The 55207-nt window shown below is 55.3% G+C and carries 62 protein-coding genes and 1 pseudogene (2 of these 63 only partly in view); 26 read left to right on the top strand and 37 right to left on the bottom strand.

Going from position 1 to position 55207, the window contains the following annotated elements:
- The 7 genes in view from AC2FLE_RS17125 to AC2FLE_RS17095 are tightly spaced (at most 60 nt apart) and all read right to left on the bottom strand, a layout consistent with a single transcriptional unit that may run on beyond the window.
- Positions 1–634, bottom strand: partial view of a trimethylamine methyltransferase family protein gene (locus AC2FLE_RS17125; protein ID WP_271952679.1) — the 5' end (the start) only. It extends 929 nt beyond the left edge of the window; only the first 634 of its 1563 coding nucleotides appear in the window; the start codon lies at positions 632–634; its stop codon lies beyond the left edge, outside the window.
- Positions 627–1859, bottom strand: a complete 1233-nt coding sequence (locus tag AC2FLE_RS17120) for an aromatic ring-hydroxylating oxygenase subunit alpha (protein WP_496698525.1) — start codon at positions 1857–1859, stop codon at positions 627–629. Before AC2FLE_RS17120 ends, AC2FLE_RS17125 begins: the two co-directional genes overlap by 8 nt.
- Positions 1859–3919, bottom strand: coding sequence for an oxidoreductase (locus AC2FLE_RS17115; RefSeq protein ID WP_496698523.1), 2061 nt, complete (start codon positions 3917–3919; stop codon positions 1859–1861). Before AC2FLE_RS17115 ends, AC2FLE_RS17120 begins: the two co-directional genes overlap by 1 nt.
- Before the next feature lie 60 nt (positions 3920–3979).
- Positions 3980–5041, bottom strand: a complete 1062-nt coding sequence (locus AC2FLE_RS17110) for an extracellular solute-binding protein (RefSeq protein ID WP_109310916.1) — start codon at positions 5039–5041, stop codon at positions 3980–3982.
- Positions 5042–5058: 17 nt separating this feature from the next.
- Positions 5059–6156, bottom strand: a complete 1098-nt coding sequence (locus AC2FLE_RS17105; protein WP_496698521.1) for an ABC transporter ATP-binding protein — start codon at positions 6154–6156, stop codon at positions 5059–5061.
- On the bottom strand, positions 6153–6941 hold the full coding sequence (locus AC2FLE_RS17100) for an ABC transporter permease (RefSeq protein ID WP_496690593.1): 789 nt from the start codon (positions 6939–6941) through the stop codon (positions 6153–6155). Before AC2FLE_RS17100 ends, AC2FLE_RS17105 begins: the two co-directional genes overlap by 4 nt.
- Entirely contained in the window at positions 6938–7807 is an 870-nt protein-coding gene (locus AC2FLE_RS17095) for an ABC transporter permease (RefSeq protein WP_496692079.1), read from the bottom strand. The genes AC2FLE_RS17100 and AC2FLE_RS17095 overlap by 4 nt, the downstream gene beginning before the upstream one ends.
- A 109-nt stretch (positions 7808–7916) precedes the next feature.
- Between AC2FLE_RS17095 and AC2FLE_RS17090 the strand changes: the two genes are divergently transcribed.
- Positions 7917–8570: a TetR family transcriptional regulator C-terminal domain-containing protein gene (locus AC2FLE_RS17090; protein WP_496698519.1), complete on the top strand. Its 654-nt coding sequence runs from the start codon at positions 7917–7919 to the stop codon at positions 8568–8570.
- Positions 8571–9016: 446 nt separating this feature from the next.
- Positions 9017–9967, top strand: a complete 951-nt coding sequence (locus AC2FLE_RS17085; protein ID WP_496698517.1) for a proline racemase family protein — start codon at positions 9017–9019, stop codon at positions 9965–9967.
- Positions 9968–10676: 709 nt separating this feature from the next.
- Here AC2FLE_RS17085 and AC2FLE_RS17080 read toward each other — a convergent pair.
- The 4 genes from AC2FLE_RS17080 to AC2FLE_RS17065 form a co-directional block, all read right to left on the bottom strand.
- Entirely contained in the window at positions 10677–10991 is a 315-nt protein-coding gene (locus AC2FLE_RS17080; protein WP_496698515.1) for a monooxygenase, read from the bottom strand.
- Between the two features lie 30 nt (positions 10992–11021).
- A complete protein-coding gene (locus tag AC2FLE_RS17075) occupies positions 11022–11399 on the bottom strand; it encodes a hypothetical protein (protein ID WP_496692082.1) in 378 nt (125 codons plus the stop codon).
- Positions 11400–11410: 11 nt separating this feature from the next.
- Positions 11411–11854, bottom strand: coding sequence for a MarR family winged helix-turn-helix transcriptional regulator (locus AC2FLE_RS17070; RefSeq protein WP_271952659.1), 444 nt, complete (start codon positions 11852–11854; stop codon positions 11411–11413).
- 168 nt (positions 11855–12022) lie between these two features.
- On the bottom strand, positions 12023–12481 hold the full coding sequence (locus AC2FLE_RS17065; protein WP_281973936.1) for an Lrp/AsnC family transcriptional regulator: 459 nt from the start codon (positions 12479–12481) through the stop codon (positions 12023–12025).
- 113 nt (positions 12482–12594) lie between these two features.
- Between AC2FLE_RS17065 and AC2FLE_RS17060 the strand changes: the two genes are divergently transcribed.
- Both AC2FLE_RS17060 and AC2FLE_RS17055 read left to right on the top strand, forming a co-directional pair.
- Positions 12595–13800 (top strand): methionine gamma-lyase, encoded by a 1206-nt coding sequence (locus tag AC2FLE_RS17060; RefSeq protein ID WP_496698512.1) that lies wholly within the window; start codon positions 12595–12597, stop codon positions 13798–13800.
- An 11-nt stretch (positions 13801–13811) separates the two neighbouring features.
- The gene (locus AC2FLE_RS17055) at positions 13812–16187 is read left to right on the top strand and encodes a thiamine pyrophosphate-binding protein (protein WP_496698510.1); all 2376 of its coding nucleotides are present in this window, start codon (positions 13812–13814) and stop codon (positions 16185–16187) included.
- Between the two features lie 315 nt (positions 16188–16502).
- Here AC2FLE_RS17055 and AC2FLE_RS17050 read toward each other — a convergent pair whose 3' ends face one another.
- From AC2FLE_RS17050 to AC2FLE_RS17040, 3 genes are all read right to left on the bottom strand, one after another.
- On the bottom strand, positions 16503–17105 hold the full coding sequence (locus tag AC2FLE_RS17050; protein WP_496698509.1) for a short chain dehydrogenase: 603 nt from the start codon (positions 17103–17105) through the stop codon (positions 16503–16505).
- Positions 17106–17175: 70 nt separating this feature from the next.
- A complete protein-coding gene (locus tag AC2FLE_RS17045; protein WP_496698507.1) occupies positions 17176–18255 on the bottom strand; it encodes an ABC transporter substrate-binding protein in 1080 nt (359 codons plus the stop codon).
- Positions 18256–18284: 29 nt separating this feature from the next.
- A complete protein-coding gene (locus AC2FLE_RS17040) occupies positions 18285–18767 on the bottom strand; it encodes a luciferase domain-containing protein (protein ID WP_496698506.1) in 483 nt (160 codons plus the stop codon).
- A gap of 84 nt (positions 18768–18851) precedes the next feature.
- Between AC2FLE_RS17040 and AC2FLE_RS17035 the strand changes: the two genes are divergently transcribed.
- Both AC2FLE_RS17035 and AC2FLE_RS17030 read left to right on the top strand, forming a co-directional pair.
- Complete coding sequence (locus AC2FLE_RS17035; RefSeq protein WP_496698505.1) at positions 18852–19736, top strand: LysR family transcriptional regulator; 885 nt, start codon at positions 18852–18854, stop codon at positions 19734–19736.
- 376 nt (positions 19737–20112) lie between these two features.
- Entirely contained in the window at positions 20113–21654 is a 1542-nt protein-coding gene (locus AC2FLE_RS17030; protein WP_496698504.1) for an ankyrin repeat domain-containing protein, read from the top strand.
- 73 nt (positions 21655–21727) lie between these two features.
- Here AC2FLE_RS17030 and AC2FLE_RS17025 read toward each other — a convergent pair whose 3' ends face one another.
- Positions 21728–22720 carry an alpha/beta hydrolase family protein gene (locus tag AC2FLE_RS17025; RefSeq protein ID WP_496698503.1) on the bottom strand — a complete coding sequence of 331 codons (993 nt, stop codon included), beginning with the start codon at positions 22718–22720 and terminating at the stop codon, positions 21728–21730.
- Between the two features lie 166 nt (positions 22721–22886).
- On the opposite strand from AC2FLE_RS17025, the gene AC2FLE_RS17020 reads away from it, so the two are divergent.
- Positions 22887–23981, top strand: coding sequence for a helix-turn-helix domain-containing protein (locus AC2FLE_RS17020; RefSeq protein WP_496698501.1), 1095 nt, complete (start codon positions 22887–22889; stop codon positions 23979–23981).
- Positions 23982–24384: 403 nt separating this feature from the next.
- Here the strand turns inward: AC2FLE_RS17020 and AC2FLE_RS17015 are convergent, their stop codons facing one another.
- The 4 genes and pseudogenes from AC2FLE_RS17015 to AC2FLE_RS17000 all read right to left on the bottom strand — a co-directional run.
- On the bottom strand, positions 24385–26661 hold the full coding sequence (locus AC2FLE_RS17015; protein WP_496698499.1) for a serine/threonine protein kinase: 2277 nt from the start codon (positions 26659–26661) through the stop codon (positions 24385–24387).
- A 298-nt stretch (positions 26662–26959) separates the two neighbouring features.
- Positions 26960–27982 (bottom strand): hypothetical protein, encoded by a 1023-nt coding sequence (locus tag AC2FLE_RS17010; protein ID WP_496698498.1) that lies wholly within the window; start codon positions 27980–27982, stop codon positions 26960–26962.
- Positions 27983–28076: 94 nt separating this feature from the next.
- Positions 28077–29648 (bottom strand): phosphate ABC transporter substrate-binding/OmpA family protein, encoded by a 1572-nt coding sequence (locus AC2FLE_RS17005; protein ID WP_496698496.1) that lies wholly within the window; start codon positions 29646–29648, stop codon positions 28077–28079.
- Between the two features lie 423 nt (positions 29649–30071).
- Positions 30072–30185 (bottom strand): annotated as a pseudogene (locus tag AC2FLE_RS17000) (IS6 family transposase); the annotation flags it as partial.
- A 408-nt stretch (positions 30186–30593) separates the two neighbouring features.
- Here AC2FLE_RS17000 and AC2FLE_RS16995 point away from each other — a divergent pair.
- The 4 genes from AC2FLE_RS16995 (at position 30594) to AC2FLE_RS16980 (ending at position 32622) form a co-directional block, all read left to right on the top strand.
- On the top strand, positions 30594–31043 hold the full coding sequence (locus AC2FLE_RS16995; protein ID WP_271951474.1) for a hypothetical protein: 450 nt from the start codon (positions 30594–30596) through the stop codon (positions 31041–31043).
- Between the two features lie 3 nt (positions 31044–31046).
- Positions 31047–31265: a helix-turn-helix transcriptional regulator gene (locus AC2FLE_RS16990; protein ID WP_142639124.1), complete on the top strand. Its 219-nt coding sequence runs from the start codon at positions 31047–31049 to the stop codon at positions 31263–31265.
- Between the two features lie 37 nt (positions 31266–31302).
- Entirely contained in the window at positions 31303–31926 is a 624-nt protein-coding gene (locus tag AC2FLE_RS16985; protein WP_282022222.1) for a class I SAM-dependent methyltransferase, read from the top strand.
- Between the two features lie 72 nt (positions 31927–31998).
- Positions 31999–32622 carry a putative glycolipid-binding domain-containing protein gene (locus AC2FLE_RS16980; RefSeq protein WP_282022223.1) on the top strand — a complete coding sequence of 208 codons (624 nt, stop codon included), beginning with the start codon at positions 31999–32001 and terminating at the stop codon, positions 32620–32622.
- A gap of 99 nt (positions 32623–32721) precedes the next feature.
- On the opposite strand, the gene AC2FLE_RS16975 is transcribed toward AC2FLE_RS16980, so the two are convergent.
- The gene (locus tag AC2FLE_RS16975) at positions 32722–33531 is read right to left on the bottom strand and encodes a division plane positioning ATPase MipZ (protein WP_142639130.1); all 810 of its coding nucleotides are present in this window, start codon (positions 33529–33531) and stop codon (positions 32722–32724) included.
- Between the two features lie 211 nt (positions 33532–33742).
- Here AC2FLE_RS16975 and AC2FLE_RS16970 point away from each other — a divergent pair, with 211 nt between their 5' ends.
- A complete protein-coding gene (locus tag AC2FLE_RS16970; protein WP_496698493.1) occupies positions 33743–34630 on the top strand; it encodes an AEC family transporter in 888 nt (295 codons plus the stop codon).
- Positions 34631–34709: 79 nt separating this feature from the next.
- A complete protein-coding gene (locus tag AC2FLE_RS16965) occupies positions 34710–36296 on the top strand; it encodes an MFS transporter (RefSeq protein WP_496698491.1) in 1587 nt (528 codons plus the stop codon).
- A 106-nt stretch (positions 36297–36402) separates the two neighbouring features.
- On the opposite strand, the gene rpmE is transcribed toward AC2FLE_RS16965, so the two are convergent.
- Positions 36403–36624 carry a 50S ribosomal protein L31 gene (rpmE, locus tag AC2FLE_RS16960; RefSeq protein ID WP_142639136.1) on the bottom strand — a complete coding sequence of 74 codons (222 nt, stop codon included), beginning with the start codon at positions 36622–36624 and terminating at the stop codon, positions 36403–36405.
- An 11-nt stretch (positions 36625–36635) separates the two neighbouring features.
- Complete coding sequence (gene rplS, locus AC2FLE_RS16955; protein ID WP_142639138.1) at positions 36636–37019, bottom strand: 50S ribosomal protein L19; 384 nt, start codon at positions 37017–37019, stop codon at positions 36636–36638.
- 381 nt (positions 37020–37400) lie between these two features.
- Between rplS and AC2FLE_RS16950 the strand changes: the two genes are divergently transcribed.
- On the top strand, positions 37401–38204 hold the full coding sequence (locus tag AC2FLE_RS16950; protein ID WP_496698490.1) for a glycoside hydrolase family 25 protein: 804 nt from the start codon (positions 37401–37403) through the stop codon (positions 38202–38204).
- A 131-nt stretch (positions 38205–38335) separates the two neighbouring features.
- On the opposite strand, the gene trmD is transcribed toward AC2FLE_RS16950, so the two are convergent.
- The 11 genes from trmD to AC2FLE_RS16895 all read right to left on the bottom strand — a co-directional run bounded on the left by trmD (position 38336) and on the right by AC2FLE_RS16895 (position 45265).
- Positions 38336–39145: a tRNA (guanosine(37)-N1)-methyltransferase TrmD gene (gene trmD, locus AC2FLE_RS16945; protein WP_142639142.1), complete on the bottom strand. Its 810-nt coding sequence runs from the start codon at positions 39143–39145 to the stop codon at positions 38336–38338.
- Positions 39142–39957 (bottom strand): hypothetical protein, encoded by an 816-nt coding sequence (locus tag AC2FLE_RS16940; protein WP_496698489.1) that lies wholly within the window; start codon positions 39955–39957, stop codon positions 39142–39144. Before AC2FLE_RS16940 ends, trmD begins: the two co-directional genes overlap by 4 nt.
- The gene (gene rimM, locus AC2FLE_RS16935) at positions 39957–40460 is read right to left on the bottom strand and encodes a ribosome maturation factor RimM (RefSeq protein WP_271951457.1); all 504 of its coding nucleotides are present in this window, start codon (positions 40458–40460) and stop codon (positions 39957–39959) included. The genes AC2FLE_RS16940 and rimM overlap by 1 nt, the downstream gene beginning before the upstream one ends.
- A complete protein-coding gene (locus tag AC2FLE_RS16930; RefSeq protein WP_185956731.1) occupies positions 40453–40602 on the bottom strand; it encodes a hypothetical protein in 150 nt (49 codons plus the stop codon). Before AC2FLE_RS16930 ends, rimM begins: the two co-directional genes overlap by 8 nt.
- A 4-nt stretch (positions 40603–40606) precedes the next feature.
- Entirely contained in the window at positions 40607–41242 is a 636-nt protein-coding gene (gene bluB / locus AC2FLE_RS16925; RefSeq protein ID WP_496698487.1) for a 5,6-dimethylbenzimidazole synthase, read from the bottom strand.
- A gap of 12 nt (positions 41243–41254) precedes the next feature.
- A complete protein-coding gene (rpsP, locus tag AC2FLE_RS16920) occupies positions 41255–41644 on the bottom strand; it encodes a 30S ribosomal protein S16 (RefSeq protein ID WP_142639148.1) in 390 nt (129 codons plus the stop codon).
- A 42-nt stretch (positions 41645–41686) separates the two neighbouring features.
- The gene (locus tag AC2FLE_RS16915; RefSeq protein ID WP_142639150.1) at positions 41687–41983 is read right to left on the bottom strand and encodes a chorismate mutase; all 297 of its coding nucleotides are present in this window, start codon (positions 41981–41983) and stop codon (positions 41687–41689) included.
- Positions 41980–42531: a GNAT family N-acetyltransferase gene (locus AC2FLE_RS16910; RefSeq protein WP_496698484.1), complete on the bottom strand. Its 552-nt coding sequence runs from the start codon at positions 42529–42531 to the stop codon at positions 41980–41982. The genes AC2FLE_RS16915 and AC2FLE_RS16910 overlap by 4 nt, the downstream gene beginning before the upstream one ends.
- Positions 42528–43082 carry a GNAT family N-acetyltransferase gene (locus AC2FLE_RS16905; protein WP_496698483.1) on the bottom strand — a complete coding sequence of 185 codons (555 nt, stop codon included), beginning with the start codon at positions 43080–43082 and terminating at the stop codon, positions 42528–42530. The genes AC2FLE_RS16910 and AC2FLE_RS16905 overlap by 4 nt, the downstream gene beginning before the upstream one ends.
- Entirely contained in the window at positions 43083–44585 is a 1503-nt protein-coding gene (gene ffh / locus AC2FLE_RS16900) for a signal recognition particle protein (protein WP_496698482.1), read from the bottom strand.
- A gap of 161 nt (positions 44586–44746) precedes the next feature.
- Positions 44747–45265 (bottom strand): hypothetical protein, encoded by a 519-nt coding sequence (locus AC2FLE_RS16895; protein WP_496698480.1) that lies wholly within the window; start codon positions 45263–45265, stop codon positions 44747–44749.
- An 88-nt stretch (positions 45266–45353) separates the two neighbouring features.
- Here AC2FLE_RS16895 and AC2FLE_RS16890 point away from each other — a divergent pair, with 88 nt between their 5' ends.
- Positions 45354–45884 carry a prolyl-tRNA synthetase associated domain-containing protein gene (locus AC2FLE_RS16890; protein WP_142639160.1) on the top strand — a complete coding sequence of 177 codons (531 nt, stop codon included), beginning with the start codon at positions 45354–45356 and terminating at the stop codon, positions 45882–45884.
- On the opposite strand, the gene AC2FLE_RS16885 is transcribed toward AC2FLE_RS16890, so the two are convergent.
- Positions 45885–46625 (bottom strand): aspartate/glutamate racemase family protein, encoded by a 741-nt coding sequence (locus AC2FLE_RS16885; RefSeq protein ID WP_496698478.1) that lies wholly within the window; start codon positions 46623–46625, stop codon positions 45885–45887.
- 66 nt (positions 46626–46691) lie between these two features.
- Positions 46692–47273, bottom strand: coding sequence for an FMN-dependent NADH-azoreductase (locus AC2FLE_RS16880; RefSeq protein WP_271951444.1), 582 nt, complete (start codon positions 47271–47273; stop codon positions 46692–46694).
- Between the two features lie 117 nt (positions 47274–47390).
- Here AC2FLE_RS16880 and AC2FLE_RS16875 point away from each other — a divergent pair, with 117 nt between their 5' ends.
- The 4 genes from AC2FLE_RS16875 to AC2FLE_RS16860 all read left to right on the top strand — a co-directional run bounded on the left by AC2FLE_RS16875 (position 47391) and on the right by AC2FLE_RS16860 (position 50026).
- The gene (locus AC2FLE_RS16875; RefSeq protein WP_142639300.1) at positions 47391–48269 is read left to right on the top strand and encodes a LysR family transcriptional regulator; all 879 of its coding nucleotides are present in this window, start codon (positions 47391–47393) and stop codon (positions 48267–48269) included.
- On the top strand, positions 48266–49180 hold the full coding sequence (locus tag AC2FLE_RS16870; protein WP_496698476.1) for a DMT family transporter: 915 nt from the start codon (positions 48266–48268) through the stop codon (positions 49178–49180). The genes AC2FLE_RS16875 and AC2FLE_RS16870 overlap by 4 nt, the downstream gene beginning before the upstream one ends.
- A 69-nt stretch (positions 49181–49249) precedes the next feature.
- Positions 49250–49513, top strand: coding sequence for a hypothetical protein (locus AC2FLE_RS16865; RefSeq protein ID WP_496698474.1), 264 nt, complete (start codon positions 49250–49252; stop codon positions 49511–49513).
- 9 nt (positions 49514–49522) lie between these two features.
- Positions 49523–50026 carry a universal stress protein gene (locus AC2FLE_RS16860; protein ID WP_496698472.1) on the top strand — a complete coding sequence of 168 codons (504 nt, stop codon included), beginning with the start codon at positions 49523–49525 and terminating at the stop codon, positions 50024–50026.
- 5 nt (positions 50027–50031) lie between these two features.
- On the opposite strand, the gene AC2FLE_RS16855 is transcribed toward AC2FLE_RS16860, so the two are convergent.
- Entirely contained in the window at positions 50032–50364 is a 333-nt protein-coding gene (locus tag AC2FLE_RS16855; RefSeq protein WP_142639170.1) for an ArsR/SmtB family transcription factor, read from the bottom strand.
- Positions 50365–50447: 83 nt separating this feature from the next.
- Between AC2FLE_RS16855 and AC2FLE_RS16850 the strand changes: the two genes are divergently transcribed.
- The 7 genes from AC2FLE_RS16850 to AC2FLE_RS16820 all read left to right on the top strand — a co-directional run bounded on the left by AC2FLE_RS16850 (position 50448) and on the right by AC2FLE_RS16820 (position 55152).
- On the top strand, positions 50448–51359 hold the full coding sequence (locus AC2FLE_RS16850; protein WP_496692180.1) for a DMT family transporter: 912 nt from the start codon (positions 50448–50450) through the stop codon (positions 51357–51359).
- A gap of 184 nt (positions 51360–51543) precedes the next feature.
- Positions 51544–51876, top strand: a complete 333-nt coding sequence (locus AC2FLE_RS16845; protein ID WP_142639174.1) for an AtpZ/AtpI family protein — start codon at positions 51544–51546, stop codon at positions 51874–51876.
- Between the two features lie 2 nt (positions 51877–51878).
- Positions 51879–52637: a F0F1 ATP synthase subunit A gene (locus tag AC2FLE_RS16840; RefSeq protein WP_496698470.1), complete on the top strand. Its 759-nt coding sequence runs from the start codon at positions 51879–51881 to the stop codon at positions 52635–52637.
- A 48-nt stretch (positions 52638–52685) separates the two neighbouring features.
- Entirely contained in the window at positions 52686–52910 is a 225-nt protein-coding gene (locus AC2FLE_RS16835; RefSeq protein WP_005981269.1) for a F0F1 ATP synthase subunit C, read from the top strand.
- Between the two features lie 86 nt (positions 52911–52996).
- Positions 52997–53548 carry a F0F1 ATP synthase subunit B' gene (locus AC2FLE_RS16830; RefSeq protein WP_271951428.1) on the top strand — a complete coding sequence of 184 codons (552 nt, stop codon included), beginning with the start codon at positions 52997–52999 and terminating at the stop codon, positions 53546–53548.
- Between the two features lie 5 nt (positions 53549–53553).
- The gene (locus AC2FLE_RS16825; protein ID WP_496698468.1) at positions 53554–54114 is read left to right on the top strand and encodes a F0F1 ATP synthase subunit B; all 561 of its coding nucleotides are present in this window, start codon (positions 53554–53556) and stop codon (positions 54112–54114) included.
- A 177-nt stretch (positions 54115–54291) separates the two neighbouring features.
- Complete coding sequence (locus AC2FLE_RS16820) at positions 54292–55152, top strand: glycosyltransferase family 2 protein (protein ID WP_496698466.1); 861 nt, start codon at positions 54292–54294, stop codon at positions 55150–55152.
- Here the strand turns inward: AC2FLE_RS16820 and AC2FLE_RS16815 are convergent.
- On the bottom strand, positions 55149–55207 hold the 3' portion of the coding sequence (locus AC2FLE_RS16815) for a metal-dependent hydrolase (RefSeq protein ID WP_496698464.1). 436 nt of this gene lie beyond the right edge of the window; 59 of the gene's 495 nt are visible here — the last part of the coding sequence; the start codon falls outside the window, past its right edge — the gene reads right to left on this strand; its stop codon occupies positions 55149–55151. The genes AC2FLE_RS16820 and AC2FLE_RS16815 overlap by 4 nt on opposite strands.

The raw sequence follows: 55207 nt of genomic DNA, 5'->3' as shown, positions 1-55207 counted from the left end.
GCGGAATATGGCTGCGGTCGCGAAAGGTCAGACAGGCAGGTTTTTGGCTGCCTGCGAGCATGGCATAAATGGTGTTCATGTCATGAGCGAAATCATCAGTCACATCGGTGGCCAAAACCGTGTCGCCCAGCATATGGATGTTGTCCAAACGGTCCACCAGACGGGTGAAATCATAGACATCGCGCAGGATCGAAGGGCGATAAGATTTAGTTTCGGAATCGAAGGTGGTCACGGCGGTGCCGGAGTTGGCGAAATAGACGCTCTCCGCCGAGCAATGCATGTCGTCTTTGCCTTCACGCTCTCCGCGGGCATAGACGTAAAACTCCTTGGCAGCACCAGCCAGGATGTCTTCCATCAGTGCGCGGGGGAAGCACAGCCGATTTAGATCATTCATCACCGCGCCCTTGGGCAGCACCAGATCAAGTAATTCTGGGAAATGGTCGGTAATGCCGGTTTTTTCCAGAACGGTCAGAGCCGCTTGATGGATGTTCTCCATATCTGTTGGGGTAAGCGGCTTATAGCGGCCGCCACTTAATCCCCCACGCACGGCCTCATTGCCCGTGGTCGCCTGTTGAACCTTTATGCGCGCGGCGCGCCCACCACCTCCGCGACGGCGTGATTTTACCTCAGCCATTACCGGCCATCCTTTGTTCTGGTTCCGAGCGGATCATCGCAAAATAGAAATCGTAAAAATCCTGGATCGAGGTTTCCATTTCGCCCAAGGGCCCCGGTTGGAAGTATTGAGAATTAACGCCGGACTGGTTGTGCCGAATGATGCGTTCGTCATCCAAAGATGTGACATGCCAAAGCCAGGTCAGGTCTTCCTTGTTGTAATCTTGGCCTTCTTCGGCATCAGCGTTAACCAACCAGACCACCTGAATGTCGGTTTCTTGTAGACCACGTGGAATAAAGCGGTAGCCCACCAGGTGATCCGAATAGATCAGGAACCAATTCAATGGGCCAATATCAAAGTCAGTTGCGCCACCGTCGAAGCCTTTCAGCGTTCCAAGCAATGGCGCAAGTGCCTCACCCGATTTGCTGCCGGTTTTGTAACCTTGGTAAAGCGGGTAGCGCCGATAATACCCGCTGGTGAATGGGGTGGGCGCAGCCTCGCCAACAAGCGCCAATTCATCAGGTGCCAGCCCGACTTCTACAGCCCTTGCATTTAGCGGCTCGACCAAGCCAGCCATGTCTTGTGGCGATTTCAGGCTATGAGAGCGAGAGTATTCTTTGTGTGCTGGTCCGCAGTGGTAGCATTCAAGATAGTTCTCAACCGCCAGTTTCCAATTCGCTGGAACGGGAAATGACGCCGTATGCGCAACTTTCAGATCGTCAAAGCCATAGGGTTCGACGAGTGGCGAAAGCTGGCTGAGGACAGGATCAAGCGATGGTGTGTTTACATCGGTACAGACAAAGATCAGGCCTTTGAAGACACTCACCTGAACGGGAAAGAGCCCGAATTTGGACGGGTCAAAGTGTTCCCCCATATTGTGGCCTGCACGAAGTTTTCCCGATAGCTCATATGTCCAGGCGTGATAGGGGCAAACAAGAACACGGGCGTTGCCGGACTGTTCAGTGCAGACGCGAGATCCACGATGGCGACAGACGTTCAAATGAGCGCGAACTTCGCCTTCGCGGTCGCGAACAATAATGATGCTCTCCGGGCCATAGTCGAACAGGAAATAGTCTCCGGGGTTTGGGATTTGGCTGACATGCCCTGCCCAAAGCCAGTTACGGTTCCAGACCTGGGCGATGTCATAGTCATAGATGTCTTGCGAGGTATAGAATCCGCGCGGCAAAGCGTGGCCGTGCTGGTGCGAGGCCATCAAAACATCTAACTCAAACGGTCGGCTGTTCATCACGTTTCCTCCAAATCGACTATCTCGCGGCGAAACCAATCCTTGTCTGCTTCTGCCTTTGGGCGTTCAAAATCGCGGGCCGCGCGGTGGCCTGCGAAGACAGCGTCGACGATCAGTCCCGGAGACGCGGCATCGCCTATAAGTTCGAGGGTCTTCAACCCAACCCCGCGCAAGCTGTCGTAAAGCGCTGTCTCTCGCTGGCGCTCGGTAACCAGAACTGTCGAGGCACAGGGAATACTCGCTTCGCGACCGGTAAAGGCACATCCGATGCGGGCCATGTCACCTTCAACCGCGGTCAGCACCTGATTGCAGTAAATGTCTATGCCAAGTTCGATCAGACGAGCCTGAATACGGGGCTGCTCCAAAGTATGTACGGCGTAAGCAGAGACCAAACTCTCCGGCGTGACAAAGACCACCGGATATCCGGCAGCTGCCAGTTTTTCTGCAATCACACCTGCCAAATAGATATGGTCATCATCATAGATCAACACCGGGCCATTCGGAGGCAATATGCCGTTCATGATATCATCAGGTGTCAGCACTCTGGCGCTTTGCTCGATATGAGGCATACGGCGCTGGGTGTTTCGCCCCATGCCATCCGTACGCCAACGGCTGCCGGTGGCGACAAAGACGTGTTCGACGCCAAGCTCTGCCACCTGATCGCCGTCAAGTCTGCTGTCGGTGAACAACTGAACGTTGCCGCGCTGTTTCAGATCATTCAGGCGATAGTCGACGACGCGCGACCAGGCCGCTAGGCCGGGAAGCCTGCTTTCCTTTGCAACACGTCCACCAAATTCAGCTGAGGCTTCGGCCAAGGTCACCTGATAGCCGCGCCGTGCGATTTGCATGGCACACTCAAGACCCGCGGGTCCGCCACCGATTACCAGTGCTTCCGCCTCGCTTTTTTTCGGTGCAATGATCTCAGGGTGCCAGCCGCGACGCCATTCCTCGCCCATGGTCGGGTTTTGGGTGCAGCGGATCGGGATGCCCAGATTGTCAGATGAGACGCAGATATTACAGCCGATGCATTCGCGGATTTCGTCAATGCGGCCGTCTTCAATCTTTTTGGGAATGAATGGGTCCGCGATGGAAGGTCGCGCCGCTCCGATAAGGTCGACAATTCCCTTCTTGACCATCGACAGCATCATATCGGGGGACGTCAGGCGACCGACACCAACCACAGGTTTCCGTGTGATCTGTTTGACGTGCGACAGAAATGCGTTCTGATAGCCATCCTCCGGTTGAAAGCGGGTTGTGGCACTGTCATTGGACCAGTCGGCTACGTTCACATCCCATAGGTCAGGAAGATCGGCCAAAAGCTCGACCACGGCACGGCCTTCTTCTGAAGCCTGCATGCCGTCAGCGCCCACCATCTCATCAATGGCAAAACGGAGCGCCACAGCGCAGCTGTCACCTACAGCTTCGTGGGTGTCTTCCAGCAGTTCGCGTGTCAGGCGCACACGATTTTCAAGCGACCCGCCATATTCATCACTACGCTGGTTCATATGCGGCAGCATGAAATGTTGCGCCAAAGTCATGTTGTGTCCGGCATAGACGTAAATGATGTCAAATCCGGCATCTTTCGCGCGCAGGGCGGCCTCGCGGTGCCAGCGGCGGAACTCGCGAATATCAGCTTTATCCATGGCCTGCGCCTGCTTGGGATGCGTCGTATCGACAGACATCTCGGAAGGTGCAAGAACCGGAGCCCGGGTCAGCAGGTTCTGCGCATGGTTGCCATTGTGCACCAGCTGGATAGCTGCCAGCGCACCATGCGCATGTACCGCATCCGTCATCAGCCGCAGCGCGGGAACATCGCGCCCGTCCCATAGCCGCCCCTCGGCGTAAGGAGACAGGTCTGAGGTTGGGTGAATCTCGGTCTCCTGATTGGAAACCACCGCCCACCCACCTTCGGCTTTCATCCCACGAACGGCGGCATCCGCCCGCGGTCGGACATGCCCCAGCCCGGTGCAATGTGGCACCTGATAAAAGCGATTTCTGGCTGTGACTGGTCCAATCTGAACCGGTTCAAAAAGCAGAGCATATGGGTTCGCGTTCGACATGTTCACGCGTTTTCCTGTATCTGGGATCCGGAGCCGTAAGGCCCCGGAAAAGTGGTTGTGTTAAAAGCCGGCTTTGATCCGTTCAAATTCTGCCAGCATTTTCGCCTCAAGCTCGGGATTCACCGCATCAAAGAACAAACTGCCTTCGAAGAAGCTTTTAGGGTCAGCAAAACCATAGGCTTCGATGTTGGCCTGATCGGCAACTTCGAACGCTTTTGCGTTGGAATGTGGGTAGCCCCAGTTGTCGATGATGTACTGACCGCTGGCAGGATCAGTGAGCGCGTTCAACAGATCATAGACCTGATCGACCGGAGTCGTGGAAGACTTCAGATGCACGTAACCGCACGCCCAAGTCGCGATGCCCTTATCGACATCACGCATCATCGCGGCAGGCACTTCGTTCCAGATCAGGTTCAGTTCTGACTGGTTCCAGGCCCAACCCAATTCGATCTCACCGCTGGTCATGGCCTGATCAAATTGACCCGCATCGGACCAGTAAAAGCGCATGTTCGGGTGGATCGAGCGCAGGAAATCAGATGCTTCCTTGAACTGCTCGTCGCTCAGATTGGTATAATCGTCGGCGTTTCCAGTGGCCAGCGCAGCCAGGGCGTACGCAGATGACGCGGCATCCGGGACGGCGATCTTGCCTGCATAGGCCGGGTCCGCCAGCATTTGCAGCGAAATATCATCGCCTGAGATTTTGTCGGTGCGGTAGATAAGGCCCGTGTTCCCCCACTCGAACGGCAACATGTAAAGCTTGCCGTCTAGGACGATGGCGTCGACTTCCTTGATCTCGGGCAGAACATCGGCCCAGTTGGTCAGTTTGCTTTCATCCAGCGGCTGGATCAGGTCGGCTGCGACCCATTTCCGGACCGCGTCAGAACAAGGATGCGCCAGATCAGCCGTGAAACCCGAACTTAGTTTCGTAAAGGCTTCTTCCTGACTTCCGAAATAGGAATAGCTTGGTGCCTCATTCCCGTATTTTTCCATGTAGCTGGCAAAGAACCCGGGATCTTCATATCCCGACCAGTCAAAAACCGTCAGATCAGCGCCACCTGCTATGGCACTTCCCGTACTTATCGCCGTCGCACATGCGAAGGCCGCAATTCCCTGAAGTCTCATTTTATCCTCCCACTATTTTACTTTGTGTCTGTACCTAGATCGATCACGCTTGCCCCCTGTAGCCCCAGCCAAACTGCGTCGCCGCGTTTGAAATCGACCGTGTGAAAATAATTTGGAACTGAGACCGAGATTGGTTTTTCAGCTCCCGCAACCTGAATGTGGTAGTGAATGTTCTCGCCATAGAAGGCGACGTTGCTGACAGTGCCTTGAACCGTTGATGGATAGTCTTCTGGTTTTTCAGCAGCGATTTCCAATTGTTCCGGGCGAATACCGATGTTCATGTCTTTAGAGCTGGTCGCAACGTTGGGGTTTCTCTCAATCTCAATCCGCCCGAAAGCAGCCGCATCAATCGACAATATATCGCCGGTTTCTCCCAACATCTGGGCAGGCAGTATGTTCATCTCACCGATGAAACTGGCCACTTGCTGATCACAAGGACGGGCATAAAGCGTGGTTGGTGTGTCCACCTGCTTGAGCCGTCCGTCGAACATCACACCAATACGGTCGGACATCGTCATTGCCTCATATTGGTCGTGGGTGACCATCACAAAGGTGATGCCAAGCGACTGCTGCAGATTGCGCATTTCAAACTGCATCTGCTCGCGCAACTTCTTGTCGAGTGCTGACAAGGGCTCATCCAACAATAACACTTTGGGCCGCATGATAAGCGCGCGGGCAAGCGCCACCCTTTGCCGCTGCCCACCCGACAATTCACTTGCGCCGCGATCCTGAAGACCGCCCAGCTCGACCATTTCCAGGGCCTCGGCTACGCGCTGTTCGATCTCGGCCTTGGGCGCCTTGCCCCGCAAGCCATAGGCCACGTTGTTCCCGACGTTCAGGTGCGGGAAGATGGCGTAGCTCTGAAATACCATGTTCGTTGGACGGTTGTTGGCCGGGACACCTTCCATATCCTGGCCGTCGATCAGCACGGTACCCTCGGTCGGTTCCTGGAAGCCCGCGATCATCCGCAATACCGTAGTCTTGCCGCATCCCGAGGGGCCGAGGAGTGAAAAAAACTCGCCCTCTTTGAGATCGAGATCGATCCCGCTGGCCGCCAGGAATGTGCCATAGCGCTTTTCGACGCCCCTGAGTTCTATGATGTTTCTGTCTGTCATCGGACCTCTGATGCGGATGAGCGGCGGCGGAAGTACTCGGCCAGCACCAAAAGCAGAACCGAGGTTAGCAGCAGGATAGAACCCAAAGCCAAAACGTTTGGAAGCTTGGCGGGGAAACGGATCTGGCTCCAGATATAGACCGGCAGGGTTGGCTGGTTGCCTGACAGGAAAAAGGCCAGGACGAACTCATCGAAGCTGACCGTAAAAGTGACCAGCATGCTGGCTACGATACCGGGGGAAACGACCGGCAGCGTCACGCGACGGAAGGTTTCGAACACGCCGACGCCCAGATCGTAAGACGCCTCTTCCAGCGACGCGTCGAAGTCATCGAACGCGGACTTCAAGATCGAAACGGAAAATGGCAAGGCGAGGAACGTATGGCCCAAAACAACGGTCAGCAGAGATGGTTTGAGACCGAGAAACAGAAACAGGACCAGCATTGACGAGGCCACGATAATGCCAGGTATGACCAGAGGCAGCATTACCAGTCCTTCAGCGGCGCGCTGGCCCCGAAAACGGTATCGAACAAAGGCGCGCGCAGCGAACAGCCCCATGGCGGTGGATAGAAGTGCGACGACCGTGCCAACACCAAGCGAATTCCAAAGGGCCTGGATCAAAGTATCCTGTTCGCCCAACTTCCGATACCAGTCCAGCGTCCAGCCCTTGATCGGAAAGGCAACGATTGTTCCGCTGTTGAACGAGAACAAAGGTAGGAAAAGAACCGGCAGGTACAGAAAAACCAAATACAGGAAAGCATAGGCTGTCAGGGTCGAGGGGCGCTTCATCTGATCCTCCTCCCAAGCTGGGTGGCGGTAATGACAAACACGATGGCGACGAAGCCGACTGAAAGCATCGCGATCAGCGAAAGTGTGGCGCCGAGAGGCCAGTTGTTGGCGGCCCCGAACTGCACCTGAATAAGATTGGCGATCATCTTCCCGTCCGATCCGCCGACCAGCGCTGGAGTCACATAGTCACCGACAGTCGGAATGAAGATGATCAGGCAAGCCGCAATGATCCCTGGGATGGTCAACGGCAGCGTCACCCGCATGAAGCGTTGCAAAGGACTGTTGCCGAGGTCGGTGGCAGCCTCCAACAGGCTTGGATCGATCTTCTGTAACGAGACATAGATCGGCAAGATCGCAAAAGGTGCCCAGGCATGAGCAAGCGTCAGCACGACAGCAAATTCGTTGTACAGCAGGAAGTCGAGCGGTTCGTCGATCAGACCAAGCATCAGCAGTGCAGAATTCATCACCCCGTTGAACCCAAGGATGAGCTTCCAGGCAAATACGCGCAGCAGATAGCTGGACCAGAACGGAATGGTGATGAGTAGAAGCCAGATGGTCTTTTTCCGGGCCTTCATCGCGATGAAGTACGCGATCGGATAGGCCAGTGCGACAGTGACTACCGTAACTGCTCCGGCAATCCAGATCGACCTTAGCATTAAGTGTCGAACCAGCGGATCAGCAAACGCGTCGCTATAGTTTTTCAGCGTCGGCGTCTTGTCGAGCGTTACGTAGGTTTGGGTCCAGAATGAATAGGCGATCAGGATCACCAAAGGCGCCGCCACCAGAAAGCCCACGTAAGCCGTGGCTGGTGCGCTGAGGGTATAACCCCGGGACGCTTCGCTACGAAAAATCACCCTATCTCCCATCTCGGTACTTACGAGTCTCTAATGGACGATCGTCCATTTAATGTTGCGCCAGAAAGGCCTTTCGTGTCAATCTTCCTGTGAGCCACCCATATGAGAAGACCCTAAGCTGATGGAATCATTGAATAGAGTGACAGAGCCTAAAGGAAGAAAACGTAGCTCGAAGCGCGATCCAGAAGCCAACAGGCAGCTTCTGATCAAGGCGACACTGGATACTATTGCTGATATTGGAGTCACCGATACCTCGGTCAGTCGCATTTGCGAACGCTCAGGTCTGTCGCGCGGAATGATCCATTTGCATTTCGGGGGGAAGGACAATTTGCTGACCGCAGCGGCCCAGCATTTCAGTACTGAGTATTATGCCGAGATGGACAGAATGACCGAACTGGGCTCGGATGCATCGCCCGAAGAGCGAGTGATGGCTGTGATCGAGGCGGATCTATCCGAAGCTTTGCTCAATCCACGAAGTACGAAAATCTGGCATGCATTCCGAGGCATCGCGAGCTCACACCCAGGTATTGCCCGATACAGCAGCACTCAGGATCCCAAACTTGTCGAGACTTTGCGGTGTGCGTTCACGGAGATAGCCCAACAAAACGGACATGATCCGAACTTGGTGAATGATGCCACTAGCGGAACGTTGGCCTTACTGGAAGGTATGTGGGTAAATTACCTTACCGATATGCAGGTTTTTTCGCGACGGCGCTCTGCTGAACTTATTCGAAGATTTTTAGGCGGGCTTTTTCCAGAAAAATTCAAGTTGTGAGCCTTCACGACGCTCAGGTTTGAGATGGAAACAATGCCTCTTCCTGGAAAGCAACTACTGGTATTGGTGAGGCCTCTAGCGTCTAAGTAGCATCCACCTAGCTATTGAAAAATCTCGACGTCCGCTGTGCGCTATTAGCGGACTTTCACAATTAAACTTTGTAGTCCGAGATGCGCAACAAAGTGAGGTTTTGCAGCGTTATTGACGTCGTGGTGTGGCTACGCACCCGTTGGTCCAATCTTCAAGCTGGTCGGGAAAAGCATCGACTGACTTCGCTCGGCGCCTGCAATAAATCTCGACATACATGCCTCCAGCCTTTGCCGAAAAGCATACATCAACCAGAGTATTCACACAGACTCAGTCCAATACACCATCAGCTGAAAGCAAGCATGGATGTTTGCAGCCAGAAGCTACAAGGTAGCACACGATATCCAGGACGCCGAACAATGCCTAATAAACACCAGGGACAAACGGATGCGATAGATGTTGATCTCGCTGGAGATATTCTTCGAGTGGCGGTTTCTGGTCTTCCTAAACTAGTTTCTAGGAACGCGGCTGGCGCCTTGCTGGAGCTTCGTTCGGATCATGAACAGTTTCGGGGTTTTTTGAACCTCCCACCAAATGGAAACCACCTCATCAACTCTTGCCTACTCTATCCACCCTTTGAGCAAGGTACCGATGGGGCACTTTTTCTAGCCTCTCAGTTTGCATACGCACCATATGCCGGAACCGCACTCATGGCTGCAGCCACCATAATTGCGAGCGCGAAGCGTCAAGCATTAGCCAAAGATCAACAAGTTGTTGCTTTGGAAACAGCAAATGGTGTCATGGAAGTACAAGTAATCCGAACAGATAGCGTTATGACACATGCCAAGTGGTTTACTGTCAAGCCCAAGCTATTGATTAATAATCAAATATTGAATCTTCCTCTAAATGGAAACATTCCAGTTTCTCTAGTCGATGCCGGGTTGCCGTATTTGGTTGTCGATGCAGACTATCTAGGTATTTCGCTTAGTGAGCGCCAAAAATTGACCAACGCTGCAATTGAGTTAAGCGGGGCGGCAAGTAAACAATTCCCGATGTCTAATTTTGGCATTGGCGGCAGCTACGGTAAATACTTGGTCATGTTCAGTTCGAAATCAGGGAAGAACCATATTAAAACTGTCTGGGTCTCTGATAAGGGAGAACTGGCTAATTCGGCTGGGGGGACAGGCGCATTGTCCGTTGTGGTAGCGTGCGAGGGCAACGGGTCGCTATCTCCCGGCAGGTCCGTGACAATCGAAGCACCGGGCGGGATTTTTGAATGCCAAGTTGTAGGTCAATTCGCCACTGTATCAGCAGAAGTTAGGATCGTTGCAAGGCATAGCTTTCCTTCTTTTTACAACGCTAATCCGTAAGGCAGCTTTTTAAATTGGGTGTTTGGGTGCAGAACCCTAACAAACCGAGCAACTGAATTCCATTCTGCCAGAACCCGTTGTGGCGCCTTAATTGCAACCCAGTGCCTGGTAGGGCCACTGAAAGCTTCGGACATTGCCGACGAGAGTATTGGGCCGACCCCCGACGAATATTCGGAAAGGCCTTCTGCGGGCAAGTTTTTCGCCCATCTTCACTAAAATCTGGGTTTTTTAGCTCAATCGGCCCAAATCGGACATTGGTCGTGGCAGTAAAGAACGACAGGAGTACACTAAAGGCACCAAAATCAGCGTGCTTTCTTGATCTTTATTTTGTCAAGCTTCGCTCTGCTCTTGGTCGATTCCTCAGAGCGCGTGAGAGCTTTGGCAATGGCCTTCAAGCCCATCCCCTTTGACACCAGTAGGTGCAATTTTTGAATTTCCTCTTGTGTCCAAGCTTGACGGTGACGCTCAAATCGTTCTGCCATGGTTTTCGTCTACCTTATCAATGTGTCTGATCTGTCATAAAGCATGGTGGTCGTGTTGACGCCAGCTCAAGCAAAATCACGAGTACCTTAATGAAGCAGCGGTGATACCAAACGCGACAAATGACAGACCCAGCCCAAAGCGGACAATCAAGACCAAATTTTGCAATTCCGGATAGCGGATGAACCGGACATCAACGTTTAGCGTGTCAATGTCCGGTCATTGCTCGCTAGCCTTCAAGCGGGGCTCTGTTGATGCGACTGACCTCCTCCATAATGTCGAAAACATGGTCGGCGGTCACTGTGATCCCTATCGCTTCCAGGCGCTTCAGATGCATACTTTTATAGCTTTCCAGATATTCGCGGTTCCGAAACAGGTATGTGGACCCATAGTGATTGGTTCCATCTTCGACAGTCCAAATCTTCCAGATTATTCCTGGCTCCTGCGCGATACTCTTTGCAAGTTGCTCGGTGCCGGCGAGAAATTCTTCTGTGATCGGACCTTCATAGGTCATATGCAGATCCCAGACTTTCAGTGTACTCATGTTTAGTTTCCTTTGTGAGTTTGGGAAAGTTCAGCGGTTTTTCCCGAGTTGGAAGAAGCATAGGACCGCAAGCAAGGCGAAGAAGATGGGGTCAGACCAGCCAAACCCGGTGAAAACTCCTGTCAGGCAGGCGTAAAGCGTGATGATGACGCCAAGTAGATTGGTCCACATCAATCCTGTGAGAATGGCGATTGCAGCTTCACTGCCATGTTCAACGTCCCGAAACAGAAAGCTGATGATCCCGATGCCGCCCAGAAATATCGAGTTATGCTGTGACAGGAACACAGCGTATTGGTCGTTTAATTGCAGGCCGTAGTTTGGCCAGAGGATGGCCGGGGCAAAGAACAGCGCGAGCGCGAACAACATGTAAATCACGCCATGTGCGGTCAGGAGTGTTTTGTTAGGCATGTTACGACTTTCTAAGGTTGAGGCAGTTTTTTTCGGAGTTGGTTGAGTGTCTTGATCGTCTGGCGTTTGTCCTGCACGCTGAGATCACCAAAAATCTGTTCCAGAGCTTGATTGTGGAGCGGCAGGAATTCGGCCACTTTTTGGCGCCCGGCTGCGGTCAATAACAGAACACGCGCCCGTCTGTCGGTTTCATCGACACTCTTTTCCACCCATCCGGCTTGAACCAGGTTTTTGACAACCACATCCAGGTTGCCGGATGTAGACAGTGTCAGCCGCATCAGATCGTTGATTGACAGCGGACCCTTGTTGCTAAGTGTTTCCAGCGCGTCCCATTGTGGCGCTGTAAGGCCCGCCGAACGAAACGCAGACACCATAGCGCGCATGAATAATTGCTGACTGCGTAGCAGGGCCAGCACCAGAGTTTGGTTTTCTCGGGCTTGATTTTTATGTCTCATGCTGTGCATATATCCCTAGTTAGGGATAAATTCAAGTACTCCCCATAGAATGACCTAATCCACTCATTCGCTCGATGTGCAGCATTTGTTGGAATGACGCATAAAGCGAGCTTTCGCTGCATCTGCGCTAATGTCCGCAATCATTTCATCTCAGTTCATCAAGCAACGTTACTCTGTCACTGGAAATACATTTGTCTTCTTGACAACTCCGTAGACAAAGCTGCTGTCCATGGAGGCAATACCTCCAAGAGGATGCAGCTTTCTGCGAACGAATTTTTCGTAATCTGAAAGATCAGCCACGACCACACGAAGCAGGTAATCCGATGAGCCGGTCATAACGAAACACTCCAGTACCTGGTCAATCCGCGCAATGGCTGCTTCGAATTTCTTTACTGTCGCTTCAGTATGGCTTTCCAGTTTGACGTGAACGAATACCGTTACCGGCAACCCGTAAGCCTCGGCGTCTATGTTGGCGCTATAGCCGGTGATGATTCCATTTTGCTCGAGCAGCTTCAGCCGCCTCAGACAGGGCGAAGGTGACAAGTTCACCTCTGCTGCCAGGTCTTGATTCGTCATTCGGCCATTGCGCTGCAACGCTCGAATGATCTGTTGGTCTTTACGGTCTATTTTTTTCATAGATTAGCATATACTGCTACAAACGAGGTAGTATAAGACATTTTTGGAATATTTTGCCACTCGTGTCGTCATACTCTGCTTCTTGAAAACCAAGGAGTCACCCAATGCGCAACCGCCCCGACAGCTTTTCCACTCTTGCCATTCACCATGGCTATAACCCGATGGAAAACGAAGGCGCGTTGACGCCTCCGCTGCATCTGACCTCGACATTCGCTTTCGAAACCGCGGAAGCAGGCGGAGCGATGTTCGCGGGCGAGCAGGCAGGGCATGTTTATTCGCGCATCTCGAACCCGACTTGCGATTTGCTGGAGCAACGCATCGCGGTGCTTGAGGGGGCAGAGGCAGGATTGGCCCTGGCCTCGGGGATGGGGGCGATCACCGCAACGATGTGGACTCTTCTTGCCCCGGGGGATGAGGTCATTCTCGACAAGACGCTCTATGGCTGCACATTTTCCTTCATGCGGCACGGGCTGGCAAAATTCGGTGTGACAGTGACCCATGTGGATCTGACGGAGCCGGAAAACCTGACAGCGGCGATCAGCGGAAAAACCAAGGTGGTCTATTTTGAAACACCCGCCAATCCGAATATGCGCCTTGTAGATATCCAGTCTGTATCAGCCATTGCCCATGCCAACGGCGCCTACGTGGTGGTGGATAATACCTATGCCACGCCCTATCTGACCCAGCCAATCAAACATGGCGCAGATATCGTTCTGCACTCGGCGACGAAATATCTAGGCGGTCACGGAGATGTTGTTGCAGGGTTGCTAGCCGGATCGGCCGAGCTGGTGACTGAAATCCGCCTCTATGGGATGAAGGATATGACCGGTGCAGTCATGGCCCCGTTTAACGCAATGCTCATACTGCGCGGGCTCAAGACACTGGAATTACGGATGGACCGGCATTGCAGCAGCGCTGCGACCATCGCCGAATATCTGGAGCAATCCGCCGGTGTGCAAAAGGTCTGGTATCCGGGGCTGAGCAGTTTCGAGCAGCATGATGTCGCGCAGCGGCAGATGTCCAAATTCGGCGGCATGATTGCATTTGAACTGGATGGTGGTCTGGAATCAGGGCGCGTGATGATGAACAGACTGCAAATGATCACCCGAGCCGTATCATTGGGAGATGCGGAAACACTGGTACAGCATCCGGCCAGCATGACCCACTCCACCTATACGCCTGAAGAACGCGCCGCACATGGCATCAGCGATGGGCTGGTGCGATTGTCCATTGGCCTGGAGGGGGTCGACGACGTGATCCACGATCTCGAACAAGCCTTGCCAAGACCCCCTGTCCGCAGCGCAGCTTAAGGAAATTGACCATGTCCATTGATCTCAAGACAATTGAACAACGTCTGCTGTGGCTGTCCCACTGGATGATCCACCATGCGAACCACATTCGGCCCAAGGCTGACGGGATCAAGGTTGGCGGGCATCAGGCGTCTTCGGCGTCGATGGTGTCGATCATGACTGCGCTTTACTTTCAGACCCTGCGCCCGGAAGACCGGGTTGCTGTCAAACCACATGCTTCGCCGATCTTTCACGCGATTCAGTATCTGATGGGAAACCAGACCCGTGAGAAGTTGGAGAACTTTCGCGGATTTGGTGGCGCGCAAAGCTATCCTTCCCGCACGAAAGATATCGATGACGTGGATTTTTCGACCGGTTCGGTGGGCCTTGGCGTTGCTATCACCTCGTTTGCGTCACTTGTGCAGGATTATGTACAGGCCAAATCCTGGGGCGATTCGCAAAAGCTTGGACGCATGATCGCATTGGTTGGCGATGCTGAGCTGGACGAAGGCAATATCTATGAGGCCCTGCAAGAGGGATGGAAGAACGATCTGCGCAATTGCTGGTGGATCATTGATTATAACCGCCAGTCATTGGACGGCGTGGTGCGCGAAGGCCTGTTCCAACGGATCGAGCAAATCTTCGACGCCTTCGGATGGGATGTTGTGCGGGTCAAATACGGCGCTCTGCAACGCGCTGCGTTTGAAGAGCCGGGCGGAGAGAAGCTGCGTCAATGGATCGATGAGTGCCCCAACCAACTCTACTCGGCACTGACCTTCATGGGGGGCGCTGTGTGGCGCGAGCGACTGATGGAATCCCTCGGCGATCAAGGCGACGTAAGCGCGTTGCTTGATGCGCGCAGCGATGACGAACTGGCCGCTCTGATGGAAAACCTGGGTGGGAACTGCGTCACCACCATGGCAGATACCTTCGCCGCAATAGATCACGACCGCCCGGTCTGTTTCCTTGCCTATACGATCAAGGGCTGGGGGACGCCGATTGCTGGCCACAAGGACAACCATGGTGGGTTGATGAACAAGACTCAGATGGCCGAATGGAAGAAATTCATGGGTGTTACTGAGGGTGATGAATGGGAGCGCTTTGCCACCATCGCAGACCCGGCAGCGTTTGAGAAAATGCTGGCAAAGACGCCCTTCTTCGCCAGCGGGCCGCGCCGATACTCAGATGACGTTATCGACGTCCCCTCAGTTGAGTTGGATCCGGGTCGTGAAATCTCGACTCAAATGGCATTCGGCAAGATTCTGGATGACCTGTCCAAAGGCAACAGCGCGCTGGCCGAGCGGATCGTGACGACCTCTCCGGATGTGACCGGCACAACCAATCTTGGCCCTTGGGTCAATCGCAGGAAACTGTTTGCGCGCACCCATCAATCCGACACTTTCAAGGCTGAAAATATCCCCTCCACCGCGAAGTGGGAGTTTACACCAGATGGTCAGCATATCGAACTTGGCATTGCTGAAATGAACCTGTTTTTGCTTCTGGCGGCGGCAGGGCTTTCGCACTCGGTTTTTGGCAAAAGGCTTATTCCCATTGGGACGGTCTATGATCCTTTTGTGTCCCGTGGCTTGGATGCGTTGAATTACGCCTGTTATCAGGATGCCCGTTTCATGATCGTGGGCACGCCCTCTGGCGTCACTTTGGCGCCGGAAGGCGGGGCGCATCAATCAATCGCGTCGCCGCTGATTGGCATGTCGCAAGACGGGTTGGCCGCATTTGAGCCCGCCTTTGCGGATGAATTGGCGGTCATCATGGAATGGGCCTTTGCCTATATGCAAAAAGATGGCGAGGGAGATCCCGATGAACGCACGTGGTTGCGCGACGAGACCGGCGGTTCGGTCTATTTACGTCTGACGACCAACCCGATTGAGCAGCCCGGTAAGCGCGTGGATGACGATTTCCGTCAGGGGGCCATCGACGGTGCCTATTGGCTACGCAAACCGGGGCCGAACTGCGAAGTTGTCATTGCTTATCAGGGCGCGGTTGCCCAGGAGGCCATCAGGGCAGCGGGCCATATCGCCCAGGGGCGGCGGGATGTCGGCGTCCTGGCAGTGACCTCTGCCGACCGGTTGAACGCCGGCTGGACTGCAGCGCAACGGGCGCGCACAAATGGCATTCGGGGCGCTGAGGCACATATCGAAACGCTGCTGGCAGATGTGCCGCGCGACTGCGCATTGATCACAGTTATCGACGGACACCCGGCAACGTTGTCCTGGTTGGGTGCCGTTCATGGCCACAAAACGATTCCGCACGGTGTGGAGCATTTCGGCCAGACCGGGTCTATTGCGGATTTGTACCGTCATTTCCGCATTGACGCCAACGCGTTGATCCAATCAGCTGGCGAATTGTCCCATGGTCGTAAAATCCCTCCGATTGTGGCTATAGCATAGCAACAGCAGACATTGGTTCACGTTGCTGCGTCTGTATCTATGGGCTCTCCTGTCGCCACTCTCTGCGGAGCGCTTCAACTGGTGGTAACAGCCCATTTTGTGAGTCCGGTTTTCATGCTGCGTGCGCTCGCGGTGTGGGAAATGCTGCGGTAGCGTAAAGTATGGTGCTGTCGGGCAGCGGGAAAAGCCGCCATTCGTACAGAGTGCAGCAAGGATCAGGGGCTGAATTTACGCAATGCAGGACAATTCTGCCATTCGGCCTCGCGGTCCGAACGGCAGGTTTGTATTCCAAGCAAGTTTGCTTAGCTCATAGCGTTATACGTAATCAGGCGCATCCAACGTTTCGCCGTTCATATTGCCTTCGATGGCAGCAACGTAGGCCTTTGCAGTGTCTGCCGCCGATAAGCCCGTGCTTGAATCCATACCCATCATCTCCATCGTTTCTTTGACGAAGACAGGGCTGACGGTGTTTATCCGCAGGTCGCGATCAAGTTCGAGTGCTGCAGCCTTGGCGAAGGATTCCAGCGCGCCGTTGGCGATGCTGATCACCACCGAGCCCGGCAACGGTTCTCGTGACAGTATGCCAGCAGTAAGCGTGAACGATCCACCATCGCTGATATGTCTCTGTCCAACGCGGACAAGGTTGATCTGGCCCATCAGCTTGTTGCCAAGCGCAAGATCGTAAGCCGTGTCGTCCAGCTCGTTGAAGGGCGCAAAACCGGCAAGCCCAGCGGTGCTGATCACGGCGTCAACGGTGCTGATATCCTTGAACATCGCCTCAATGGACTTTTTAGAACCGAGATCGACTTTCACATCGCCGTCGCTGTATCCGGCGCTGATGATTTCATGGTTGGCCGAGAGGGCATTTGCGACTGCGCCGCCGATGAGGCCGGTTGCGCCTACGATAAGGATTTTCATGGATATATCTCCGATATTGAAGGGCTTCGCGTTGCCGCGTTTTGGTCGCAACGCGAAGCCGTGAGCGGTGTTATGGTTTGACGCTGTAGTCCAGTTCCAGAGGGGCTGGGCCTTCTGCCGGACCGACAAGCTGTTCGATCTGCAGGCGGAAACGCTCGACCTGATCGCGCTTCAGCATGAACCGGTGGAAGTCTGCAGGTGAGGTGTTGTAGTGCAGGTGAGATTTGTAGCCATCGGGCGATTCAACATCCATGCGCACCGGGAACTGCAGCCACTTGCCCTGGAATTCCTCTGAGAGCATCCAGTTAAGGTAGAGCTTGGCAGCCGCCTTGTTCTTGGCATCGGTCGGGATGGCCGCGGTCTGGAACCAAGTCAGGAAGTAATCTTCTTCCGGCAGCACGAGGCGGGTGTCGCTGCCTTCAAATGGCACAAATGCCCAGGATGTTGTGAAGCTCGCACCATACCAGCCTTTGTCAATCGCGACATATGGCATTGATGTACCGCGCACCCAGGTCGGTTCTGTCGCAACGAGTTTTTCCAGATACTCCCAACCGTATTTTTCTTTCAGATTCCAGAACTGGTACAGTACGGCGTCATCGGTGTGCGGGTAAGTCAGGATGACTTGGCCCTTCAGCGCAGGGTCCAAATAATCCAGCGCATCGCGCGGAGCGTCATCTTCATTGATCAGGCCGGAATTGAATACATTGGTGAAGGCCACGCCGAACAGGCCGATCCAACGCCCGTGTGGGTCTTTATAATCCGGGTAGACCTTCTCCCAGTTCTTTGGCTTGTATCTTTCCAGCAATCCGCGCTCAGCATAGTAGTCGTAGTCATGCAGTGTTTGCAGTTGGATGATATCCGGCACTCCTGCCTTGCTGGCGTCTTCTCGTGCATTGTCATAGCGGGATGCATGATAGAAACTCAGATCAACGCTGTGCGTGACATTGATTTCTGGAAAGCGCTCTTTGAACATATCCAGATAGTAATCAGCCTGATCATCCTTATCGCCGCCTGCGCGGATGACCAGCTCGCCGCCTTCGGCAACGGCTTCGGCGTAAAGTTCTTCGAGCGACTTTGTTTCGATTTCTGTTGCCACCGCAGAACTTGCAAAAAGCAATCCTGCAACAGCACTCATGAGCATGTGTTTCATTGGAGTCTCCATTTTATGGGTTGGGGGGGCTACGCTGCGATTTCTTTGCCGGTGGCATTTTTGTAGGACCGGCCAAGGATGGATTTGATGATGGCCAATTCGGCCTCGTTACGTGGCGAATAGACCATGACCAACCCAACGGGACGGCGGCCCAGATCGACTAGGGTGTGATGTTCACCCCATCCTTTATCGACCACTTCCAGTGCGTCAGTCTTGGGCAGTTGCACATGCATGCTGCCATTGTCGGGTTTGGGGTGTATGTGGGCGATCTCGCGCCCGATCATGAAGGCATCATGATTGCAGGCGGCACCGTCTTGCATGACCATCGCGCGAGCACCTGGAACCGACACAAGGCTGTGCGCCTCATCAACACCGGGCAGGGAAAACGCCCAGTCGCGCATCTGGTCAACGATGTCATCAGGACCGTGCTGGGTGACTTGGGCGTGCGGCAGGCCATGTGTGGTTTCCGGTTTGGAACCAACACGCTTGGGCAAGTTCAGGGAAGTATGCATTTCGTGTCTCCAATGTTCGCTTGAACAACAGATAGCTTGTTACAATGCGCAAAATAATTCACAGTTCAGGCAAGGAGAGCTTGCATGAATGCACAGAAAATCGACTGGAGCGATGTCCCCTTTGTCCTTGCCGTATGCGAGGCAGGCAGCCTGTCTGGCGCGGCGCGCCAGTTGGGGGTCAACCATTCGACCGTTTTTCGCAGGATTGAAGGAGTTGAAGCCCGGTTAGGTGTCACTCTGTTTGAACGGTTGAGTCACGGCTATATAATGACAGCGGCTGGGGAACACTTCTTCCGAAACGGGCTTCAGCTGCGCGATGGCATGAACAGTATCGAACGGGAGTTGGGTGGCCAGGACCTGCGATTGGCAGGCGCGTTGACGGTGACGACAACGGATACATTGCTCCACTGTCTGACCCAGGTGTTTTCAGAGTTTCAACGGAAATATCCCGACATAGAATTGCGGCTCTTGTCCGGCACGCGCCCTCTCGACCTGATGCAGCGTGACGCAGATATTGCACTGCGCCCGACAAGCGCCCCGCCGGAACACTGGATCGGTCGCAATCTGAACAATCTCGCCTATGCTGTTTATGCGAGTAGAGATTACCTCGATACAATGCGAGATCAGCCCACAAACGAGCACCGATGGATCAGACTGAACGACAGTCTCAACCAATCACCGATGAGCCAGATCACCTTGCAGCACAAAGCCAAGAAAGCGCCGGTGACAGTATCCAGTTCTCTGATGGGTGTCTTCGACCTGGTTCGCGGCGGCCTCGGATTTGGAGCACTGCCATGCTATTTGGGCGAAGCTTACCCTGATCTTGTTCGCGTCCACGATCCTGAGGAAAAGTTTGATTCCAACCTCTGGATGCTGGCTCATCCTGATATCCGCAGGAGCGCCCGAGTTCACGCTTTCTTCGAGTTTGCGACCGTAAGAATTCGAGAGGTGTTGTCGGGTATTTGCTAAACGCAAGATCCGCTGAACCGACATTCGTGTATTGAGCAGCATTTGCAACTTTGGGCTCGTTACAGACCTCGGAGCAGGCGCAGCGTAAGCCCCTGCCCAGATTCCACGACCTATCTTACGGCCCAGAGCCGACATCGACGATCTGGTCAGTCGCTGCGCCGCGGCCTTCGTTTTGCGGTCATTCGCATCAGTGTCATCCACTCAAGCCGATCTTGCGGGTGCTGCTTCGGATGGTTATGATAAGAATGCTTCTAGGGAAAGCCTCCAGGTCCGCGGAAAGCTGTCATCGGCATCTCTATCAACAATACGACAGCCTTATTTCGGTATGTCTCATGCTCGGATTCAGCGGACCATCGAGCCAAAAGTGAGGACACCGATGACAAAATCCCTGGACCAATTGCGCCGCGATGCCAAAGCACTTCGCAAAGACTATGAAGCAGGCGAATTACGCGCCCGTCAACGCATCGCAAACTATCCACCTCGACCGGAGGCAACAGCACTCAGGCACTCGGACTATTTGCACGTAATTGCGTGCGAGAACAGTTTTCCGACCTGGCCTGCCTTAAAGTTCGCAGCCGAACTACTAGGCATGGACAGAGCCGCCAAACGGCAGCGCCTGAAACTGGCTCTCGCTCAGGGTCATTTTACGGCTGTTGATCAACTTCTGGCTGACGCGCCCGATCTGGCTGACAGAGATTTCGGGCTGTGTCTGGCCCTTTATCGCAAGTCGGATGTGTTGGAATTTCTCAACCAAACGCCGAAACTGGCGACCCAGCTTATTGGCGATCTGGCGCCGCCTTTGACGATCCTCGCCCGGTCCAAGTGGATTCATCGCGCATCCGGGCTGGCCAATGACATGCTTGATATCGCAAATGCCCTTTTGGAATCTGGTGCTGATGTTGATCTTGGTGCGCCGGTCTACCATGGCAACGACTACAAGCTATCACCGCTCTACTTCGCCATAGGCCATTCGGACAATATGGTTCTTGGGCAATGGCTGCTGGAGAACGGCGCAAATCCGAACGACGGCGAGAGCCTTTATCACTCAACCGAGCTGGGTCATCATAAGGGATTGCAACTGCTTCTGGATCATGGCGCCGACCCGAAGGGGACAAACGCATTGCTGCGCGCGATGGACTTCCATGACACAACGGCGGTTCAGATGCTTCTCGACCACGGGGCTAAAGTAGATGAATTTGACGGGACGCATGTTGGCGGCGAGGCACCGTGGGTCGTCCCTGCGCTACACCAGGCGGCGCGAAGGATGGCCACGCCAGATATGGTCGAGCTTCTTCTTGAAAATGGAGCCGATCTGAATCGGCCCTTTGAAAACACTACGCCCTATGCTTATGCGCGGGTATTTGGAAATGTCAGTTTGGCGAGGATGCTCGAAGAGCGCGGCGCAGATACGACCTTGAGTGAAATCGAAACTACATTGAGTGCCGTTGCCGATGGCGTTCAGCCGCCATGCAACCTTGACCCAGACAAGATACCTGACGCTTACCGCAATATCATTCGAATGATATTGCACATCCCGGGAAAACTGGATCACGTTCGACGACTGGTCGCCGTAGGAGTTGAATATGACCGTCCAGATACCGAAGGATTGACACCGGTGCAGGTTGCCGGATGGGAGGGCTTGCCAGACGTCATGGAGTACCTTCTGTCGTTAAAGCCAGACCTGACACATGTGAACGGCTATGGAGGAACACTTCTGTCTACAGTTATTCATGGGTCGGAGAACTGCCCGCAGCGTTTAGACCGCGACTATACTCGGTGCCTGAGTCTAGCATTGCGGGAAGGCGTCGCTCTTCCGCGCCGTGCCATAGAACTGGCAAGCCAAGATGCCGTAGCCGAGTTTTTGTCAGATTGGGCGGAGCTATATCCCGAGCAAGTTGTCGACGGTGGTGTCGCCTAAACTGGTTTATGCGATCATGACAGGAGGCGAAGGCGGAAGGCAGGATTCACCATACCATTCCGCCTCCGCACGGTTATGAATTCGAAAAGAAATCCGTAACAGCGTCGATGATCATCTCATGCTTGGCAGCACGTGCTGTGCCGCCATTTGAGCAGATGATTTCGTCTCCCGGTTCTTCTCTTGCGAGCAGTTCGTAGCCTCCGGGCTTGCAGCGACCCAGGAAGTCAAAATGCGATAGCGTCTCGGGCTCGATATAGCGTGCATTCTGCGTGGGTAGCGCGGCAATCAGGGCACGGGATTCAATGTCGAGGGTCAGACCAGAATTCATGATCGGCGCCCCAAGGACCAACATCGGTCGGTCAATTTTCCGAAGGCTCGCTTCGGAAAAGCTCTGTGTTCCGCCAAGATCAAAAACTGCAAATGCCTTGATCCGAGCATCAGACAGGTCAGCTTCCATCTGAGCGCGATCTTCAGGTGTTTGCGCGATTTTCCAACCCGAAAGGATGCCACAAGCCAGTTCGTTTGGCTGAGTGTCGCAAAACAGATTTAACCCAGCCGCGTCGTACCGCGCGCCGGCAAGGGCAACAGCCGTAAAGCCACCCAGTGAGTGTCCCGCCATATAGATTCTGTCTGTATCGACATACCTCGCAAAATCAGACGAACCGGTTGCATGGTCAATGACACGGGAAATGTCCTTTGGCCGCTCCCATAATTGCCGAGTCAGCTCGGGGTCGCGAGACCAGGTTGATGTACCAGGATGGCTGATGGCGGCCACAATGTAACCGTGTCGTGCCAACGCACCGGCAAGCCACGCCTGATTGTAAGCGTTGCCAAACATACCATGAGATAAGACAACAAGTGGGAACCGGCTGGTCACTGGCGCAGCATCTTTCACGACTTTTGTCCCCACCCACACTTCACTTTCGAAGTCGTAAGTCTCTGGTCCAGTTGCATCTGTTGGATACCAAATAAATCCAGACAGATCGCGTTCTCCCTCAACGTCGGCGACTTTCAGTTCTGTCATTGCAGCCCGATAGGGCTGAGCAAATGCCGTGGCAGCGAACATAGCTAAGAATCCTGCAAGAAGGTGAGAAGATTGTCTCATCGAAAGCTCCGATCATCATTCAAGATAAGTCAAAGCTGAGCCGTAGGTTTATTTGAAACAATGCTTTGCACTGCCTATACCTGTCCTTGATCCTGATTGAGGACAGGTCTCGATAGAAAGAGGACAAATGGACAGCCCCGGGTTGATCAGTTTCCCCCTGCCGCTGGCGACAGCGTTTCTTTGCGGTGTGCTTACCATGCTGGCTTGGCGGCTGGATCTGGGCTTTCGTCTGGCCAACATGTTGTTCTCGGCCTTCTTTGGGTTGGGCGCCTTCTCATCCCTGTTGGTCGGTCTGCGATTTGGCTATGGAGTCGAGGAGTTGATCCCGCTGCAACGCAGTTTGCCCTTGTTCCTCGGACCGCTCCTGTATCTGAGCTTTGCATCGATGGCTGTCGAAAGGCACGACGTCGCCAAGATCGTCATGATGCACCTAGGTGCGCCTTTCATTTTGATTGGGTTGTATCTGCTCTTGGCCAGCGACTTGAGAAGTATGGATTGGGTAATCAGTGCCAGCTACTCGTATTATTGCGTCGCTCTCTTCTTACTTTGGCGGAAGGGGCCCGACGCACTGAGTCAAGCACGGGTCGATGTCACCCAGGCGCTTTCCAACTGGCTTTTACGCGGCATTGGATTTCTTGTCTTTGTACTGGTTTTGGATAGCGCGATCGCAATCGACTTTGCATTCAACAAGGGCGCCAATGCCTCAATGCTGATTTCTTACGGAACTGTTCCGTTGATCTTTCTTCTTCTTGCGACGTCAATCACGCTCCCAGTGATGTTCTCCAAAGCCGACGCGGTGTCATACGCAGCGCCAGTAGCCAATACTGAAGATGCGAAAGTCCTAGAACGACTGCAGGCATTGTTGGATGAACAACAGCTTTTTTTGGACCCCAACATAACTGTCCAACGACTTGCCAAGCGCTTAAGCCTTCCGGCCCGCACTGTGTCGTCTGCTGTCAACAGAACTCAAGGAACCAACATGTCGCAATACGTGAACGAGTTCCGTTTGACGCATGCGGCCCGGTTGCTTGCAGAAACTAATGAAAGCGTTGCCAACATCGCTACTCAATCAGGGTTTTTGGCACGCTCCAACTTCTATCGTGCATTCCAACGGGTCTACGGACGATCGCCTATCGAGTACCGCGCACTTCGAAATTCAAAAGAGAAACCACAATTCGACGACCATAATCCGCAAAATTCCAAGCATTCACACTCGGCGTAAATACTTGGTCACAAATCGAATGACAGTAGTCTCGGCTCGAAGCCGCGTCCGTGGCGCAGCCTTCATGCTGCGTTAGCAAAGTCACAATCTCAGTGAATGAATGTGCCGACAACAGGCTAGGACTTCGCGCCAATCGCGAATGGAACCGCATAGCTTGCTCATTGCAAGGCTGGTAAGCATTCCGCTGCTCAGAACACCGACTTGTTCAGAGAGCTTTGGCTCACTTTCTCCATATACGGTGAAATGAAACATACCGGTTTCGTTATCTTCGTCTGTGACGAACGCCCAGACAGATGCGTCGCAAACTTTTCGAAAGACTAGAACCAGTTTATGCTTTTTCACAACCCACCTATTCAATGTGGCGTGGTCAACGCGCACACTGCGTTCAGCCATGATCTCTCTTTTACTTGCCCACGTAGTGCAAGTCCGCCAGCCACAAAGAAGTGCCTCTCCTGACCGTGAACTTGAAGTCAGTCTGGTCGTCATTCAAACCTGCTCGCAGAAGATCAGCAATCGTATCTTGCCCATCGATATTTTCATCTGTCGGAAAATATGCTGTCAGCTGGTCGTTCGGTTTCAGAGTTGTGCCTGGGCCTACATCTTCTGGGACATGAGCCACGCTCGTAACCCATTTTCCATTCTCTGCATATTGAGTTTGAAAAACGACGCCATTCGACAAGGTCGTGTCTTGTACGACACCCAGAGTAACGTCCCGCACTTCGACACCGTCTCTTGGGTTAGAAAGCCCGATGGTCACATCCATGGTTCCCTCTTGCGAAGGAGTAGCCCCAGATTGAAGTAGAACGGCAGCGATGGAGTTCAGATCATTGATTTCAATCCCATTGACAGAGTCAATACGCAGCCCCGCGTGAACCCAAACCGGGGCCTCGCTAGCGACGTATTCCACAGTATCGGGACTATCCGCCGACGCTACAAAAGGCAAAAGAACCTTCCATTCAGACTTCACTGAAGTCGGCCCTAAATCCTGAACGATTTGAGTGGTAGTATCAGCTTCGACATTCGCCTGATCTGTGTCGCCAGTGCTCACTTTAGCAGCAACTTCATCGTTAGCCTGCGCGCGCGATTCTGCCTCTGCCATCGCCATTGCGACTGCTTCGATCTCAGCCTGTGCTCGGGCTTGCGCTTCTGCTGCGGCTTTGGCTGCCGCTTCGACTTCGGCCTGCGCGCGGGCTTCTGCCTCTGCCGCGGCTTTGGCGGCCGCTTCAACCTCGGCTTGCGCGCGTGCTTCTGCCTCGACAGCGGCTTTGGCACGTGCTTCGGCTTCGGCTTGGGCAGCCGCCTGAGCAGCCGCTTCGGCCTCAGCCTGTGCACGAGCTTCCGATTCAGTTTCCGCTTTGGCGCGGGCTTCGGCTTCGGCCTGAGCCGCTGCCTGAGCTGCGGCTTCGGCCTCAGCACGCGCTATGGTCTCTGCCTGCGCGCGGGCTTCGGCTTGGGCCAGTCGTGCCTCGGCTTCTGCGACCCGTGCGGTGGCATCTGCGATTGCTTCTGCCGTCGCCGCTGCTTCGATCTCAGCTTGGGCGCGGGCTTCAGCTTCGGCAGCCAAAACGTCCTCTTGCGTTGCTTGTGGCTCGGAGGATGGTGAAAATGCTCCGATGGCCAGCACGCCGACTACGGCACCTACAACTCCAAATGCCAGCAGCCCGCCGGTTATTGCGACACGGTTGATTCCGCCGGATGAAGAGACCGCAACTCTAACATCCTGTTCAACGGCGGTCGGTTCGGTCAAGTGATCTATCGCCTCGAGCCACTCATCAGCGGTTTGAAAGCGATCCTTTGGCATCGCCGACATAGCCTTGTCGAGCGCTTCGAGAAAGACGTCATCATACTTATCAAAGCGCCCCTGCAAAGGTTTGCATGGATCGGGCTTTTGCTCGGCAATCGCAGAGACCCGAGTCTGGCTGTCTGGCGCGCGCTCTCCGGTGATCACATGATAGAATGTTGCCGCCAAGGAATAGAGGTCGCTAAACGGCCCTTGCACGCCGTCAGTGACATAAAATTCCTGTGGGGAATAGCCATCCTTGACTGCGCGTAAGGCAGACAAAACACGGTTTGTTTTCCTATTTTGCTCACGCGCAGCACCAAAATCAATCAATACAGGTATCTTGTTGGGTCCGACCAGAATGTTGTCAGGCGATATGTCCCGATGCAACATCCCTTGCTTGTGCATAAATGCGACCGCATCCAGAATCTGCCGCAGGATCGACATGACATCGGCTTCGTCCAGCTGGGTTTCAGCGTCGTCGATTGCGTCCAAAAGGTCCGGGCCTTCAACGAAGTCCAGTGCCATATAGGCAGTGTCGTTGTCCTCAAAGACTTGGTGCACACCAACGATATTGGGGTGATCCATAGTTGCCAGGCGCTGGGCTTCGTTGATGAAGTGCCGCACAATCTGGCGAAGATCTTCTTTGTGTTTTTGCACACGAGCCTTCACCAGCAGATTCTGTCGGCGCGCGAACATGGCTGGAAAACACTCTTTGATGACTACCTTGCGGTTGAGGCTGTCATTGGCCAGATAGGTAATGCCGAAGCCGCCGCTGTTCAGGTAGTGGTCAATTTTGTACTGACCATGCAACAACCGGGCGCCGGCAGGGAGATCATCTGCGGAAGAGGCTCCGATCATCTGACCCGTATCTTCATCACCAGTCGTTACTAGTTTCATTACGTTGCCCATGCCTCGTCCCGTCCGTTATCGTCCCTTGCACATCAGGAATTATTCAATTTCCAATCACAAAACGTTTCTCTGTTATACACACTCTTTACGCGAGTCCGTTTGTTTCGTGATTTCCAGTATGCACACTGTTCGATCCAAGTTGGTCAGCGTAGGAAGTCAGTACATACAAACGTTTTACTTTTGCTTTACCGGAACCGGAACCATTGAACGGTTAAGCTATTTTGCAAAGGTTCACGACGCCTTCAAACATGTGATAATCTCAATCAAACCTTGTTTTAGCTATATGTTAGATCTTGGCTTTCAGATTAGCGGCAATGCAAGACGATCGAATGCCACGAGAGTAGTGGCGACGCATGTTGTTTACCAACTGCGCGAAGATTTCGACCGCACGATTAGAATTCATGAATGTAGCCTGGTCAATTGACCCCTCAACTGGGGTGCGGATGGACATCAGCGTCTTGTAGCCACCTATGATTTCCAGAGCCTGAACCACGCAATCGTAGTCTACTGTTTCACCTTCGCATGAGTCGCAGTAGCGTTTTACTATGTCCAAGTATTTATCGGTTTCACTGATGCGGGAAATGCTTTCGTTCAAGCGAACCAAATCGACACTTTCAGGCAAGTCCGAGCCCCGGCCCAGCATCACTGTCGTGAACTGGTTGGCTTCGTCGGAAAAATGCTGATTGAGGTTCAACAGCCGTGCCAGTCGTTTGAGACCCAACAACCCCGAAACACGTTTGGGATTGGATTCTTCCACAAAGGCCCGCATCGTGATCGCCTTGTTTTCCCGCGCCATATAAGCTTCGATCCACTTGAGAAAACCGGCTTCGGACAGGCCGTAGTTTTCTGAAGGCATGGAATTGATCAGATCAAAACGGCCGTTATTCAGTGTATTCCACAGTACATACTCGGCGCCTTCAATCTCACCATGAGTTTGCAGTGCTATCGCATTGCTGATTGGCTGACGACCAACCCGATATCCAAAGATGGCTTCGCCGTGTTTTTGTAGGGCAGGATTGCTCAGAGCAAGCAACCAGTTTACGGTTCCCTTATCGGGATCCGGTGCACGAAGAAGCTGGTCTCGTGCCTGATGATTGATCAAGTAATCGGAAAATCCTCCAGGTACAGTATCGCGATCGATCTGACCAAGGATCATTTGCGCCGACGTGTTCCCCTGACTGGCCGCTTCCGACAAACCTTGCAGGCCTTCGGCCTCGCTACCATTGAGCCAGCTGTCTACTGCGGTTTTGTATGGGTCTTCCTGCGCGACAGCCGCCCCTGACAATTGCAGTAGGAAAACATTGGCCAATACTGCGAGCATTCTCATACGACGTTACTCCATTGAATTATCGTCTTGGTCACTGACCGTTGTATTCCCGTTCCGAAGCTGCGTTGGCGCTTCGCTACTGGGATGTGGTGACAACGTCTCGCAACCAGACTTCCACTCGGCGGTTGATACGGCGACCATTCTCAGTGTCGTTGCAACTTAGCGGCGAGATCTCACCATAACCCAGAGTTCGGATGGTTAACCCGTCCAGGCTGTTGGTAGGCGCTGCTTGTAGCAACGCATTGCTAACTTGTTTGGCACGCTGCTGACTGAGTGACCGGTTGGATCCGCCAGCACCGACAGAGTCTGTGTATCCGATCAAAAGAAGTTCTTTGTTTGTGGTTTCTTCCTTGGCAAGCAACGAAGCAAGGCGCCTTATGTCGTCCTGTGCCCGCGTATCCAGGCGAGAGGATCCGAATGCAAACCGAAAGGTTATAGAACTACGGTCCGCACCGGACAGCTCAGCCGACATTTCCTGCAACTGTTTCAGAGTAACCTCTGCATCGGTTGGCATAACTGCACCAAGATAGCGTAGTCCCTGCTCATTGGGGCCTTGCAGGGATTCACCAAGTGACACAAAGCCCGAAGCATCAATTGTCTCTTGCGCCTTTTCGCTTTCGAGGAATTGCATGAAGCGGTTCAACTGTGCTGGCGCAGTTTTGCCGGTATATGCATACAAGCGTCGGCTAAGCGGGTATTCTTCTGTCTTGATGGTGAAAGGTGTCGCTGGAACCTGAATTCCACAAACACCGCGAATTGCAAGAACCTTGGCCTCATCAGCACTTGCGAGGCTGGTAATTCCGATACCAAGCGGATCAGAAGCAACTGCTGCAGCCAATTCCGTGTCTGTTTCGAAAAAGCTTGTATCGCTCGCGTATGTTGCGCCCACGGGGTTCATGATCAGGTCATTGAAAACCAACGCAGTTCCGCTTTCAGGCACTCGCATGTAAAGCTGGATCGGGGCATCGGGCCCACCAATCTGGCTCCAGTTGGAAATGGCTCCGGAAAATATTCGCGCTAGATCCTGTTCGGCGACTGCCCGCAGTTGGTTACTTTGCGATGTAATAACAACTAGACCGTCCAGCGCAAAAATTTTCTCGTTTTCACTCGTGGTGATATCCCCGAGTCCAGCCTGCGATGCGCTCGCCAGCTCGTCGGGTTGAGCAGGGCGTGTGGTCACTGCCAGTGCTGAGTTTCCATCGACCAGTTGTTTGATCCCGTCTGCGGAGTCACCACCCATCAAGGAGACTTCGGCCAAAAACTCGCCTAGTTCGTTACGGAGCAGTAGCTTATCGACACCTTCTTCCTCAGAGCGCAAAGCAGTGCCGCCAATCTCCTCACCGAATTGCGTCGTAAGATCAGCGAATAAGACATCGACCAGGCGAGAAGAACCAGAAATGCCATATTCGACCGGACCTTCGTTCCGACTGGGGCAGGCTTCGCCAATGCATTCAACTTTGAAAGCGTCAACCGTGATTGTACCAACCACCGTTCGGAGTTCGTAATTGGCGCCATCAAAATCTATTAGCTCTCCGGTCAGAGTCATTCCGCCGTCTAAACTGTTCAATTGAACAGTTTCAGCGTTTGCCATGGTCGCGACGGACAACATCAACGCACCAGAGGTAGTTTTCAGGACCCGATTTAACATTTTCCTAACCTCAAACTTCTGATTATTGATTCTCGTTTTACTCAAGGTTGTTTCGCAAAAACTGATACAACCTTCATAATTTCTTAATGACGTAGCGGTACGCGGGAAGTTTAGTCAAGGCTGCAGCGGGGATACATAAAATTGCCTTGCTTCCCCCCACTTATGGACACGTTTGAGGCAGATTCTGACCACAGTTGGCGCTCTTTCTTAGCTTGTATCCGAAGCTGACGCGATTCAACGTCGAATTGAGTCGTGATTTTAGGGGCTCAGGTTTTCCCTGAGATTTCCCAGAACGAACCTCATACCTTTCTTGCCACGCATTCGCAGCCTTTGACCCAGGTGATTCTTAACTATTTCGAGCACTCGAACGGTTCTGTTACAAAGTTCTGAACCTGCCGAGCGGTTTCAGCAATCGCTCGTGAGTTAGGCCGCGAGCTCGGCGAACTGCCGAAACGGACAGAATCCGGGTGTGAATTGCCCCTTGCGGATTATGTGAGGGACTTCGATATCGTCCAAAGTTGCCGCTGCTGAAGCGAAGGGGTTGTGTCGCAAACTTTAGATGACGCGTACGGCACATGTGTGGGTTCAAGCCATTTAGATCAGCTTCAGCCACACTGGATGGCATTGAGGTAGTCAACATGATCCGGAAGAAACAATTCTCTAGTAATACAACCTCTGGCTTTCGGATGTTTGCTGAGATCGCAGGATAATTGGGTCTAGCATAATGCTGGTTCTAGTCTTCGAAAAGTTGGCGACACAACCTTTGGGCCAGTCGCAAACGCGCAGCACTCCAGTTGGAGTCGTAGATGCCCATCATCGAGCACAAGCTGCAACTACGCTTCGATAGTAAAGTACATTATTTTAGACACTGGGTATAATATTTCATACAAGATGTAAGTAATAATCGACTCACTAGAAGTGTACTGTCCAATAGGGATTTCAGAAATGACCTACCAAGATCGCAATACGGTCGTCTCGATCTTCGTGAACCTCGCCGTTAGTGCATTTGTTGTTTCACGGCTTCTGGATATGAATGCCTCTGGATTGTTTGATGGCCCAGACGCTGTAAACAACTGGGCCCGCATGGTGATCTGGCTGATCCCCTTGGGCGTCGTGGCCACCATCATCGGCACCATACTGTTCAACATTGGGTTTGCGATTGTTACACACGAACCCAAACCCAGCTTCGTCGTTGATGAACGTGACAAGATGTTCGAGCGCCGTGGCAGCTACGCCATCATTATCTTCGCGGGTGCGGGTTTTGTCTCAGCTGTCGTCGCCATGGCTCTCAACGCATCAGCGCTCACCGGCTTCAACATCATCTATTTCGGAATGGCTTTCGGATCCCTGTCAGCAGATATTGTCAAATTTGCTAGCTATCGGCGGGGATATTGATCCATGGGCAAGCTCAGGATCACCAACAACATTAGACGTCTACGCTTTGACGCAGATGAAATGACGCAAAAAGAACTCGCCGAAAAGGTTGGAGTCACCCGACAAACCATCGTTGCCATTGAAAATGCCAAGTATTCGCCAACGCTCGAACTGGCGATCTTGATTTCTCGTGTATTCGACAAGCCCCTCGAAAAAGTCTTCGACATTCAAGACGCCAGCTAAATCATCGCGTCTGCTGCACCCTACCAAAGGATTAGATATGTTCATCAAACCCACCCGGTTCTGGAATCTGATGGCGAGATCCTATGCCCGCCGTCCGGTCCAAAACCAAGCCGCGTATGAATACAAACTGGACATCACTGCAAGACACCTGTCCCCCCAAGATCGTGTCCTGGAATTTGGTTGTGGCACAGGTACGACGGCGCTCATTCACGCCCCAAAAGTCGCCCATATCGACGCCATCGACTATTCATCCGAAATGATCTCAATCGCCCGGGAAAAAGCCGACGCGCAGGGCAGCAAGAACATCAACTTTGAAGTCAGCGCGTTCGAGTGCTGGCCTATTCCGGCGAAGGGTCAACATTATGATGCCGTACTGGCTATGTCGATCCTGCACTTGGTACTGGATCTTGACGCGACACTGGATCGTGTTCGCAGTTCCTTGAAGGAAGGTGGCCTGTTCTTCAGCTCGACGGTCTGCCTGGAAGGTCTCGAGAAGTTCGTCATACCAGCTCTCGGGACCATCGGCCTATTGCCCAAGATCCGCGTCCTGACGCAAGAAATCCTTGTAGAGCGTATGCAAGCTCATGGGTTCGAAATTGAACAAAAGTGGCGTCCCGAAACGGGTTCGACTGCTTTCATCATCGCAAGGAACAGCGGTTAGCTCGTTCGACTTCTGACAACACTGACCCAGCCGTTCATGCACGCCGCCGAGAACGGTTGGAGAGAGCCCTGATTGACCTATGCTGAAACACGCATGAATGTCCGCTATGGGGCAAGCAAAGCAATAGCGATGGTTGAGGCGATGATGCGAAGTACAATGTGGCGACGGATTGATGTCGTGGGCACAGAAGCCTGTTCGGTTAACCGTAACGGAACGTCTCGCGTAATCTCGGGCATGGCTGTCTACGTAGTTGAAAATTCTCCTGTCAGAATAGCTTATTCCGTGACCTGTAATGACGAATGGGAGTGTAGCGCCGCCACCGTACAGCGTTGGATTGGGGCAGATAGGGTTGATCTTGTTTTAGTGAAGCAAGACGATGGTACATGGACCTCGAATGACAAAGTTGTGGATGCTGTTGATGAATTGCTCGACATCGATCTTGGGTTTACACCGGCCACGAACACGAATGCGATCAAGCGACTCCAGCTAGGGATTGGAGATCAGGCAGAGTTCACTGCTGTTTGGTTGGATGATGAAACCTGGACATTCAAACCGCTGAAGCAACGATATGAGCGGCTGAACGAGAATACCTATAGGTACACTTCGATCAATAGTGGATACGAAGCAAATTTGACTGTCGATGGATTTGGTTTCGTTCGAGTTTACCCTGAGTATTGGAAAGCAGTGATAGCTTAGGCCCAACAAGGGCTCTGAAGCTAAAACGATTGCCAGAAACGGACTTTCGTTTTTCCAGGTGAGCGGCAGTATAGTCCGTCTACCCGTCGTAAAAAGCCTCTAAAAATCGATCTCAACACCCGGCAGGTTCAGCTCTTTCATCATGTCGCGCAATTCCTGACGTGCTGCAATGTTCGAAATGTTCAGCTGTTTGATCCCGATATCCTTGAGGTCCAATAGGGTCAGCCCGCGCGGGAACAGCTCTCGGAAAATAACGCGTTCGGAAAAGCCCGAAGCAACCCGGAAGCCGATGCGCTGCGACAGCATCTCGATCGCGCGCTGCATCTTTTCCTTGTTGACCATGCGTTGGGTACCGACGCGGTTGCGCACAACGACCCAGTCGATGGGCTTCAGGCCGGCTTGCGCGCGCAGCTGGCGTGCGTTCCAGACCATCTCGGAATAGACCGACGGGCCCAGAATTTTCTCACCCTTTGAATCGATGCGTGCCAGCAGGTCAAAATCGATAAAACTGTCGTTCAGCGGAGTGATCAGCGTATCAGCCAGCGAATGCGCCACCTGGCTGAGACGGGTATGAGAGCCGGGGCAGTCGATCAGGATGAAATCGCTATCGCTTTCTAGCTCGGACACGGCCGCTGACAGACGGTGGTCATAGATGTTCTCGCCGGGTTTCAGCGTGCTTGCGTCAATTTCGGGCAGGTCATGGTGGCGTGGGCTGGGAAGGGTCAGGTCCGCGCTTTTCAGAAAGCTATTCCGGTTCTCGAAATACCGTCCCAAGCTGCGTTGCCGCAGGTCCAGATCCAGGGTGCTGACCTTGTGACCCAGGCGGGCGAGTGCGGTGGCCACATGCATCGACACAGTCGATTTGCCCGCGCCGCCCTTCTCGTTCCCCACTACGATAATATGTGCCATGCCTGTATTCCCAAGTCTCACCGTGTTTGCGTACACGTTGTTGCAGGCCACTATATGTTGTGGAAAGCGGGAAGGGAAGAACCCGAAACAATGTATGGCGGCATAAAAAGGCGGTGTTGCGGAAATCTCAGCCTGCCCATAGGCCGCTGACTTGCGAAAGCCAGGACTATGTTTCAATCTCCAGGCTTAAGGACTGTGAGAAAGACATGGCTTGGAGCATCTGTTTCTGAACGTACTGAATGTGGTGTTGCCGGTGCTGATCTGTGCCGGGGCTGGGTATGCACTGGCGTTGACTAAAACGCCCTTTGACAACAAGGTCATTGGCGCGATCGTTTCGCGGGTTGGATATCCCACACTGATCATCTCGCATCTGTCGGCCACAAAGATCGCTGTTGGAACGTTTCTGGACGTGATGGCCGCTGCGGTTTTGGCGATTGCCGGGTTTGGTGTTCTGGGATTTGCGGCGCTGAAGGTTATGCGCCTACCGGCGCGGGCCTTTCTGACGCCTCTGATGCATGGGAATGTGGGCAATATCGGATTGCCAATCACTTTGCTTGCGTTAGGCGATGCGGGGATGGCCTATACGATGGCATTTGTAGTGGTCGTTCTTGTCAGCATCTTCACTGTAGGGATGTGGATACCAGCCAAAGAGTTTTCGCCCAGAAAGCTCGCCACCTCGCCGATCATATATGCGGTGGTCCTATCGCTGGTGCTGATGGCCAGCGGCTATAGCCTGCCTCAGCCTGTTGCGAAGTCATTCGATATCCTGGGTGGGCTTTCCATCCCGCTGATGCTGCTGACATTGGGCCACACATTGGCCAGCCTTCGGGTCAACCGCCTTGGGCGTGCGGTGATACTGACCGCTTTGCACCTGGTGATGGCAGTTGCAATCGCCAGCGGGTTGGTCTGGGCCTTCGGCTTTACAGGCGCTGAGCGCGGCGCGGTGATCCTGTGCTGTTTGATGCCGTCATCGGTGGCGACCTATTTGTTCATAGACCAGCATGTGCCGGAATACGGCCCCGATGTTGCCGGGTTCATACTGGTTTCGACCCTGACAACGATCATCGCTTTGCCGCTGGCGCTGTCCTACTGGATCTAAGGCTAGGCGGTTTGCACATTCCTGCTAAGCTGTCGGTGTGGCGCTCCATAGTCGCCGCCCGTATTTTAGGACGTATTTGATGTTACAAACGAATTCATCTGATGTCGGCGCACGCGTTGTATTGGTCATGACGGCGATTTGCATGGTTGTTGTTGGCTTCAATTCCACGGCGGTTGCGACCATCCTGCCTGATCTTAAGAATGAGTTCGATCTGTCGCCTTCGGACCTGCAATGGGTCATGGCCATCTATACCGTGGTCAGTGCCACGCTGGTGACGATTATCAGTCGGCTGGGTGATATCACGGGCAAGCTGGGCGTGTTTCTGGTTGGCATGATCGTTTTTGCCATAGGCTCTGCCTCGGCCTTGTTCGCGCAGGACGGGGCGATGATGCTGTTTGGCCGTGGGGCGCAGGGGGCAGGGGCCGCAGCGCTGTTTGGCACGTCGTTGCCCTTGTTGACTGCAGCGACCCCGGAGGAAAAACGCGCCAGCGTTACCGGAGCATGGGGCGCCATTGTCGGACTGGCGATCGGGATCGGCCCAATCCTGGGCGGTGCATTCGCCCATTACATCAGTTGGAGAGCCGTTTTCGCCACCGATCTGATCTTGCTGACCACCGCGTTTATCATTGGCTTGACCGTGAGAAAACGGAACTATGTACCGAACACGCGACTGGCCGGTGCCCGGTTCGATTATCTCGGCGCTGTGGCTCTTGTGCTGTTTCTGGGGCCGTTGTCATTTGCCCTGAGCAATGGGGAAAGTGGTGGATGGCGGGCACCGTTGACGCTGGTGCCGTTGGGTGTGGCCATGCTGGCCATGGTCGGCCTTGTGCTGGCTTCGCGCCGCAGTGAAGATCCGTTGGTCGAGCTGCGCTATTTCCTTCATCCGCGCTATTTCATGGCGGCAGCGGGGATGTTCCTTACCGGCTTTACGCTGTTTGGCTTTTTCGTCTACTTCAACACATTCGTCCAATCGCCTGATACATTCGGATACACGCCTATCGGGGCTGGACTTGCGATTATGCCACTCAGCCTTAGCATGTTCGCGATCTCGGTCATTGCGCCCCGATTTCTTGCGCCCTACAGCTTTCAATGGCCTGTTGTGATCGGGCTGGGTGCAATGGCCGCTGGGTTTTTGTTGCTGACCACGATTACAGTTCCCACTCAATATGCGCAGATCTGGTGGAAGTTGATGATCGTCGGCATTGGTCTTGGTATCTGTTTCTCGCTGCTACCGCGTCTTGGGTTGCGGCTTTTGCCTGATGAGCATGTGGGGCAAGGCTCAGGTGTAATCAATGCCTGCCTCTATTTCGGGGCTACGTTGGGGGCTGTGGTCTGCGGGCTTGCCGAAGCCATCACCTCTCGTCGGGGTCTTGCCGGAGTGATCGACGCGTTACCGGCCGGCTCGGCCCCCCGTGATGATCTGGCTCATGCGCTGACCCACGGAACGCCCAGTCAAATCCAGCAACTGATTGCCGGCATGGATCCGACTTCGGGAAGTGCTCTGGCAAGGGCTCTGCGCGACCTGCAAGACAACGCTTTTGACAGCGCCATGATGGTGACGGCGATTGCGGCGCTGATCGGCGTGACGCTGGGGTTGATGTTGCTGCGCGGCCCTGTGCCCCCGGTGCACAGCGCGGCGGATCTGACACGCGCGACGAAACCCTGAGGGATTGATCCTGACGCGTTTCTTGTCAGGGCGGTGTCAGAGGTTTCGGGTAATACGAAAAAGGCCGCCCAGAGGGGCGGCCTTTCGCATTCGAAACGGGTCAGGCTTAGAAGCCCAGACCTTCGTATTTCTTTTTGAACTTCGACACACGGCCACCGGCGTCCATCAGACGCGCGCCGCCACCGGTCCATGCGGGGTGCACGGAGGGGTCGATTTCCAGAGCCAGCTGATCGCCTTCGGAGCCCCAGGTGGATTTCATCTGAACTATGGTGCCATCGGTCATTTTGACGTCGATGACGTGATAATCGGGATGGATGTCTTTTTTCATCTTTCCGTTCCTTACGCTTCGGCGCCAGCTTTGGGCTTGTAGTTGGTGACCTCTGCGATACGTGCGGATTTACCGCGACGAGTGCGCAGATAATACAGTTTGGCGCGACGAACGCGGCCACGGCGGACAACGGTGATGCTGTCGATATTGGTTGAATACAGCGGGAACACACGCTCCACGCCTTCACCAAAGGAAATCTTACGCACGGTGAACGCACCGGCGATGGTGTTGCCACCTTTACGGGCGATGCAGACGCCTTCGTAGTTCTGAACACGGGTGCGCGACCCTTCGGTCACTTTAAAGCCGACACGAATGGTGTCACCGGCTTTGAAATCGGGGATGTCTTTCCCCAGGGCGGCAATCTGTTCCGCCTCAAGCTGTGCGATCAGGTCCATCGCAGGTTCTCCTATCTGCTCGTGGTTGGTCCACGAAGTTTGGGCACGGCCTGAGAGCTCTTGGTCTTCACCGGGTCCTGCGTACAGCCCGCCAGAGGTCAGATCGAATGTTCACTTGGTCTCTGGCCTGCCCGCCGCGCCGTGGCTGAAGAAAGCCGGGCGTCACGACATGATGCAAACCAAAACACCGGAGTCGCGAAGTTGCGGCACCGGATTGCGGTCATTTACGGGCATCGGGGGCAGGGATCAAGCCTAAATCGCCATGCAAGGCGGGGAAAACGGTGGGTTTCCGCCGCACGCAAACAGAACCATTGCCTTGCGGGGCTGATCAGGCAAACTGGACGTAATTATAAGAGCAGTCATTTGATACAGGATTAGATCATGCGCACCGCATTGATGCTCGCCGTCATGGCCTTTGCAACCCTGTCCTGCGGTCGCAGCAGCCCGCCGCCGCAACTGGTCGAGGCCCAGTCGTTTCCAGATGCTACGCCGCCCTCTGTGATCTTCCCAGCCTTTGCAGATGCAGACCCCCACGAATGGGAAGGGCGACATCCGGGGCATTACCCGGTGCACGGGCTGGACGTATCGCGCTGGCAAGGAGCGATAGACTGGCGCACCGCCAAGCAGTCCGGCGTTAGTTTCGTCTTTATCAAAGCGACCGAAGGGGGCGACGTGGCAGACCCTATGTTTGCCGATCATCGGCAAGGTGCGCGGGCAGCAGGTGTGCCTTGGGGGGCATATCATTACTACTATTTCTGCCGGTCGGCGCGGGAACAGGCCAGCTGGTTCATCCAAAACGTACCCAAGGGATCGGATCTGCCACATGTGCTGGACATGGAGTGGACTCCGCATTCTAAGACCTGCACCCTGCGCCCCGATGGTGCGACGGTTCGGGCCGAGGCTCAACGGTTCCTAGATATCCTCGAACGCCACTATGGGCGCCGTCCGATCGTCTATACGACGGTGGATTTCTATGGTGATACGAATATCGGGCGGCTGCCCAAGACCGAGTTCTGGTTGCGTTCGGTCGCCGGTCATCCGCGAAATGTGTATCCCAAAGCGGTGTGGCGGCTCTGGCAATACACCGGCACCGGGCTGGTGCCCGGTGTTCAGGGGAGGGTTGATATCAATGTCTTCAACGGGCCACCGGAAATCTGGGCGCGCTGGAAATCTGGTAGCCCTTAGACTTTGGGCACCCCATAGGTTTCGACGGTGTCGCCCACGACGAAGTGACCAAGCGTGCATTCGCGCTTCCCCCCCGAAAAATTCTGCAGCCGGGACCGCTCAGTTGCGGGGCTCATATCACACGGGGGATGTCATTCAGACGTCTCTTCCGGTTCACCCAGATAGGCCTCCCACAGATCGGGTCGCCGTTCGCGGGTGATCTGTTCGGACATATCGTGACGCCATTCGGCGATGCGACCATGATGGCCTGACATCAAAATCTCGGGGATTGGGCGGCCTTTCCATTCGGCCGGGCGGGTGTACTGGGGGTGCTCCAGCAGGCCCGACGAAAAACTCTCTTCTTCGGCCGAGGCCTGATTGCCCAGAACGCCGGGGATCAGACGCACCGTGGCGTCGATCAGCGCTTGCGCGGCAATCTCGCCTCCGGTCATCACGAAATCCCCCAGCGAGACCTCTTGGACGCCGTAATGCTCCAGCACCCGTTCATCAACACCTTCAAACCGCCCACAAAGCAGGGTCATGCCATCACAGCGCGCGAGGTTCTGCATCATGCGCTGGTCCATGCGGCGACCGCGCGGGCTAAGGTAGATCAGAGGCCAGTTTCCTTGCGCCTCGGTCATCGTGTGCTCGATTGCTTCGCCCAATACATCAGAGCGCAACACCATCCCCGCTCCGCCGCCGGCCGGGGTGTCGTCCACATTGCGATGCTTGCCGACACCGAACTGACGCAGGTCAACGGTTTCCAGCTGCCACAACCCTTCTTGCAGGGCTTTTCCAGTCAGGCTTTCGCCAAGAACTCCGGGAAAGGCCGACGGAAACAAGGTGATGATCTTGGCCTTCCACACCCCATGCAAATCGGGCGTGGGCGTAAGCAGTTCGCGCGGTTTCAGCGTAGGACGGATCGCCTTGCGACCATGAGATTTCGGGGACGTATCAGTCATGATGTACCAATCAGGTCTGTCTGCGCGCGTTCAATCACGGCAGTCTTTTGCGCCACCAGAGCCGCCTCGTCCAGGCGCGAACGGTTCAGGTCCAGCAACTCGGACAGGACGTCTGCGGGGAGCCGGGTATTGACCTGAGTCGGAGGCACCAGAAGGTTGGCCTTGTCACGCGACAGGTCCATAAATTCGGCAAAGGGGTCGCCAGGTCCAAGCCGTCGCAGTTGCAAATCTTCCAGCCATTCAGTCGTAACAGAGACGGAAGGCAGCTTTTCCTTGATGCGGCTGACGGTGTCTTGCAGCGGCGGCAGGTGGTCCAGGTTGTCGCGAAAGGTTTCAAAGTCAAAAACCTGTCGCATCCGTTCCAGATCATGTGCCCACAGACTGCGCAACCAGCCTCCGCGCTGGCGCAGAGACAGGTATATCGTGATCTCAACCTCTTGCCCTGAAAATCGCTGGCGAATTGAATCCACCAGACAGGCAGCCAGATCGGGGGCCGCAGCATAGCCTTGGTCGATATTGCGGCTGGGCCTGAGGCCGGCGAAGTTTTCTTCGCTCAGGATCAGTCCCCGCTTGTCGCCGAAATCCAGGCTGTCCAGAAATTCGCGCAGCTGACTGCCAAACTCGGAGAGGGTTCCCACTGTTCCATAGACGGAATGGTTGGTGGCCGCGCGGGAAAGGCCGGAATTGCGGGTTCGATACGGTAGGACCAGCGCAAAATGCGGCCAAATCAGCTCGCGATTTTCATAGAGGAAGGATTGCGCTGCTGTTGTGCCAGTTTTGTGCAGGCCCAGATGCAGCAGGACCCGACGCATCAGATCAGCCCTTCGGGCGGGTCGGCGACGATGCGGCCCTGTTCCAGATCAACTGTAGGAACCGACTCGAGTGTGAACGGTAGCAAAACAGTGGAATTCAGGCCCGGCCCGTGCAATTCCAACAGGTCCGCCGCACCGTGGTTCTGGACAGATTTAACCTGACCCAGCAACGCGCCCCCTGTGTCATAGACCGCAAGCCCGATTAGATCTGTGTGGTAGAACTCGTCATCAGGTAGCGAAGGCAACTGATCGCGCCGCGCAAACAGGCGCAGCCCCTTCAGGTCGTCTGCCTGTTCCTTGGTTTCAACTCCGCCCAATCTGGCGGCAAAGCCATTCTTGATTGGACGAGTCAGGACCAGCGGATAGCGTTCCGCGCCCTGTTCATCCGTCAGCGGCGAATAGGCTTCGATATCCTCAGGGATCGCGCAATAGCTTTTCAGGCGCACTTCGCCGCGCACCCCGTATGAGCCCGCAACACTTCCTACGCAGATCAGGTCATTCATTTGGTCCATCCACCGTCACACATAGCCCGTCTTGCCATAACCCGCGTGCCTCACACGCTTCGCGCTGGTTCGAGCGTTCGAAAAACACGCCCACAATAAAGGCGATCATCAACAGGATAGGAAGCCGTAATAGTCCGAACATACGTCTATCGTACCTCCACAAGCAGGTTGTCGTCGCGGATTTCCCAGCCAGATTGCTGCAACTCGGGGGTTTCCGAGTGCTCTTCGGGCCATCCGACACAGAAGTAACCGATCAACCGCCAGCTATCCGACACATTCAGATCACGCGCCATTTGTTCGGGATCCAGAATAGACACCCATCCCAAACCCATCCCTTCGGCCCGCAACGCAAGCCAGAACAACGTGACAGCCGAGACCACGGAATAGCGCCGCATCTCGGGCATCGAACCTGCACCCAAACCGCGTCCCTTGTCGGTGGAATCGTCGCAGAACACGGCCAGCTGCACCGGTGCTTCCTGCATTCCCGTCAGTTTCAGCTGACTGTAGAGCTGCGCATTGTCGCCCGAGTATCCCTTTAGGGCCTGGGCATTCGCCGCCTGAAAGTTCTTAAGCGCAGCCTCACGCGCGGCGGTACTTTCGACTCGGACCACACGCCAAGGCTCGCTGAGCCCCACAGAAGGCGCCAGTCGAAACGCGTCGAGGCAGCGCGTCAGCACTGCCTCGTTCACAGCTTCGTCGCGAAACCGGCGCACGTCGCGCCGGAGCCGCAACAACAGATCGAACTGCGCGCGAAAATCGTCGGTAAAGGTCTGATGCCGCACGCGCCGCCCTGCTTACTCTTCTGCTGCTGCTTCTTCAGCAGGCGCAGCAGCAGCTTCGGCAGCTTCAGCGGCCTTTGCAGCTTTTTCTTCCGCGCGCTCCTGAGCTTTCTTGCCCGGGGTACCCTTGTTGGGGTTGCTACGCTCAGCTTTTTCCTTGGCGCCGGCTGCTTCCAGCATGCGGGCGATCCGGTCGGTGGGCTGGGCGCCCTGGTCCAGCCAGTACTGGATGCGCTCCATGTCCATTTTAACGCGCTCTTCGTTGTCTTTCGGCAGCAGCGGGTTGTAGGTGCCCAGCTTTTCGATGAAACGGCCGTCGCGCGGCATGCGGCTGTCGGCAGCCACGATGCGGTAGAAGGGACGCTTTTTCGAGCCGCCGCGGGCGAGACGAATTTTCATTGCCATGGTGGTATCTCCTTTAGATGGCGTGTGCCGGGAACGGCCCGGTCAATTCTGGTGTTTCTTATGGTGTCGGATGACTTCCTGAATGATGAAATTCAGAAAAGCCTTGGCGAAATCGGGGTCAAGATCGGCCTCTTTCGCCAGGTCTTCTAACCGTGCGATCTGCGCAGCTTCGCGCGTGGGATCGGACGGGGGAAGGTCGTGTGCCGCTTTCAGTTTGCCAACGGCTTGTGTGTGCTTGAACCGCTCGCCCAGTGTGTAAACCAGAATCGCGTCCAAGCGATCGATGCTTTCGCGGTGGTCCTTGAGCAACGCGGCAGCCTGAGTCACGGGATTGGTCATTGGCCGGTCCTTTCGGTGGTCAAAGCAGGTTCGGATAAATCGAGCGTGGGATGGCGCCAGACCTGGCAGGGCTTGCCCATCACTTCGCCTTCGCGCTCGAAGCTGGCCCCCATACGCTCGGCCAAGGCACGAGAGCGCGTGTTTTGATGCGCGATATAGCTGATGACGCTATTCAAACCCTGTTGGCGCGCTGCATAGTCGCGAGCTGCAAGGGCTGCCTCGAAAGCCAGACCTTTGCCTTCCGCCCGTTCCATCAGGGTCCAACCGAGTTCGGGTTCGTCCCAGCCAGGTACATCAATGATGCCAACCCCGCCAACAAAGCGACCGCTGGATTTCTCGGTCAGATGCCAAAGGCCGTAGCCTTTCAGCGCCCAGTGACCCAGACGTATTGCCAGAGAGCTCCAGCTGCCCACCTGATCCCGCGGACCGCCAACCATATGGCTGCGCTCGGATGCATAGAAGGCAGTCAACTCAGGCAGGTCATCCGCATGCGGGGCCCGCAGAAAAAGGCGTTCAGTTTCGATGATCGGGATGGAGAACGTCGTCATGCGTATGCCTCCACTCCACCGTTCTCAAGGTCTGATGGAGCCGGGTGCCGCCAAACCTGCATCTCGCCATAGGCCGGGTGTTTATAGATGCTGTCAAACCGCGCACCCAATCTATCGGCCACAGCTCTGCTCGCCAGATTGTCGGGGTCGATCAGAGAAATAGCAGTATCCCAGCCCAGTACGTCATAGGCATATGTCCGTGCTGCGAGCGCCGCCTCGGTCGCGTATCCTTTGCCTGTTGCGCTGCTCATCAGTGTCCAGCCGATTTCCGGCTCAGGCCAGCTATGCGGAAACCACAGCCCTACATGGCCGATGTATTTGCCGGCGCCTTTTTCCTCTACCGCCCAATACCCATAGCCGCGAAGGGTCCAGTGACCCAGCAGTAGGGCAAGTGTCCGCCATGTCTCATCCGCACGCTTGGGACCGCCGACGAATTTCGATGCGTCGCTGGCAAAGAATGCTTCCAGCGCGCTGAAATCGTCCTCGCACGGGGCGCGCAGGATCAGGCGTTCGGTTTCAAGCCGGGGGATATGAGGCGAAACGGCGGTCATTTACTTCTTTTTGCCAAATCCGCTGAGGCCCGGAGGCAGAGCCATGCCGCCGCCCATTCCGGGCAGACCGCCGCGCCCACCCATGGCCTTGGCTGCCTGTTCCAGCGCCTTGGGGTCCATGCCTGCGGCCATATCTTCGGGGCTGGGGCCGCCTTTGCCGAACATGCCCTTCATGGCCTGTTTCAGCATCTTGCCTTTGCCCATCTTGCCCATCTTCTTCATCATGTCCGACATCTGCCGGTGCATCTTGAGCAGCTTGTTGAGGTCGCTGACCTCCATACCGGAACCCGCCGCGATACGTTTCTTGCGGCTGGCTTGCAGCAGTTGCGGGTTGGCGCGTTCACGCTTGGTCATGGATTGGATCAAGGCGATCTGGCGCTTGAGCACCTTATCATCCATGCCCGATTCTTCGACCTGTTTGGCCATCTTGCCCATGCCGGGCATCATGCCCATCATGCCTTGCATGCCGCCCATCTGGATCATCTGTTCCAGCTGCATCTTCAGGTCGTTCATGTTGAACTGACCTTTGACCATGCGCTTCATCATGCGCTCGGTCTGTTCGATCTCCATTGTTTCCTGGGCCTTTTCGACCAAGGCAACGATGTCGCCCATTCCCAGAATACGTCCTGCAATCCGGTCCGGCTCGAACGTCTCAAGCGCGTCCATCTTTTCGCCCAAGCCCACAAAGCGGATCGGTTTGCCGGTGACCGCGCGCATCGACAGCGCCGCACCGCCGCGCCCATCGCCATCCATACGGGTCAGAACCACGCCCGAGATACCGACCTTGGCTTCGAATTCCTCGGCGACCTCAACGGCGACCTGACCGGTCAGACCGTCGACGACCAGCAGGGTTTCGCGCGGGTCGACCGCGTTGCGAACCTGCTCGACCTCGTTCATCAGCACTTCGTCGATGTGCAGACGGCCCGCGGTATCGAGCATATAGACGTCATAGCCACCCAGCGTCGCTTGCTGCTTGGCGCGTTTGGCGATGTCGACGGGCTTCTGGCCGGGAACAATCGGCAGCGTATCGACGCCGACCTGTGTGCCCAGAACGGCCAGCTGATCCATCGCCGCCGGGCGATAAACATCCAGCGAGGCCATCAGGACCTTCTTGCCCTCTTTCTCTTTCAACCGTTTGGCAAGCTTACCGGTTGTCGTAGTCTTACCCGAACCTTGCAGACCGACCATCAAGATCGGGGCAGGCGGGTTGTCGATTTTCAACGCACCGGGATCATCCTCACCGCGCAGCACGTCAACGAGCGTGTCATGCACGATCTTGACGACCTGCTGGCCGGGGGTGATCGACTTGGTCACCGCTTGTCCGGTGGCCTGATCCTGTACCTTCTTGACGAACTCCCGCGCGACCGGCAGCGAGACGTCAGCCTCAAGCAAGGCAACCCGTACTTCGCGCAGGGCGGTCTTGACGTCCTCTTCAGACAGCGCACCCTGTTTGGTCAGCCGGTCAAAGACGCCAGAGAGGCGTTCGGATAGATTTTCAAACATGCCTGCGGCCTCCTTAGCCGGTTATCTGGTGGCGCTTCTCAGATAAGAAACACCGGTTAAATACACAATTGCCCCCACGGGCGAAACTCGCTGGTGGGGGGCGATCCCTGAACGACTCAAGGGACCGGAAGATCAGACGCTTCCGGATGTTGGGCAGGGATTTAAGCTGAACGGCTAGCGGTGTCAACCTTGTGCGCGGGAAGCCAGTTATTGACCGCATCAACCAGCCGATGCGCACCACGACCGTTCGAGAACGCTTCGACGATAGGATGACGTCCCGCGCTCATCCCCTTGTCCAATATTAGCACAGGGCGATAGAGGGTGGATGACCCCTTGTCGCTTCTAGATATCGTGCTTTCAATCTCCGCATGGGATAGGTTTGAAAGCACATGCTCGACAGTCTCATAGCCAAAAACCGACTGCCTGCGGATCATTATGCGGTCTTCCTTTCGGTCCAGGATGACCTGAACACGACGGACAAATGCGCAGAATGCTCCAAAGCCCATTCCACCGCCGAACAGTGCGAAGAAGATGCCAAACAAGATGCCCTCACCGCCCTCGCTGGCCAAGAACAGGCCTGCGCCGACAAATGCCAGAATGAAGAAGACCAGCATGATGCCGATAAACCAAGGGGTATCGGAAAGGATCAACTGGTTAGAGGAATTGCGCGTCACTTTCATGGCGGCACGCTAGCACCCGTTTTGCGGTTTGTCTCGGCTTGAAATCGTGCCCGTGTTGGGCGATGAGCGAGGTAGACAGGAGGTTCCCATGGACGCATCATCCGCTTTTCAAGACACATTGCCGCTCAGTTCCGATGGGCTGTTGGCGCAGCTGGATGCGTGGGGCCTGACCTATAGGCTGCATACCCACATCCCGCTGCGCACGGTTGAGGATGCGAAAGGCGTCGAAGATCAGTTTCTTGTGCCGGGTGAGCGTACCCTGCGCCTCAAGAACCTCTATCTGCGCGATAAGAAAAAGCGGAACTATCTGGTGACGCTGGAACAGAGCCGCGACATCGACCTCAAGGCGCTGGGCGCCGAGCTGGGTGTCGGCAGCCTGTCCTTTGGCTCGGCGGATCGGCTGTTGCAAAACCTCGGCATCCGCCCTGGGGCTGTCAGCCCGCTGGCGATGATCAACGGGGTGCAGAATGATGTACGCTTTTACATGGATGCTGCCGCACAACAGGCCGATGTGATCAACATGCATCCCTTGGTCAACGACCGCACAGTTGCCATCTCGCGCGCTGATTTGATGGCCTTCTTCGATCGGATTACATGCGCGGTGAACTGGCTGCCCTGATCAGGGCACTAACGCCTCCTCCAGGGCCGCGGCCACATGTGCAGCGGACGGGTTGATGAACAGATGCCCGTCAGCCTCGAACACAGGGTCGTCCAGATGATCGGGAAAGGCCAGCGGCAGTTCCGTACAGGCCAGAAGGATTGCGGTTCCGTTTTCGGCATGCCGGTTACAAAAGGCCAGCAGGCGCGCACGGGCGCTTTCTGACGCGCCGCCGTAGAAATCACCGTCGATCATCGCTTGCATCTTTGCAATTTCGCTTTCGGGCAGGCGGGCGTTTGCGCTGATGCCAATCTCGCCCAGCTTGTTGGCATAGTGCGTCGCCTGCATCGTTACCGTGGTGCCCAGAACCAGCGCGCGCGTGGCGTCTGTCGAGGCCGTAACCTCGGCGGTTGCATCGAAGATGCTGAGAATGGGCATCGTAACGCCCTGTCGGATTGCATGCAGCCGCGCGTGGGGTGTGTTCGAGGCGATAATCCCAAAGTCACAGCCAGAGGCTTCAAGAGTTAACAAAGCTTCCCGAAATACTGCATCAAATCCGGCCCAACTGGCCTCATCGCCCGCGACGCCACGCAGGGCACGGGTTTTAGCCTGGGTCACGGACTCGATGGTCATGGGTGGGATGGGCAGAGGGGATCCATGTCCGCGCTGGGCGAAAAACCGCCCCGCGCCTTCGGCAATCGCCCGGTAATAATCAACGGTCGAGGCCCAGCCCACGCCGCCCAGAATGCCGATCTTTTTCATTGCGTGCGTCCAGTCTGCCCATTTGGTATCCAGGACAGACTGGACGCTTTCTGAGGTGAAGGTCAATCAGGCTGCCAGTTGCGAAACCGCATTTCGTGCATTGCTGAGAGAACCTTCGGCATCCAGCGCCAACTGGTCGGCGGCGACGATTTCCACGTCATGAATACCGATAAAGCCTAGTACATGCTTGGCATAGGTGGTGGCAAAATCGACATCAGACCCGACAGCTGTGCCACCCGACGCCACGGCTAAAACCGCGCGCTTTCCATCTAACAGGCCTTTTGGACCGCTTTCGGAATACGAAAAGGTCACTCCGACGCGGGCAATCAGGTCGATCCAGGCTTTGAACGCCGCGGGCACCGAGAAATTGTAGATCGGCAGGCCTATGACAAGCGTATCGGCCTGCTGCAGTTCAGTTACCAGCTCGTCAGACAGGGATAACTGGTCCTGTTGCATGGCACTGCGCTGATCGGCAGGGGTGAAATTTGCGCTGACCCAGGCTTCGGTCAGCAGCGGCAGAGGTGTGGCAAGGTCACGGCGAATTATGCGGTCAGCGCCCAGGTGATTGACGATGCGTGCCGAAAGGTCACGAGTGGTCGAACCTTCGCGGCGGGCCGATGCGTCGATATGCAGGATAGTTTTGGTCATGGTTCAATTTCCTTTGGTGTGCAGGATGTGTCTTGGCCCGATATGAGCGTTGCGCGAGCGAACAAAACTCTGGTAAGTCAACAGGGTCTGTTAGAATTTGCACAATGGAAAACCGCAGTGGACAACTGGGACGAGGTAAGAACCGCCTATCAGGTGGCGCGTATGGGAACGGTCAGTGGCGCGGCCGAGGTGCTGGGTGTGCATCATGCCACCGTCATTCGCCACATTGATGCGATTGAGGCCCGGCTGGCGGTCAAGCTGTTCCAGCGCCATGCGCGCGGCTATACCCCGACCGAAGCCGGAGAGGACCTGTTGCGTGTGGCACAGGCGACTGAGGATCAGTTCAATCAACTGATCGGCCGGATGAAGGGTCGGGGTGATGACGTGTCGGGCGAGTTGGTCGTGACGTCGCTGTCCTCTTTGGCATCTCTGGTGGTGCCGGTTCTTGCCGAGTTTCAGCGACGGCACCCGGAACTGATCGTCCGGTATCTGACCGGTGATCGGCTGTTTCGTCTGGAATATGGCGAGGCGCACGTGGCGATCCGTGCCGGGTCAGCGCCTGATCAGCCCGACAACGTGGTTCAGTCCTTTATGAAGCAAGAGGTCGGGTTATACGCCAGCACCGATTATGTCGCGCTGCACGGCAAGCCTGGCAGCCTCGATGACTTTGCAGATCATTCTTTCATCAGTACCGATGACGAAAACAGCCGAGCGCCGTTTTCCCGCTGGTTGCGCCAGACCGTGCCAGCCGAGCGCATCACCTTCCGTTGTACCAACAACTTCTGTATCCGCGAAGCGGTCCTGTCCGGCGCGGGTATCGGTTTCATGCCACGTTGGTCAGCTGCAGGAGATCCGAACCTGGTCGAAGTGATCGACCCGATGCCGGAATGGTTTGGTGATCTGTGGCTTGTTACCCATGTGGATCTGCATCGCACGACCAAGGTGCAGGCCTTTCTGACCTATCTGAAAGAGCAATCCAAGAGCTGGGCAAAATGAGTCAACAGGCGCGTGGCCATCTGGCCATGCTGATTTTTTCGGCCCTGGTTGCAGGGAGTTTCTCGCTGGGGTCACTGATCGCCAATCAGATCGCGCCCGAAGCCATTACCGCGGCCCGGTTCGGCATCGCATCCGTGGTGATTGGGGGTGCCGCGCTTATGACCACCGGCCTGCCGCGCAGCGCGGCACAAGCCCCGTGGCGCTATTTGGTTCTGGGCGGAGTATTCGCGGCCTATTTCGTGTTGATGTTCTACGGGTTGAAAACTGCACCGCCTGTCAACGCGGCAGCGGTCTTTACGCTGACTCCGGTTATGGCCGCATTCGCCGGTTGGATCTTGTTGCGCCAGATCACCACACCAAGGATGGCGCTTGCACTGACCCTTGGGGCAGTCGGGGCGCTGTGGGTGATCTTTCGCGCCGATTGGCAAGCCGTGCGCGCGTTCGATATCGGGCAGGGGGAAATCATCTATTTCTGGGGCTGTGTCGCGCATGCTTTGTATACCCCCCTTGTACGCAAGCTGAACCGTGGAGAGCCTGCAGTGGTGTTTACTTTTGGTACGCTTCTGGCGGGATGCCTGATGCTGACGATCTACGGGTGGTCCGAGATCCGTGCCACCGACTGGGCGAACCTGCCAGCGATAGTCTGGGTGGGTTTGATTTATGTTTCGGTCTTTGCAACCGCGGCAAGTTTCGTGCTGGTTCAGTATTCAACGCTGCGCCTGCCATCGGCAAAGGTGATGGCTTATACTTATCTGGTTCCCAGTTGGGTCATTCTGTGGGAAATCTCTCTGGGGCAGCAGGCGGTTGGCCCTGTCGTCTATTTTGGTGCCGGTCTGACGATCCTGGCCCTGGTTTTGCTGCTGAAATCCGAGGAGGGCAAACCCACGCGTCCTTTGCCGCAAGCCGATTGAACTTGTGAAACGACCAAATTGTGTCAGGCTTGGCCCTAGACCAGAATATGAAACGTCCAAGGGGACGACATGAAACCAGTTCTTTCCATAATGATATTGGTGGTTTGCGGCGCCTGTGCCGGGTCATCTGAAACGGATTTACAAGCCAGTTGCGAGGCGCTGGTCGCAGCCGAAACCGGAACGCGGCCCGGAGATGTTCGGGCATTGTCCACCGATACCGAACCGGGCGGGTCGGTCACGACGGTTTCCGTTGCCGGGGCCCAGGCCCCGTGGTTGTGTCGGGCGGACCCTTCGGGGGTCGTGACCGGTGTTGAATACAGTCAGGAAGGCTAGCCCGTTTCAATGTTTGACCAAGCGGGCGAGGGTGTTGAGGCAGATCAAGGCCTGGCACCCTCTGGTTTCTCTATGCTTCAGGCCAAGGAGGAACGTCCCATGTACAGTCATATCATGATCCCGGTTGATCTTCATCTGCCACCCGAGGTGCGCAAGGCCGCCAAAGTTGCAGCAGCTATAGCCGAATGGCAGGGGGCCAAGATTACTTTGGTCAGTGTCACCGGCACCCAACCGGGTGACCCTGTTCAGTCAGATGCTGCGGTTGACAAGAACCTACGTGATTTTGCCAAACAGTTGGCTGAAAGCAGCGGGACCGAAGTGGCGTATCGCAATATCCATTCGGTTGATGTCGCTGCCGAAGTTGACGGTGACTTGACACGGACTGCCGAAGAAATCGAAGCTGACCTTATCGTCGTCGGCACCCATGCGCCGCGTATTACCGACTATATATTCTCGAGCCATGCGGGGTATCTGGCGAAACATGCCAGTGTCTCTGTTTTTGTAGTCAGGTAGGCGGATCATTCCTCGGCTGCGGGCAGTTCAACCTCAAGAAATCGTTCGAACGCGTCCAGATTGACCGGCTCGAACTGCCCGAACCCTTGCATCCAGACGGATGCGGATCGCAGCGCGTCAGGCTCCAGCTTGCACCACTTCACCCGTCCACGCTTTTCCTGGCTGATCAAACCGGCTCTGGTCAGGATCACCAGGTGTTTTGAAATCGCGGCAAGCGACATCTCGAACGGTTCGGCGACATCCGTCACCGCCATGTCATCCTCCAGCAGCATCGCAAGGATGGCGCGGCGTGTGGGGTCGGCAAGGGCCGCAAAAACGGTATCGAGATCGTTGGACATACTCCTTTCCTAAAGCGCAAGAACCGGTTTGACAATTTTCGGTATGAGGTCACTGTGCCCCGGCATGTGTATCGGGGGTTGGGATGTCACTAAAATACTGGCTGGTGATTTGTATTCTTGGCATCGGTTGGGGCATGTCCTTCATGTTTAATGCCATTTTGCTGCGGGAACTTGGGCCGCTTTCGGTGTCGATGGGACGGGTTGCATTTGGGGCGCTCGGGTGCTGGGTCTATGTGATCGGGGCGCGATTGCCAGTCAATCTGACACTGGCACGTGCGTTTGGGTTGTTGGGATTTGGTGCGCTCAGCTATGCCGCGCCCTTTGCCTTCTATGCGCTTGGGCAACAGCATATCGCTTCGGGTGTGGCAGGGATCGTCAATGCAACGACACCGGCCTTTGCCGTCATTGTTTCGCATTTCTGGCCCGGAAGTGAACGTGCCACCCTGTTAAAGTCTCTGGGCGTGGTTTGCGGCTTCACCGGTATCGTTGTGCTGTCTCTGCCTGTACTGGGCGGTGGCGCGTCGTCCGAATTTTGGGCGATCCTTCTGACACTTTGCGCACCGATCTGCTATGCGTTCTCAGTCAACATCGCGCGGGCCTTCCGGGATATGCAACCTGTGGTTCTGACCGCCCTTGCATTGACGGGTGCTACGCTGGCCATCACGCCCTTGGCGCTTTGGCAAGAAGGACTACCCCATATAACCCGGGCCGAGACTTGGGCCTCGCTGGCGATGATCGGGTTTGTGCTGACATCCGCCGCCTTTATCGCGTTCTACTGGTTGCTGCCCAAGGTTGGCCCGACCAATATCTCGACAGTGACATTGATTGCGCCTGTTTCGGCGCTGGTGCTTGGAACATGGGTGCTGGGGGAAACCCTGCGGCCCGAGCATCTGCTGGGAATGGCAGCGATCTTCGCCGGTCTGCTGCTGATCGACGGGCGCGTGATCAGACGTATCTGGCAGGGGGTCTCGGGCAAAGATCAACCAAAAGGTTGAATATGCGGATTCCGTGCCTTTGTACCCGCTTCCTGTGGTTCGGGCTGATCACGCCTATGGTGACTTAGAAAAAATGCCTTTAAAAACAATAGAGTAAAGTGCGGCAATTCGGGCTGCCAACGCCGTTGACTCTGCGCTCTCCGCCCCTTAGCACCGTGCCCAAGACTGTACGAGGGAAACGCCCGTGACTGATGATGACCAAAAGCAGCGTATGGCGCAGCTTGAGGCTAAGATCACGGCGGCGAAAAAGGCCAAGTCAAAGCCTGAGGCCCGTGCGGACGCCGATTATTCGGGAGGCGAGCTTGCCTGGCGGATGGTCATCGAAATGGTATCCGGTCTGGGGATCGGATTTGGCATCGGATACGGGCTGGACAGCCTGTTCGGGACAATCCCGATCTTCCTGGTGCTGTTCACATTGCTGGGTCTGGTCGCCGGGGTAAAGGTTATGCTCCGCAGCGCACAACAGGCGCAAGAGAAACAGATGGCCGACAAGGCCGACGAAGACGAGAGGGACTGAACGTGGCAACCGAGACCACCGCAGCAGAAGGCAGCAGCCTGGTTTTCCATCCGATGGATCAGTTCATCGTCAAACCGCTTTTTGGCGACGGTGCGATTGCTTGGTACACGCCCACTAACGTCACTCTGTGGCTGTTTTTCGCAATTCTCGCTGTGATCGGCCTGCTGGTGCTCAGCACGTCCAAGCGCGCCATTGTCCCGACGCGCATGCAGTCGGTGGCCGAACTGGCCTATGGCTTTATCTACAAGATGCTTGAAGACATCTGCGGCAAGGATGGCGTCAAATACTTCCCCTATGTCATGACCCTGTTCATGTTCATCGTGTCCGCGAACTTCCTGGGTCTGATCCCGACCTCGTTCACAACCACATCGCATTTCGCCGTGACCATCCCACTGGCGCTGGCCGTGTTCCTGACTGTGACTATTCTGGGTTTTGTCAAGAACGGCGCCGGGTTCCTGGGCCTGTTCTGGGTCTCAAGCGCGCCGCTGGCGCTGCGCCCGATCCTGGCGATTATCGAGCTGATCTCGTATTTCGTTCGCCCGGTCAGCCACTCTATTCGTCTTGCCGGTAACGTCATGGCAGGCCACGCGGTTATCAAGGTTTTCGCAGGCTTCGCCGCGATTGCCGTGATCTCGCCTGTGTCCGTTCTGGCGATCACCGCAATGTACGGTCTTGAGGTCCTGGTGGCCTTTATCCAGGCCTACGTATTCACCATTCTGACCTGTGTATATCTGAAGGATGCACTGCATCCGTCGCACTAAGGTCCGATACCCAAACATCGAAACTTCCAATTCGTAAGGAGAAACATCATGGAAGGCGATCTCGCACACATCGGCGCAGGCCTGGCAGCAATCGGTTCCGGCGCAGCCGCAATCGGGGTGGGCAACGTAGCAGGCAACTTCCTGGCTGGCGCTCTGCGCAACCCTTCGGCGGCTGCTTCGCAGACCGCAACCCTGTTCATCGGTATCGCATTTGCAGAAGCCCTGGGGATCTTTGCATTCCTAGTTTCGCTGCTGCTGATGTTCGCCGTCTAATCTGCGGAACCTGATCCTTACGCGCAGGTGGGCCCAAGCCATAGCGGCCCGCCTGTTGTAAAGACAACGTTCCGACGGAGGACATCATGGCGACAGAACCCGTATACGAAGAGGTGGCTGGCACCTGCGTTGACTCTCATGGGTCGGCGATTGGTATGCCTCAGCTTTGCTTCGATTGGTTCCCCAACCAGATTTTCTGGCTGGTCATCACGCTGGTCGTCATCTTTCTGGTCCTGTCCCGCGTGGCTTTGCCCCGCATCGCGGCAATCCTGGCGGAACGTCAGGGGACCATTACAAATGACCTGGCTGCGGCCGAAGATCTAAAGGCCAAAGCGGTCGAGGCTGAAGAGGCCTATAACAAGGCGCTGGCCGATGCCCGTTCTGAGGCACAGCGTATCGCTGCCGAAGCACGCGCCGAAATCCAGTCTGGTCTGGATGACGCGATTGCCAAGGCAGATGCTGAAATCGCTGCAAAAGCGGCTGAATCGGAAAAGGCAATTGCCGACATCCGTGCAGGTGCGCTGGAAAGCATTCAAATCGTTGCCAAGGATACGGCAGTAGAACTGGTTACCGCTCTGGGTGGCGAGGCTGATGCCAAAACCATCAACGGTGCGGTTGACGCGCAGACAAAAGGATAAGTGACATGCGGAACACTCTTGCCCTTATCCTGACATTTGCTGCCGCCAGCCCCGCGCTGGCCGCAAGTGGCCCGTTTTTCTCGCTTGGCAACACCGACTTTGTGGTTCTGCTGGGCTTCATCGTTTTCATCGCAGTCCTGTTCTACTTCAAGGTCCCGGGCATGATCGGTGGAGCGCTGGATAAGCGTGCCGAAGGCATCAAGTCCGAACTGGACGAAGCTCGCGCCCTGCATGAAGAAGCGCGCAGCCTGCTTGCCTCGTACGAGCGCAAGCAACGCGAGGTTCAGGGTCAGGCGGATGCCATCGTGGCCGCCGCAAAGGAAGATGCGGTTCTGGCAGCTGAGCAGGCCAAGGACGATCTGGAGAAATCCATCGCGCGCCGTCTGGCGACCGCGCAGGATCAGATTGCTTCGGCTGAAGCGTCGGCTGTCAAGGAAGTCCGCGATCAGGCCATCACCGTTGCTATTTCTGCAGCCAATGCTGTGCTGGCCAAGCAGATGACCGCCGCGCAGGCCAACAAGCTGATCGACGCATCCATTGTGGATGTGAACGAAAAGCTTCACTAAGACAATTCCGACCCGGCAGCACATCTGCCGGGTCCGGACATTGGGCTGCGAATATCGCACCCCGCTTCCCGATTTGACCGGGGACTGATTGTCTGCGTTACATATTCGGAAACACTCCAACCAATTTTGCGCCCGTGCGACGGCATTTGCCGAAACCGGACTGGATAAGAGCCCTTTATGACCGAATTGCCGACGATCAGTGTCGTTATTCCCAACCTGAACTGCGTCGATTTCATCGAACGGACAATCCTCTCTGTGCTTGAGCAGGAATATCCCAAGCTGGACCTGATCCTGTCGGACGGCGGTAGCACCGATGGTTCGATGGAGGTGGTCGAAAAGTACCGCGATGCGTTTTCACATATCATCTCGGGCCCGGATACCGGGCAGGCCAACGCTGTAAACAAAGGCTTTGCAGTGGCCACGGGCGACGTAATGGGTTGGATCAATTCGGACGATGTTCTTATTCCCGGCGGCCTTGCCACGGTAGGATCGCTGTTTGCGTTGAACAGTAACATGAATTGGATGACCGGGCGGGTCACGTGCATTGACGAAGAAGACAATGTCCTGACTGTACGGCGCCCAAAGCCCGTTTCACGGGTAAGACTGCTTGCCGGGGATTATCAGTGGGTTCAGCAGGAATCGACCTATTGGCGGCGTGACCTTTGGGATCAGGTCGGGGGCCAACTAAACGAGAACCTCAAGCTTGCCGTCGACGGAGAGCTATGGCTGCGGTTTTCGCGACATACCGATTTGGTGCCCGTGCATGCTCAGGTCGGGGCTTTCCGGTTCCGCAAGGGCCAGCGGTCCGAAGCGGCTGAGGCTTACCATTCGGAAATGCTTCAGGCGATTGAGGTCGAGCGTCAGGCGCAGAGCCGGTCGGATGACCTGATCGGGGCGATATTGGACACGCCGTTGGAATTGCGCTCTCGGACCGAAGCTGAAGGGTTGTTTCCGTCGCTGTCCAGTCAGGACCCGAAGGCAATGAAACGGCCAAATTTGTGGGTTCACAGTCTTAAGCGGCGGCTGAACGGAATTTAACCCTCAAGGCCCTGCTGTTTCTTGCGCCTGCTGGTCCACCACACATAGGCCGCCA

It is taken from the genome of Ruegeria sp. CDSA077 (assembly GCF_059612265.1).
Note: the sequence above shows the minus strand (reverse complement) of the source record. Positions and strands in the feature narration are given on the sequence as shown.

Bases quoted from the DNA above. Each gene is read 5' to 3' on its own strand.
- ffh (WP_496698482.1), bottom strand. From the start codon at position 44,585: ATGTTTGAAAATCTATCCGAACGCCTCTCTGGCGTCTTTGACCGGCTG.
- AC2FLE_RS16855 (WP_142639170.1), bottom strand. From the start codon at position 50,364: ATGTCCAACGATCTCGATACCGTTTTTGCGGCCCTTGCCGACCCCACA.
- AC2FLE_RS17110 (WP_109310916.1), bottom strand. From the start codon at position 5,041: ATGAGACTTCAGGGAATTGCGGCCTTCGCATGTGCGACGGCGATAAGT.
- AC2FLE_RS17115 (WP_496698523.1), bottom strand. From the start codon at position 3,919: ATGTCGAACGCGAACCCATATGCTCTGCTTTTTGAACCGGTTCAGATT.
- AC2FLE_RS16870 (WP_496698476.1), top strand. From the start codon at position 48,266: ATGAGTCAACAGGCGCGTGGCCATCTGGCCATGCTGATTTTTTCGGCC.
- AC2FLE_RS16835 (WP_005981269.1), top strand. From the start codon at position 52,686: ATGGAAGGCGATCTCGCACACATCGGCGCAGGCCTGGCAGCAATCGGT.
- AC2FLE_RS16950 (WP_496698490.1), top strand. From the start codon at position 37,401: ATGCGCACCGCATTGATGCTCGCCGTCATGGCCTTTGCAACCCTGTCC.
- AC2FLE_RS17005 (WP_496698496.1), bottom strand. From the start codon at position 29,648: ATGTTAAATCGGGTCCTGAAAACTACCTCTGGTGCGTTGATGTTGTCC.
- AC2FLE_RS16885 (WP_496698478.1), bottom strand. From the start codon at position 46,625: ATGAAAAAGATCGGCATTCTGGGCGGCGTGGGCTGGGCCTCGACCGTT.
- AC2FLE_RS17070 (WP_271952659.1), bottom strand. From the start codon at position 11,854: ATGAGACATAAAAATCAAGCCCGAGAAAACCAAACTCTGGTGCTGGCC.
- AC2FLE_RS16890 (WP_142639160.1), top strand. From the start codon at position 45,354: ATGGACGCATCATCCGCTTTTCAAGACACATTGCCGCTCAGTTCCGAT.
- rplS (WP_142639138.1), bottom strand. From the start codon at position 37,019: ATGGACCTGATCGCACAGCTTGAGGCGGAACAGATTGCCGCCCTGGGG.
- AC2FLE_RS16915 (WP_142639150.1), bottom strand. From the start codon at position 41,983: ATGACCAATCCCGTGACTCAGGCTGCCGCGTTGCTCAAGGACCACCGC.
- AC2FLE_RS16985 (WP_282022222.1), top strand. From the start codon at position 31,303: ATGTTCATCAAACCCACCCGGTTCTGGAATCTGATGGCGAGATCCTAT.
- AC2FLE_RS17100 (WP_496690593.1), bottom strand. From the start codon at position 6,941: ATGAAGCGCCCCTCGACCCTGACAGCCTATGCTTTCCTGTATTTGGTT.
- AC2FLE_RS16880 (WP_271951444.1), bottom strand. From the start codon at position 47,273: ATGACCAAAACTATCCTGCATATCGACGCATCGGCCCGCCGCGAAGGT.
- AC2FLE_RS17085 (WP_496698517.1), top strand. From the start codon at position 9,017: ATGCCTAATAAACACCAGGGACAAACGGATGCGATAGATGTTGATCTC.
- AC2FLE_RS16905 (WP_496698483.1), bottom strand. From the start codon at position 43,082: ATGACCGCCGTTTCGCCTCATATCCCCCGGCTTGAAACCGAACGCCTG.
- AC2FLE_RS16930 (WP_185956731.1), bottom strand. From the start codon at position 40,602: ATGTTCGGACTATTACGGCTTCCTATCCTGTTGATGATCGCCTTTATT.
- AC2FLE_RS17030 (WP_496698504.1), top strand. From the start codon at position 20,113: ATGACAAAATCCCTGGACCAATTGCGCCGCGATGCCAAAGCACTTCGC.
- AC2FLE_RS16995 (WP_271951474.1), top strand. From the start codon at position 30,594: ATGACCTACCAAGATCGCAATACGGTCGTCTCGATCTTCGTGAACCTC.
- AC2FLE_RS16820 (WP_496698466.1), top strand. From the start codon at position 54,292: ATGACCGAATTGCCGACGATCAGTGTCGTTATTCCCAACCTGAACTGC.
- AC2FLE_RS17075 (WP_496692082.1), bottom strand. From the start codon at position 11,399: ATGCCTAACAAAACACTCCTGACCGCACATGGCGTGATTTACATGTTG.
- AC2FLE_RS17040 (WP_496698506.1), bottom strand. From the start codon at position 18,767: ATGCATACTTCCCTGAACTTGCCCAAGCGTGTTGGTTCCAAACCGGAA.
- AC2FLE_RS17045 (WP_496698507.1), bottom strand. From the start codon at position 18,255: ATGAAACACATGCTCATGAGTGCTGTTGCAGGATTGCTTTTTGCAAGT.
- rimM (WP_271951457.1), bottom strand. From the start codon at position 40,460: ATGAATGACCTGATCTGCGTAGGAAGTGTTGCGGGCTCATACGGGGTG.
- AC2FLE_RS16965 (WP_496698491.1), top strand. From the start codon at position 34,710: ATGTTACAAACGAATTCATCTGATGTCGGCGCACGCGTTGTATTGGTC.
- AC2FLE_RS17055 (WP_496698510.1), top strand. From the start codon at position 13,812: ATGTCCATTGATCTCAAGACAATTGAACAACGTCTGCTGTGGCTGTCC.
- AC2FLE_RS16830 (WP_271951428.1), top strand. From the start codon at position 52,997: ATGGCGACAGAACCCGTATACGAAGAGGTGGCTGGCACCTGCGTTGAC.
- AC2FLE_RS16990 (WP_142639124.1), top strand. From the start codon at position 31,047: ATGGGCAAGCTCAGGATCACCAACAACATTAGACGTCTACGCTTTGAC.
- AC2FLE_RS17080 (WP_496698515.1), bottom strand. From the start codon at position 10,991: ATGAGTACACTGAAAGTCTGGGATCTGCATATGACCTATGAAGGTCCG.
- AC2FLE_RS17060 (WP_496698512.1), top strand. From the start codon at position 12,595: ATGCGCAACCGCCCCGACAGCTTTTCCACTCTTGCCATTCACCATGGC.
- AC2FLE_RS17105 (WP_496698521.1), bottom strand. From the start codon at position 6,156: ATGACAGACAGAAACATCATAGAACTCAGGGGCGTCGAAAAGCGCTAT.
- AC2FLE_RS17035 (WP_496698505.1), top strand. From the start codon at position 18,852: ATGAATGCACAGAAAATCGACTGGAGCGATGTCCCCTTTGTCCTTGCC.
- AC2FLE_RS16860 (WP_496698472.1), top strand. From the start codon at position 49,523: ATGTTTGACCAAGCGGGCGAGGGTGTTGAGGCAGATCAAGGCCTGGCA.
- AC2FLE_RS17120 (WP_496698525.1), bottom strand. From the start codon at position 1,859: ATGAACAGCCGACCGTTTGAGTTAGATGTTTTGATGGCCTCGCACCAG.
- AC2FLE_RS16895 (WP_496698480.1), bottom strand. From the start codon at position 45,265: ATGAAAGTGACGCGCAATTCCTCTAACCAGTTGATCCTTTCCGATACC.
- AC2FLE_RS16825 (WP_496698468.1), top strand. From the start codon at position 53,554: ATGCGGAACACTCTTGCCCTTATCCTGACATTTGCTGCCGCCAGCCCC.
- AC2FLE_RS17095 (WP_496692079.1), bottom strand. From the start codon at position 7,807: ATGGGAGATAGGGTGATTTTTCGTAGCGAAGCGTCCCGGGGTTATACC.
- AC2FLE_RS17015 (WP_496698499.1), bottom strand. From the start codon at position 26,661: ATGAAACTAGTAACGACTGGTGATGAAGATACGGGTCAGATGATCGGA.
- AC2FLE_RS16865 (WP_496698474.1), top strand. From the start codon at position 49,250: ATGAAACCAGTTCTTTCCATAATGATATTGGTGGTTTGCGGCGCCTGT.
- AC2FLE_RS17090 (WP_496698519.1), top strand. From the start codon at position 7,917: ATGGAATCATTGAATAGAGTGACAGAGCCTAAAGGAAGAAAACGTAGC.
- AC2FLE_RS17025 (WP_496698503.1), bottom strand. From the start codon at position 22,720: ATGTTCGCTGCCACGGCATTTGCTCAGCCCTATCGGGCTGCAATGACA.
- AC2FLE_RS17050 (WP_496698509.1), bottom strand. From the start codon at position 17,105: ATGAAAATCCTTATCGTAGGCGCAACCGGCCTCATCGGCGGCGCAGTC.
- AC2FLE_RS16940 (WP_496698489.1), bottom strand. From the start codon at position 39,957: ATGCGTCGGGTCCTGCTGCATCTGGGCCTGCACAAAACTGGCACAACA.
- AC2FLE_RS16910 (WP_496698484.1), bottom strand. From the start codon at position 42,531: ATGACGACGTTCTCCATCCCGATCATCGAAACTGAACGCCTTTTTCTG.
- trmD (WP_142639142.1), bottom strand. From the start codon at position 39,145: ATGACTGATACGTCCCCGAAATCTCATGGTCGCAAGGCGATCCGTCCT.
- AC2FLE_RS16850 (WP_496692180.1), top strand. From the start codon at position 50,448: ATGTCACTAAAATACTGGCTGGTGATTTGTATTCTTGGCATCGGTTGG.
- rpsP (WP_142639148.1), bottom strand. From the start codon at position 41,644: ATGGCAATGAAAATTCGTCTCGCCCGCGGCGGCTCGAAAAAGCGTCCC.
- AC2FLE_RS17020 (WP_496698501.1), top strand. From the start codon at position 22,887: ATGGACAGCCCCGGGTTGATCAGTTTCCCCCTGCCGCTGGCGACAGCG.
- AC2FLE_RS16975 (WP_142639130.1), bottom strand. From the start codon at position 33,531: ATGGCACATATTATCGTAGTGGGGAACGAGAAGGGCGGCGCGGGCAAA.
- rpmE (WP_142639136.1), bottom strand. From the start codon at position 36,624: ATGAAAAAAGACATCCATCCCGATTATCACGTCATCGACGTCAAAATG.